Source organism: Xanthomonas campestris pv. asclepiadis (assembly GCF_020784175.1).
GTDB classification, from domain to species: domain Bacteria; phylum Pseudomonadota; class Gammaproteobacteria; order Xanthomonadales; family Xanthomonadaceae; genus Xanthomonas; species Xanthomonas campestris_D.
Genome location: NZ_JAJGQM010000009.1, coordinates 1 through 52,281 on the forward strand (window position 1 = coordinate 1; position 52,281 = coordinate 52,281).

68 protein-coding genes and 4 tRNA genes (1 of these 72 only partly in view) are annotated in these 52,281 nt (G+C 62.3%); 39 read left to right on the plus strand and 33 right to left on the minus strand.

The window, feature by feature from the left end; genetic code table 11:
* Positions 1-471: 471 nt before the first annotated feature.
* On the minus strand, positions 472-1,023 hold the full coding sequence (locus LL972_RS21690; protein ID WP_228326844.1) for a DUF3693 domain-containing protein: 552 nt from the start codon (positions 1,021-1,023) through the stop codon (positions 472-474).
* Between the two features lie 165 nt (positions 1,024-1,188).
* Between LL972_RS21690 and LL972_RS06255 the strand changes: the two genes are divergently transcribed.
* From LL972_RS06255 to LL972_RS06300, 10 genes are all read left to right on the plus strand, one after another.
* Positions 1,189-1,359: a hypothetical protein gene (locus LL972_RS06255; protein ID WP_228326845.1), complete on the plus strand. Its 171-nt coding sequence runs from the start codon at positions 1,189-1,191 to the stop codon at positions 1,357-1,359.
* Complete coding sequence (locus LL972_RS06260) at positions 1,356-1,529, plus strand: hypothetical protein (RefSeq protein WP_228326846.1); 174 nt, start codon at positions 1,356-1,358, stop codon at positions 1,527-1,529. Before LL972_RS06255 ends, LL972_RS06260 begins: the two co-directional genes overlap by 4 nt.
* Entirely contained in the window at positions 1,522-1,683 is a 162-nt protein-coding gene (locus LL972_RS06265; protein WP_228326847.1) for a hypothetical protein, read from the plus strand. The genes LL972_RS06260 and LL972_RS06265 overlap by 8 nt, the downstream gene beginning before the upstream one ends.
* Positions 1,680-2,741, plus strand: coding sequence for a replication initiation factor domain-containing protein (locus tag LL972_RS06270; RefSeq protein WP_228326848.1), 1,062 nt, complete (start codon positions 1,680-1,682; stop codon positions 2,739-2,741). Before LL972_RS06265 ends, LL972_RS06270 begins: the two co-directional genes overlap by 4 nt.
* A gap of 103 nt (positions 2,742-2,844) precedes the next feature.
* Positions 2,845-3,144: a G5P family DNA-binding protein gene (locus LL972_RS06275; RefSeq protein ID WP_228326849.1), complete on the plus strand. Its 300-nt coding sequence runs from the start codon at positions 2,845-2,847 to the stop codon at positions 3,142-3,144.
* A gap of 111 nt (positions 3,145-3,255) precedes the next feature.
* Entirely contained in the window at positions 3,256-3,450 is a 195-nt protein-coding gene (locus tag LL972_RS06280; protein ID WP_228326850.1) for a hypothetical protein, read from the plus strand.
* Positions 3,451-3,454: 4 nt separating this feature from the next.
* A complete protein-coding gene (locus LL972_RS06285) occupies positions 3,455-3,697 on the plus strand; it encodes a hypothetical protein (RefSeq protein WP_228326851.1) in 243 nt (80 codons plus the stop codon).
* Between the two features lie 151 nt (positions 3,698-3,848).
* A complete protein-coding gene (locus LL972_RS06290) occupies positions 3,849-5,234 on the plus strand; it encodes a hypothetical protein (RefSeq protein WP_228326852.1) in 1,386 nt (461 codons plus the stop codon).
* 1 nt (position 5,235) lies between these two features.
* Positions 5,236-5,532: a hypothetical protein gene (locus LL972_RS06295; protein WP_228326853.1), complete on the plus strand. Its 297-nt coding sequence runs from the start codon at positions 5,236-5,238 to the stop codon at positions 5,530-5,532.
* A complete protein-coding gene (locus tag LL972_RS06300) occupies positions 5,532-6,743 on the plus strand; it encodes a zonular occludens toxin domain-containing protein (RefSeq protein ID WP_228326854.1) in 1,212 nt (403 codons plus the stop codon). The genes LL972_RS06295 and LL972_RS06300 overlap by 1 nt, the downstream gene beginning before the upstream one ends.
* Before the next feature lie 409 nt (positions 6,744-7,152).
* Here the strand turns inward: LL972_RS06300 and LL972_RS06305 are convergent, their stop codons facing one another.
* Together LL972_RS06305 and LL972_RS06310 are read right to left on the minus strand one after the other, a co-directional pair.
* A complete protein-coding gene (locus LL972_RS06305) occupies positions 7,153-7,506 on the minus strand; it encodes a hypothetical protein (RefSeq protein WP_228326855.1) in 354 nt (117 codons plus the stop codon).
* A gap of 18 nt (positions 7,507-7,524) precedes the next feature.
* Complete coding sequence (locus LL972_RS06310; RefSeq protein ID WP_429002124.1) at positions 7,525-7,986, minus strand: DUF3693 domain-containing protein; 462 nt, start codon at positions 7,984-7,986, stop codon at positions 7,525-7,527.
* Positions 7,987-8,114: 128 nt separating this feature from the next.
* On the opposite strand from LL972_RS06310, the gene LL972_RS06315 reads away from it, so the two are divergent.
* The 9 genes from LL972_RS06315 (at position 8,115) to LL972_RS06355 (ending at position 13,089) form a co-directional block, all read left to right on the plus strand.
* Entirely contained in the window at positions 8,115-8,339 is a 225-nt protein-coding gene (locus LL972_RS06315; protein WP_228326857.1) for a hypothetical protein, read from the plus strand.
* The gene (locus tag LL972_RS06320) at positions 8,336-8,518 is read left to right on the plus strand and encodes a hypothetical protein (protein WP_228326858.1); all 183 of its coding nucleotides are present in this window, start codon (positions 8,336-8,338) and stop codon (positions 8,516-8,518) included. Before LL972_RS06315 ends, LL972_RS06320 begins: the two co-directional genes overlap by 4 nt.
* Positions 8,511-9,620, plus strand: coding sequence for a replication initiation factor domain-containing protein (locus tag LL972_RS06325; protein ID WP_228326859.1), 1,110 nt, complete (start codon positions 8,511-8,513; stop codon positions 9,618-9,620). The genes LL972_RS06320 and LL972_RS06325 overlap by 8 nt, the downstream gene beginning before the upstream one ends.
* The gene (locus LL972_RS06330; protein WP_228326860.1) at positions 9,617-9,913 is read left to right on the plus strand and encodes a single-stranded DNA-binding protein; all 297 of its coding nucleotides are present in this window, start codon (positions 9,617-9,619) and stop codon (positions 9,911-9,913) included. Before LL972_RS06325 ends, LL972_RS06330 begins: the two co-directional genes overlap by 4 nt.
* Positions 9,914-9,916: 3 nt before the next feature.
* Positions 9,917-10,168: a hypothetical protein gene (locus tag LL972_RS06335; protein ID WP_228326861.1), complete on the plus strand. Its 252-nt coding sequence runs from the start codon at positions 9,917-9,919 to the stop codon at positions 10,166-10,168.
* Between the two features lie 27 nt (positions 10,169-10,195).
* Positions 10,196-10,324 carry a Phi-Lf prophage-derived major coat protein gene (locus LL972_RS06340; RefSeq protein ID WP_005918131.1) on the plus strand — a complete coding sequence of 43 codons (129 nt, stop codon included), beginning with the start codon at positions 10,196-10,198 and terminating at the stop codon, positions 10,322-10,324.
* A 129-nt stretch (positions 10,325-10,453) separates the two neighbouring features.
* Positions 10,454-11,434 carry an attachment protein gene (locus LL972_RS06345; RefSeq protein WP_228326862.1) on the plus strand — a complete coding sequence of 327 codons (981 nt, stop codon included), beginning with the start codon at positions 10,454-10,456 and terminating at the stop codon, positions 11,432-11,434.
* Between the two features lie 10 nt (positions 11,435-11,444).
* Complete coding sequence (locus LL972_RS06350; RefSeq protein ID WP_011269757.1) at positions 11,445-11,765, plus strand: minor coat protein; 321 nt, start codon at positions 11,445-11,447, stop codon at positions 11,763-11,765.
* Position 11,766: 1 nt separating this feature from the next.
* Positions 11,767-13,089, plus strand: coding sequence for a zonular occludens toxin family protein (locus tag LL972_RS06355; RefSeq protein ID WP_228326863.1), 1,323 nt, complete (start codon positions 11,767-11,769; stop codon positions 13,087-13,089).
* A gap of 463 nt (positions 13,090-13,552) precedes the next feature.
* Here the strand turns inward: LL972_RS06355 and LL972_RS21785 are convergent, their stop codons facing one another.
* On the minus strand, positions 13,553-13,891 hold the full coding sequence (locus LL972_RS21785) for a DUF3653 domain-containing protein (protein WP_228326864.1): 339 nt from the start codon (positions 13,889-13,891) through the stop codon (positions 13,553-13,555).
* The gene (locus LL972_RS06365) at positions 13,888-14,355 is read right to left on the minus strand and encodes a DUF3693 domain-containing protein (RefSeq protein ID WP_228326865.1); all 468 of its coding nucleotides are present in this window, start codon (positions 14,353-14,355) and stop codon (positions 13,888-13,890) included. The genes LL972_RS21785 and LL972_RS06365 overlap by 4 nt, the downstream gene beginning before the upstream one ends.
* 140 nt (positions 14,356-14,495) lie before the next feature.
* Between LL972_RS06365 and LL972_RS06370 the strand changes: the two genes are divergently transcribed.
* The 11 genes from LL972_RS06370 (at position 14,496) to LL972_RS06420 (ending at position 20,592) form a co-directional block, all read left to right on the plus strand.
* Entirely contained in the window at positions 14,496-14,741 is a 246-nt protein-coding gene (locus LL972_RS06370; RefSeq protein ID WP_228326866.1) for a hypothetical protein, read from the plus strand.
* A complete protein-coding gene (locus LL972_RS06375; RefSeq protein WP_228326867.1) occupies positions 14,741-14,953 on the plus strand; it encodes a hypothetical protein in 213 nt (70 codons plus the stop codon). Before LL972_RS06370 ends, LL972_RS06375 begins: the two co-directional genes overlap by 1 nt.
* On the plus strand, positions 14,950-15,135 hold the full coding sequence (locus tag LL972_RS06380) for a hypothetical protein (protein ID WP_218552870.1): 186 nt from the start codon (positions 14,950-14,952) through the stop codon (positions 15,133-15,135). Before LL972_RS06375 ends, LL972_RS06380 begins: the two co-directional genes overlap by 4 nt.
* On the plus strand, positions 15,132-15,272 hold the full coding sequence (locus tag LL972_RS06385) for a hypothetical protein (protein ID WP_228326868.1): 141 nt from the start codon (positions 15,132-15,134) through the stop codon (positions 15,270-15,272). Before LL972_RS06380 ends, LL972_RS06385 begins: the two co-directional genes overlap by 4 nt.
* A complete protein-coding gene (locus tag LL972_RS06390; protein WP_228326869.1) occupies positions 15,262-15,900 on the plus strand; it encodes a replication endonuclease in 639 nt (212 codons plus the stop codon). Before LL972_RS06385 ends, LL972_RS06390 begins: the two co-directional genes overlap by 11 nt.
* 180 nt (positions 15,901-16,080) lie before the next feature.
* Positions 16,081-16,377 (plus strand): hypothetical protein, encoded by a 297-nt coding sequence (locus LL972_RS06395; RefSeq protein WP_228326870.1) that lies wholly within the window; start codon positions 16,081-16,083, stop codon positions 16,375-16,377.
* Positions 16,378-16,614: 237 nt separating this feature from the next.
* Positions 16,615-16,854, plus strand: coding sequence for a hypothetical protein (locus LL972_RS06400; protein ID WP_228326871.1), 240 nt, complete (start codon positions 16,615-16,617; stop codon positions 16,852-16,854).
* Between the two features lie 136 nt (positions 16,855-16,990).
* The gene (locus tag LL972_RS06405; protein ID WP_429002122.1) at positions 16,991-18,418 is read left to right on the plus strand and encodes a virulence factor TspB C-terminal domain-related protein; all 1,428 of its coding nucleotides are present in this window, start codon (positions 16,991-16,993) and stop codon (positions 18,416-18,418) included.
* Position 18,419: 1 nt separating this feature from the next.
* Positions 18,420-18,740 carry a DUF2523 family protein gene (locus tag LL972_RS06410; protein WP_228326873.1) on the plus strand — a complete coding sequence of 107 codons (321 nt, stop codon included), beginning with the start codon at positions 18,420-18,422 and terminating at the stop codon, positions 18,738-18,740.
* Positions 18,737-19,921, plus strand: a complete 1,185-nt coding sequence (locus tag LL972_RS06415) for a zonular occludens toxin domain-containing protein (protein WP_228326874.1) — start codon at positions 18,737-18,739, stop codon at positions 19,919-19,921. Before LL972_RS06410 ends, LL972_RS06415 begins: the two co-directional genes overlap by 4 nt.
* Positions 19,918-20,592 carry a TraX family protein gene (locus LL972_RS06420; RefSeq protein WP_228326875.1) on the plus strand — a complete coding sequence of 225 codons (675 nt, stop codon included), beginning with the start codon at positions 19,918-19,920 and terminating at the stop codon, positions 20,590-20,592. Before LL972_RS06415 ends, LL972_RS06420 begins: the two co-directional genes overlap by 4 nt.
* Positions 20,593-20,628: 36 nt before the next feature.
* Here LL972_RS06420 and LL972_RS06425 read toward each other — a convergent pair whose 3' ends face one another.
* A complete protein-coding gene (locus LL972_RS06425; protein WP_228326876.1) occupies positions 20,629-21,012 on the minus strand; it encodes a hypothetical protein in 384 nt (127 codons plus the stop codon).
* Between the two features lie 208 nt (positions 21,013-21,220).
* On the opposite strand from LL972_RS06425, the gene LL972_RS06430 reads away from it, so the two are divergent.
* A complete protein-coding gene (locus tag LL972_RS06430; RefSeq protein ID WP_228326877.1) occupies positions 21,221-21,586 on the plus strand; it encodes a DUF3653 domain-containing protein in 366 nt (121 codons plus the stop codon).
* 36 nt (positions 21,587-21,622) lie between these two features.
* Here LL972_RS06430 and LL972_RS06435 read toward each other — a convergent pair whose 3' ends face one another.
* The 10 genes from LL972_RS06435 to LL972_RS06480 all read right to left on the minus strand — a co-directional run bounded on the left by LL972_RS06435 (position 21,623) and on the right by LL972_RS06480 (position 27,581).
* Entirely contained in the window at positions 21,623-22,297 is a 675-nt protein-coding gene (locus tag LL972_RS06435; RefSeq protein WP_228326878.1) for a TraX family protein, read from the minus strand.
* Complete coding sequence (locus LL972_RS06440) at positions 22,294-23,478, minus strand: zonular occludens toxin domain-containing protein (RefSeq protein ID WP_228326879.1); 1,185 nt, start codon at positions 23,476-23,478, stop codon at positions 22,294-22,296. The genes LL972_RS06435 and LL972_RS06440 overlap by 4 nt, the downstream gene beginning before the upstream one ends.
* Positions 23,475-23,795 carry a DUF2523 family protein gene (locus LL972_RS06445; protein ID WP_228326880.1) on the minus strand — a complete coding sequence of 107 codons (321 nt, stop codon included), beginning with the start codon at positions 23,793-23,795 and terminating at the stop codon, positions 23,475-23,477. Before LL972_RS06445 ends, LL972_RS06440 begins: the two co-directional genes overlap by 4 nt.
* Before the next feature lies 1 nt (position 23,796).
* Complete coding sequence (locus LL972_RS06450) at positions 23,797-25,224, minus strand: hypothetical protein (protein WP_228326881.1); 1,428 nt, start codon at positions 25,222-25,224, stop codon at positions 23,797-23,799.
* Positions 25,225-25,360: 136 nt separating this feature from the next.
* Complete coding sequence (locus LL972_RS06455; protein ID WP_228326882.1) at positions 25,361-25,597, minus strand: hypothetical protein; 237 nt, start codon at positions 25,595-25,597, stop codon at positions 25,361-25,363.
* Positions 25,598-25,615: 18 nt separating this feature from the next.
* Positions 25,616-25,837 (minus strand): hypothetical protein, encoded by a 222-nt coding sequence (locus LL972_RS06460; RefSeq protein ID WP_228326883.1) that lies wholly within the window; start codon positions 25,835-25,837, stop codon positions 25,616-25,618.
* 3 nt (positions 25,838-25,840) lie between these two features.
* Positions 25,841-26,137, minus strand: a complete 297-nt coding sequence (locus tag LL972_RS06465) for a G5P family DNA-binding protein (RefSeq protein WP_228326884.1) — start codon at positions 26,135-26,137, stop codon at positions 25,841-25,843.
* Entirely contained in the window at positions 26,134-27,075 is a 942-nt protein-coding gene (locus tag LL972_RS06470) for a rolling circle replication-associated protein (RefSeq protein ID WP_228326942.1), read from the minus strand. The genes LL972_RS06465 and LL972_RS06470 overlap by 4 nt, the downstream gene beginning before the upstream one ends.
* A 91-nt stretch (positions 27,076-27,166) precedes the next feature.
* A complete protein-coding gene (locus tag LL972_RS06475; protein ID WP_228326885.1) occupies positions 27,167-27,370 on the minus strand; it encodes a hypothetical protein in 204 nt (67 codons plus the stop codon).
* A complete protein-coding gene (locus LL972_RS06480; protein ID WP_228326886.1) occupies positions 27,363-27,581 on the minus strand; it encodes a hypothetical protein in 219 nt (72 codons plus the stop codon). The genes LL972_RS06475 and LL972_RS06480 overlap by 8 nt, the downstream gene beginning before the upstream one ends.
* Before the next feature lie 122 nt (positions 27,582-27,703).
* On the opposite strand from LL972_RS06480, the gene LL972_RS06485 reads away from it, so the two are divergent.
* Positions 27,704-28,150: a DUF3693 domain-containing protein gene (locus tag LL972_RS06485; RefSeq protein ID WP_228326887.1), complete on the plus strand. Its 447-nt coding sequence runs from the start codon at positions 27,704-27,706 to the stop codon at positions 28,148-28,150.
* Here the strand turns inward: LL972_RS06485 and LL972_RS06490 are convergent.
* Together LL972_RS06490 and LL972_RS06495 are read right to left on the minus strand one after the other, a co-directional pair.
* Positions 28,110-29,918, minus strand: coding sequence for a transmembrane repetitive protein (locus LL972_RS06490; protein ID WP_228326888.1), 1,809 nt, complete (start codon positions 29,916-29,918; stop codon positions 28,110-28,112). The two genes, LL972_RS06485 and LL972_RS06490, sit on opposite strands and share 41 nt — an antisense overlap.
* Before the next feature lie 13 nt (positions 29,919-29,931).
* Positions 29,932-30,531 (minus strand): NfuA family Fe-S biogenesis protein, encoded by a 600-nt coding sequence (locus LL972_RS06495; RefSeq protein ID WP_024938663.1) that lies wholly within the window; start codon positions 30,529-30,531, stop codon positions 29,932-29,934.
* An 89-nt stretch (positions 30,532-30,620) separates the two neighbouring features.
* Between LL972_RS06495 and LL972_RS06500 the strand changes: the two genes are divergently transcribed.
* From LL972_RS06500 to zupT, 3 genes are all read left to right on the plus strand, one after another.
* On the plus strand, positions 30,621-30,977 hold the full coding sequence (locus LL972_RS06500; RefSeq protein ID WP_228326889.1) for a 4a-hydroxytetrahydrobiopterin dehydratase: 357 nt from the start codon (positions 30,621-30,623) through the stop codon (positions 30,975-30,977).
* The gene (locus LL972_RS06505) at positions 30,974-31,396 is read left to right on the plus strand and encodes an energy transducer TonB (protein ID WP_228326890.1); all 423 of its coding nucleotides are present in this window, start codon (positions 30,974-30,976) and stop codon (positions 31,394-31,396) included. Before LL972_RS06500 ends, LL972_RS06505 begins: the two co-directional genes overlap by 4 nt.
* Positions 31,397-31,672: 276 nt before the next feature.
* Positions 31,673-32,491 (plus strand): zinc transporter ZupT, encoded by an 819-nt coding sequence (gene zupT, locus LL972_RS06510; protein WP_228326891.1) that lies wholly within the window; start codon positions 31,673-31,675, stop codon positions 32,489-32,491.
* Positions 32,492-32,699: 208 nt separating this feature from the next.
* Here zupT and LL972_RS06515 read toward each other — a convergent pair whose 3' ends face one another.
* Positions 32,700-33,686 carry an RluA family pseudouridine synthase gene (locus LL972_RS06515; protein ID WP_228326892.1) on the minus strand — a complete coding sequence of 329 codons (987 nt, stop codon included), beginning with the start codon at positions 33,684-33,686 and terminating at the stop codon, positions 32,700-32,702.
* A 410-nt stretch (positions 33,687-34,096) separates the two neighbouring features.
* Here LL972_RS06515 and LL972_RS06520 point away from each other — a divergent pair, with 410 nt between their 5' ends.
* Positions 34,097-37,870: an Rne/Rng family ribonuclease gene (locus tag LL972_RS06520; RefSeq protein WP_228326943.1), complete on the plus strand. Its 3,774-nt coding sequence runs from the start codon at positions 34,097-34,099 to the stop codon at positions 37,868-37,870.
* Positions 37,871-38,054: 184 nt separating this feature from the next.
* On the opposite strand, the gene LL972_RS06525 is transcribed toward LL972_RS06520, so the two are convergent.
* The 3 genes from LL972_RS06525 to LL972_RS06535 form a co-directional block, all read right to left on the minus strand.
* Positions 38,055-38,702 (minus strand): response regulator, encoded by a 648-nt coding sequence (locus LL972_RS06525; RefSeq protein ID WP_016904564.1) that lies wholly within the window; start codon positions 38,700-38,702, stop codon positions 38,055-38,057.
* A gap of 210 nt (positions 38,703-38,912) precedes the next feature.
* Entirely contained in the window at positions 38,913-39,674 is a 762-nt protein-coding gene (locus tag LL972_RS06530) for a sulfurtransferase (RefSeq protein ID WP_228326893.1), read from the minus strand.
* A 35-nt stretch (positions 39,675-39,709) separates the two neighbouring features.
* On the minus strand, positions 39,710-40,075 hold the full coding sequence (locus LL972_RS06535; RefSeq protein ID WP_228326894.1) for a DUF6164 family protein: 366 nt from the start codon (positions 40,073-40,075) through the stop codon (positions 39,710-39,712).
* 61 nt (positions 40,076-40,136) lie between these two features.
* Here LL972_RS06535 and LL972_RS06540 point away from each other — a divergent pair, with 61 nt between their 5' ends.
* On the plus strand, positions 40,137-40,568 hold the full coding sequence (locus LL972_RS06540) for an FKBP-type peptidyl-prolyl cis-trans isomerase (protein WP_228326895.1): 432 nt from the start codon (positions 40,137-40,139) through the stop codon (positions 40,566-40,568).
* Between the two features lie 11 nt (positions 40,569-40,579).
* Entirely contained in the window at positions 40,580-41,842 is a 1,263-nt protein-coding gene (locus tag LL972_RS06545) for a TIGR03862 family flavoprotein (RefSeq protein ID WP_228326896.1), read from the plus strand.
* Here LL972_RS06545 and LL972_RS06550 read toward each other — a convergent pair.
* Positions 41,826-43,118, minus strand: coding sequence for a nucleotide sugar dehydrogenase (locus LL972_RS06550; protein ID WP_228326897.1), 1,293 nt, complete (start codon positions 43,116-43,118; stop codon positions 41,826-41,828). The genes LL972_RS06545 and LL972_RS06550 overlap by 17 nt on opposite strands.
* 142 nt (positions 43,119-43,260) lie before the next feature.
* On the opposite strand from LL972_RS06550, the gene LL972_RS06555 reads away from it, so the two are divergent.
* Positions 43,261-43,344: transfer RNA gene (locus tag LL972_RS06555), tRNA-Leu, on the plus strand.
* A 554-nt stretch (positions 43,345-43,898) separates the two neighbouring features.
* Here the strand turns inward: LL972_RS06555 and LL972_RS06560 are convergent.
* The 10 genes from LL972_RS06560 to msbA all read right to left on the minus strand — a co-directional run.
* A tRNA-Gly gene (locus tag LL972_RS06560) sits at positions 43,899-43,974 on the minus strand.
* An 80-nt stretch (positions 43,975-44,054) separates the two neighbouring features.
* Positions 44,055-44,128 (minus strand) — tRNA-Cys (locus tag LL972_RS06565).
* A gap of 68 nt (positions 44,129-44,196) precedes the next feature.
* Positions 44,197-44,272 (minus strand) — tRNA-Gly (locus LL972_RS06570).
* Positions 44,273-44,308: 36 nt separating this feature from the next.
* The gene (gene pgsA, locus LL972_RS06575) at positions 44,309-44,941 is read right to left on the minus strand and encodes a CDP-diacylglycerol--glycerol-3-phosphate 3-phosphatidyltransferase (RefSeq protein WP_228326898.1); all 633 of its coding nucleotides are present in this window, start codon (positions 44,939-44,941) and stop codon (positions 44,309-44,311) included.
* Positions 44,941-46,797, minus strand: coding sequence for an excinuclease ABC subunit UvrC (gene uvrC, locus LL972_RS06580; protein WP_228326899.1), 1,857 nt, complete (start codon positions 46,795-46,797; stop codon positions 44,941-44,943). Before uvrC ends, pgsA begins: the two co-directional genes overlap by 1 nt.
* Positions 46,794-48,212, minus strand: a complete 1,419-nt coding sequence (locus LL972_RS06585; protein WP_054592959.1) for a hypothetical protein — start codon at positions 48,210-48,212, stop codon at positions 46,794-46,796. Before LL972_RS06585 ends, uvrC begins: the two co-directional genes overlap by 4 nt.
* 23 nt (positions 48,213-48,235) lie before the next feature.
* Positions 48,236-48,700 carry a low molecular weight protein-tyrosine-phosphatase gene (locus LL972_RS06590; RefSeq protein ID WP_104645766.1) on the minus strand — a complete coding sequence of 155 codons (465 nt, stop codon included), beginning with the start codon at positions 48,698-48,700 and terminating at the stop codon, positions 48,236-48,238.
* Positions 48,697-49,476: a 3-deoxy-manno-octulosonate cytidylyltransferase gene (gene kdsB / locus LL972_RS06595; RefSeq protein ID WP_228326900.1), complete on the minus strand. Its 780-nt coding sequence runs from the start codon at positions 49,474-49,476 to the stop codon at positions 48,697-48,699. The genes LL972_RS06590 and kdsB overlap by 4 nt, the downstream gene beginning before the upstream one ends.
* Positions 49,477-49,760: 284 nt before the next feature.
* Positions 49,761-50,798: a tetraacyldisaccharide 4'-kinase gene (gene lpxK / locus LL972_RS06600; protein WP_228326901.1), complete on the minus strand. Its 1,038-nt coding sequence runs from the start codon at positions 50,796-50,798 to the stop codon at positions 49,761-49,763.
* Positions 50,795-52,281: the 3' portion of a lipid A export permease/ATP-binding protein MsbA gene (msbA, locus tag LL972_RS06605; RefSeq protein WP_228326902.1), read on the minus strand. It continues 283 nt past the right edge of the window; 1,487 of the gene's 1,770 nt are visible here — the last part of the coding sequence; its start codon lies beyond the right edge, outside the window — the gene reads right to left on this strand; it ends in the stop codon at positions 50,795-50,797. The genes lpxK and msbA overlap by 4 nt, the downstream gene beginning before the upstream one ends.

A 52,281-nucleotide genomic window follows, 5' to 3' on the forward strand; every position in this document is an offset into this window, starting at 1 on the left:
CATCACGCCTGCCATGAAGTTGGCGATGGCCACTTAGCTCCACTTCTGGCGACCGCTAGAAGTGGGGGGATTACCGATGCAGAGGCATTGCGAGTGGCATGGCATGTCTCTACCGGTCGCGTGCCGTGTCCCGCATGGGGTGTTGATGCTATGAAACGAGTGAGCGCACACCTTAGCTAACCATCGCAAGTAGAACCGTGAGAAGAGAGAAGCGGCAGGTTCGCACGGCCAAGTGATGGCGCGCGCACACGCAGCGATCGAAGCCGCCGTGAAGCTCGCTGATGAAGATCACCATTGAGTGAGTGGGAAAAGCGCCAGGAGTGCTGCGTAAGAGCATCCAAGAGTGCGCTTTCCACCTATGGAGGCACGCAGGCCATGCGGACGAACTCTCCGCGTTAACAGTAAAAGTGGGCACTCGAGAATGCGGGACCAGGAAAATTTGGCACTCGATGGTGCGGCTGCAGATGACGATCACTTATGAGTGCGTAGGAAAAGCATTGGGAGTGCTGCGTAGGAGCATGCGAGAGTGCGTTGTCCACGCGTTTCCGCGGCGAATGGGGTGTATGTCTGCGGGAACGGGGGCATTTCCTCCGCGGCAATCAGCAAGATTTGATCCAAAGCCAGATCCAGCGGAGCCGCGCCCGTGCAGCCCCAAGAGCTGATTTCGCATAATGTATAGTTGGGGGTTGCCTTAAATGCATTTGCGGCCGCCTCAGCGCGTACGGGCAGGGCAAGCGACACCCCTAGCGCTAGGGTCATGGCAGTCGCGGCCAAGCGTTTCCAGAAGGACCGCTCGGGCGACGTTTGCGCCTCTGATTTCATGATCTGGATTGCCGCCTTTTCAGGCTGCGGGTGCCCTTGCAGCTTCAAGCATTCCGCTACCACCCAGACCTGCGGCACACGCTTGCCGGTACGGTAATGCGATATCGCCCCGTCCGAAATTCCCAGCTTTGGAGCCAGCTTCGCGAAGCTCTCCACTCCAGCCGCTAAACGCGTTTTCTCGAAGAACTCCACCCAATCCACGACCGTCTCCACCCGTTGACTACGGGCGAAGACTACAGGCGTTGACGGCTACGGGTGTAGCCGTGTACTGTCGCGCCTATCGGCTACAGGCGTAGCCGATCCCGCCCCCTGGTACCCCCCAGGGGCACGGGTCAAGGGTAGGGGATCTGCGACAGGGGACATTTCGTGACGCATCACATTACCTTGGCCATCTGGCTGGTTCTCATCGTGTTCGCGCTCTGGCGCGGTCTGATCGGCTACGTACGGTATGCACGCCGGCGTGTGTTTTCCGCCCTGGACTCCGAGTACCGCGCTGCCGCCTTGGTCGCCAACGCAAAGCGGCAGGTGCGCGCATGAAAGAGTTCGCAAAGTGCATCGGCTTTGTCTGGGCGCTAGCTGCCTTCATCTCCCTTTTCATCATCGGCGCTTACTACCTTCCTGAGCCGTGGACATGGGTCTGCGGCGTGTTTCTTTTTGTCACGCCTGCCGGTGTTTTTGCTTATTGGGGCGGCGTCGGCCATGACTGACCTGGTCGAAATCCCCGGCATGAAGCTGCACACATTGTTTGACCTGGTCAGCTGGTCGCGCGAGTGCGGCAATGTCGACCTGGTCGAAACCTACGAGGCGATGATCGAGCAGCGTATCCAGCTGATCGGCAACACCCCGGCGGTGGCGCTGTGACGCTGCTGGTCGCTCCCTGCGTACCCTTTTCACCGGCGCAGCTGTGCAATCGGCCGGCGCACCCGGTTGGCCCGAGCAGTAACACGGGCCAAAAGTCTCAGACCCTCGAAGGGCTATCGAAGCCGATCATCGACTTCTGCACCCTGGTGTTTGACACCGACAAGGCGGTCAATTTCTTCAAGCGCATGAACGCCCAGCAGATGGTTGCCTACGTCTTCGGCACCTCGGGCAGCATCGTCGCCGGCCCCCTGCAGGAGCGGCTGTGGAACTTCAACTACCAGCGCAGCGCCATGCTGATCGATGAGACTTCCAGTGTGTGCGGCCGCATAGGTGTCGCAGATACGGGCGAGGTCTGTATCAGCCTGACAGGGCAGGGCTGCAGCCAGGTTCCGAGCTGGCCTTATGCCGAGCGGATCGCACAGGATCTGGGCGCACACCTGACACGCGTCGATATCGCTATCGATGACCACACCGGCAAGTGGTTCGATGTGCAGCAGTTCCGCGATGCCTACCACGATGGTGCGTTCACCATGAACGGCCGGCCTCCGCATGCGAAGCACATCAGCGACGAGGGCAACGACAAGGGGTGCAGCTTCTATGTCGGCCAGAAGGGCCACAAAGAGCTGTGCATCTACGAAAAGGGCAAGCAGCTCGGTGATCCCGAGAGCGATTGGACGCGCTGTGAGCTGCGCCTCTACGCCAAGCGCATCGATTTGCCGCTAGGCGCGCTGGTCGATCCTGGCAAGTACTTTGCCAGCGCCTACACCGTTCTCGCTGACCTGGTCATTGGTGAGTTGACCAGGCTGGAATTGAAAGAGCGCATGGTCAATCCGTCCGTCAAGGCCATGATCGATTTCATCGACACCCAGGCCGGTAGCGCTCTGCGTGTGCTCTGGAATGCGCTCAACACCCGTAGCCACGAATACGCCGTGTCGGTCCTCGATCGCTATCTCACCCATGACGGCGTGCCTGGTCGTTTCAAGAACCTGCAACAGCTCGATCTAGAGATACGGATCTCCAACCAGTTGGATGAGCTGTTCCCTGATTGCGCCGACTGAAATTCGCTGCACGTCGTTATGGCCACCGACGTGGGTAACAGCAAATGTGGTCAAGAAATTACCCGGATTGTCGGGATCAACCAAGCCTAAAAAGGGTCACACCATGAGCGGAATCAAGGTCACCGTGTTGAATAGCGAAGTCGATGAGCGTGGCGGCACGTTCGAAGATGAGAAGGGCAAAGAGCGTAGCTACACCACGCGCAAGCAGAAATGTCGCCTTGAGGTCGATGGCTTCGTTTATCCCTACGAGGCACGCCTCGAAGACGGTCAGAAGGCCTTTGCACCTGGCGAATATGAGCTTGACGTCGCCGGCATGTTGCAGGTGAACAAGGGCAACATCGCTTTGGGCAAGTTCGCCAAGCTCAAGCCGCGTCAGCCGTCTCCCGCACGCGCAGCCGCCTAAGCCGTGGCGATGCTGATTTACACAACGCACCCGTACTGGCTGCTGTTCACCGGGTTCGTGTGCGGCTGTGGCGTCACCACAGTTCTCCAACTGTTCACCAGGCGCTGACTCGTGGCGCGCGTGCTGACGTGTCTCGATTCGGTCCCTGCACAGGACGGCACGTGCGCGCAGTACGCGTTTGTCGAGCAGGGCTTTACCCAATACCTACCCACGAACGAGCAGGCCGTGGAGATAGGCGCAGCGTTCTTCGTCAGCCTGTTCACCCTTGCCGCTGCAAAGCGGATTCTCAAACCTCAGAAGGATTAGCACCATGAAGTTCGATCGCACCAAGTTCCGCCAGGTCATCAAGTCCACCGCTGCCAAGGTCGGTACCGGTGTTGCCGCCGTCGCCGCAGCACCGTTCGCCTTCGCACAGGCTGCCGGCAGCAGCAATGTCGGTACCACCGTTTCCACGCTGGTCAACGAGTACAAGGAAGAGGCATTGATCGCCATCTTCGCAATGGTCGTTGTTCTGTGGACCCTCAAGGCCACCGGCGTGCTGAAGCCGCGTTGATCGACAACACGTTCCACAACCCCCGGGCTTCCGGGGGTTTTTGATTGGGGGATCAGATGGAAATTGGAAGCAGTTTTGGGGATCTGAGCGGAGCGCTCATCCTCCTGTGGTTTCTCATGGCATCGCACATCTGTGCGAACGGGTGGGACTGATGCACTGGCTCGCTCGCGTCTTCGCCTCGGCGGTCGCACGTCGTCTTGCCTACGCACTTGTCGCCGTCGCCCTGAGCTGGTGCGGCATGAGTCGCGCTTATGCCAAGGACTATGCCAATCAAGGCGCTGCCTATCAGGGCTGCATGGCTGATTCTGCTGCTGCAACCGGTCGCCTCGGTGGTGAGGGCGCTCCCAATTGCGCACTCGAGACCCCAGGTTTGTATAAGTGCTATGCGTATCAGAAATTCAACGGCGGCAACGCGCTAACACTTTGCGGTGCTTCGCCTCCCGCCGATACGAACCATCGCTATGCACTTAGCTGCAAAGAAAAGCCTGATTACAACGGCGCGTTTCCAGGCTCTCAGAGTGGTACGCCGGTCAGCGGGTCATTGCAGTGCGATTCCGGCTGTCTGAAGCTGTGGACGCCTAATGGCGATGGCACGTGGAACGGCACCAATCAATTAGGTGAGGCGTGCAGCCCCGAGGACAACTCTTGTTCGTTTGTTCCTGGCATGCACTACAACGCCAATTTGGGCATGTGTGAGCCTAACCCGCCCGACAACTGCCCTAAGGGCAAGATCAAAGGTCCGAACGGTCATTGCATCGATAATAAATGCCCCGATGGCATGACCCTGCAAGCTGACGGCACTTGCGGCCCCTCAGCCAACGAGTGCCCTGCCGGCCAGATAAAAGCGCCTTCAGGTGGATGCCTGCCAGGTGACGGTCAGTGCGCCAAAGGAGAGGTTAGGGGGCCTGATGGAACCTGCAAGAAGGATGGCAACGGCGACGGTGATCCCGATGAGCCGGGCGAGGGTGACAAGAGCCAGTTTTCTGGAGGTGATGATTGCAAGACACCTCCCAGCTGTAGCGGTGACGCGATCATGTGTGGTCAAGCGCGTATCCAGTGGCGTATCGATTGCAACACCCGGAAGAACCGCAACGTCAGTGGTGGCACGTGCAACGTTACGCCCATTTGCACAGGCGACAAGTGCGATGCCATGGAGTACAGCTCCATGCTTTTTCAGTGGCGTACAGCCTGCGCGCTCGAACGTCAGAAGACGGGCGAGGGTGGTGGCGATTCTGGGATCAAAGACCACATGACTGCCATGAAACAGGCCGAGGTCAACGCGTTGCGCGGCATGAGCACCGACGACGGTCATGCCGGGGTAGATCCCAATGGCATTTGGGCCAAGGACGCCGATTACGGCAAGGGCAAGATCACCGAAACCCTTTTCGGTAGCGGTGGCGGCACCTGCGATTTGAGCTTCACCATCGGCGGTCGGCTTGTGACGCCACCGCCGCAGTTCTGGCGCATTTGCTCGATTATTCACTGGCTCCTGGTGGCTGCTGCCTACCTGTGGGTCGCATTCAAGATGGGGGGCTGACATGCCTGTCGTACTCGTAGAACTTCTGGCGGTTCTGGGGCCTTGGATCACGCGTTTTTTCGCGGCCAAGGCAGTGATCATGGTGGCCGGTTTCTTCGGCCGCCTCGGCATCGTTTTGATGACCGACAAGTTCGTCATGGAGCCAATGATCGAGGCAGCGACCAATGCCTTTCATGCGATCCCTGCTGAATTCCAGTGCTGGTTCGGCGTCATCGGTGTCACGCAGATGTGCTCCGTGGTGATTTCGGGCTTGACGTTGATCAGCGCCAAGCGCGTATTTTTCGGGAAGAAGGACTGATGAGCGCCATTGGACAAACCGCGAGCATCACGCTCATTACCGGCGTGCCTGGCAACGGCAAGACGCTGCGCGCTGTGTGGTACATGAAGTCTGCGATCGACAGCGGTGTGCCGGTCTTCGCTTGCAACGTCAACGGGCTGCAGATCGACGGCGTCACGGATTACCCGGACCCCACGAAGTGGGAGCAGTTGCCGGCCGGCTCGGTTCTTGTGGTCGATGAGGCGCAGAAGTTTTTTCGTGCCGGCATCACTGAGAAAGACCCGCGCACTGACTCGGACACGTTCGGTAAGCAGGTCGTGCCGCTCAACATCCAGGCGATGGAGACCATCAGGCACGGCGGTATTCGGCTGATCCTGCTGACGCAGTCGCCGTTGCTGATCCACGCCAACATTCGCGCCCTGGTCGGCCTCCACGAACACATGGTGAGGCAGGGCGGCAAGCAGCTCGCCACGGTGTACCGGCGTTCGCGTGTCATGGACAACGTGCGCAGTGAAAAAGCGCTCCTCGCAGAGGATCACGAAAGCTGGGCTTACCCGCGCGAGTGCTATGCCCTTTACAAGAGCGCTGAGGTGCATACCGTCAAGCACAAGCTGTCCAGCAAGGCTAAGCGCGGCATCATGCTTGCTATCGTGGCTGCGTGCTTGGTGGGCTATGCGATCTGGAACGGCAAGAATCTGATGGGAGGCAGTGAGAAGGAGCAAGCCGGCACGCCGGGCACGGGCGCGTCAGCGACCGGGCCCGGCGTGCTGGGTGGCGACAACAACGGCCAGGTCAAATATGCCGGCAAGACCGATTACGCCGCCAAGCACCTACCGCGCTTCGACACGATGCCTTGGACTGCCGAGGTGTTCGACCAGCGGCCTGTTGTGGCCGATCCGCAGGTGTTCTGCATGTCCAGCATGCCGGCGGCGTCAGATCCTCGCGAGGCGTCCTGTACGTGCATGACAGAGCAGGGCACGCGTTACGAGCTGTCGCAGCCCATGTGCCGCACGCTTGCGCGCAATGGTGCGCCGTACAACCCGTATAAGGATGTGCGTCAGCAGCAGCAACAACAGCAGCAGGCACAGACCGAGCAGGTGGCCCATCAGAATCAGCCGTTGCAGCTCGGTGGATCTGTCATTGCTAGAGGCACACGTGAAGTCGGCAGCTTCCCCGAGTCCAAGCCTTACGCTACTGCTACTAGCGTTCCTTCGACTACCGCTGATCTGTAGAGGATCAGCAGGGATCGTGCGGCAGCTGCACCCAGCCATTTGACACGCGCTTGAAGCGGCGACCTTGTAAGCAACGCTCGCCGTCGCTTAATGGCCGTTGGGGGTCATATTCCCGCAAATCTGGCGCTTGCCTGGGTGTCTGCACGTTCTCTCTAAGTGCGCGCTGCATTTGCTGCGTTGCCAGTTTCGATTCTCTCTCAAGCTGTGCCATCGCTTGGCGGGTCTCGTATCTGGTGTACAGCCCAATGACGATGCTATGCGCTAGTAGCGCGATGAAGCCGCCTAAAGCGATCTGCCACCATAGGTCTGATGAGTCTGCTTCCCGATATCTGCGTTCCATGCCGCCCCCGGTTTGTGAGTGGGCATTGTAGACCCGGGGTGTAGGGGCATAGCCCCTACGGATAACGCCTTATCCCGCGATGTGTCCGAAGTGACGTTCTCGCCATTCGCCAAGATCCACCACGACGACCTTGACCATCGACTGCTGAACCGCTTTGCGTGCTGCGTTCCGCCTGCGGACCGAATCCCGGACGTCGCTGGCATTGGCATGCCAGAGCAATCCGCGCAGCCGGCGTTCTGGGATCCGTTCGCCACTCGGTGCAACCAGGTCGCGCCCAGCCAGGCGCCAGCCAGCCCAGGGACCGGTGAGTTCCAGATGGTTCGTAACGACGCGCCTATGCAGATCTGCCGCGCAGCTGTTTGGGCATTGCTCGCCAACAGGCCAGCACGGCGGGCGACGGTCAAGATTGTAGGTGTCAGTCATGCGGCGATCTCCGTTTCGCTAGGGGAACGATTCGGCAGGCAAGTCTTGATCCACAGCCAGATCCAGCGCAGTCGTGCGCGTATCGCCCGATACGCCATTTCGCATAATGTATAGAGGGTGGGTAAGGGCTACCGGCGAAAGGGCCGCTAGCAGCGCGTCATGCGCTCCTGTGTGCACCGCCAGGACCAGCAGCGCGACCACCGCGGCGGCCGCGCTTAGCCTGTCCAACACTGATCGCCATAGAGCTTTTTCAGCAGGGGATGCTGCGCGCTCGGCGTGAATTCGCGCCATCCACTCGCCGCCATCCAGCTTCGCCATAGCGCATAGCTGCGCAATTCGCTCATCTGGAATCGGGTAGCGGTCGTTACGCCAGCCGCTGATCACCGCTCGCGTTACGCCCAGTTTGTGGCTCAAAACGTTGTCTGACGGGAGAGAGCAACTCTCTTTCACTTTGTCAAGTAGTGCGTTTGTCGTCGGCATGTATAGAAATCGCTTGACGTTGTGTCGAGCCATCACTATACATGCGTCCGTGTATTGGCATTCCTATACACCGCGCACCCCCGGCTCCCCTCCGGGGTCCGCGTCAAGGGGCAGGGGATAGGGGCTTCATGGACACCAACACACTTGCATTGCTCGGCGCTTCCGCGCTGACCGTGATCGTCGGCCTCGCCCGATTGGTCGCCTGGATTCTTGACCGTCGCGCCGACGCTGCGCTGCGCGCACACCGCGAACAGGTCTTCATCATCGAAAGCGTCTTGGAGTACGGCGCTCCGCTTAGTCAGCGCCGCGCAATTGTTTCCAGCGCCGATTGCGAAATGGAGCTCACTCCATGAGCGCCTCTGTCGTCTCGCACATCGATACCTATCACACCGTGATCGGTGGCCGTCGCACTCGGCGTTTCCGCCTGACCGTGCGCGTTTCTGGCCGGCTGGTAGAGCAGAGCGATTACGCCTCCCGCCGTGCTGCTCTGGCGTGTGAAGCCGCTGCCGTGGAGTTCTACGCTCATGGCTGATGGATCGCTCGCGGTGTCGGGACTCCCCTCGTCTAACAGGGGAGTCAGTGAATTCAGGAACGCCGATGGAACCCTGACGGTCGGCATTGATTGGTTTTCCGCCTCTGTAGATCTTCGCGCCGTTCTCGGCGAAGCCGGCGTGTTCGTCAACGACGATCCCGAAGAGGTCCGCGAATGGATGGACGTGACCGCCGCGAATGCCCGTGCGGTTGCATTGCAGGTGTTCTGCTGGTTCTTCGCCGGCCTGGGGCTGGAACTCGATGAAACGGCAGGCCCTGGGCGCTTCTACACCTGGCGCGTGCGCATCACTGATCGTGATGGTCAGCATGTGGGACTGATCGAGTTAGGCGGGGAAAACTGCCGCCGTGCAGATGGCACCTACACCGCGCGTATCGAGTTGACCGGTACGGGGTGTGGAGTGGTGAGCGCAGCGCGCTGCGGCCATGCGAAGCGGTGGCTGGAGCTTCGAGCGAAGCTCGAAAGCTGCGCTGGGAGATTGACCCGTATTGACGTTGCCGCAGATGACCTGTTGGGCAAATACCCGCTGAAACTGGCGCAAAGCTGGTACGCATCGGGCGAGTTTGACAATCGCGGCCAGCGCCCCAAAGCGCAGACCGTTGACGATCATGACAGCGGTGACGGCAAGACCTTTTATGTCGGCGGCAAGAAGTCAGAGAAGCAGCTGCGCGTTTACGAGAAGGGCAGGGAGCAGGGTGACAAGGCTTCCGAATGGGTGCGCTATGAGGCGCAGTTCCGGGCTACCAACCGCAAGGAATTGCCCCTGGATCTGCTGCGTGATCCTGCTGGCTATCTGCTCGGCGCGTATCCGGTTTTGAAGTTCCTGCACTGCGTCGCCACGCGGATCGATATCACCAAAGCTGCCGTTGATGCCACTTGGAAAAGTGCGCGTCGGCACCTCAAGCGCCAATACGGCGCAACCCTAAATTTCATTTTGCGGCAATGCCCGACGCCTGACGCGTTGCATTCCGTCATCAGCACCTGCACGTCGCATCGGCTACCGGCGTGGGCAACAGCAGACGTAGCCAATCAATGGCCCGAAATCGCGGGCGTCAATCAAACCTTAGAAGGGGTAACACCATGAGCGGAATCAAAGTCACCGTGTTGAGCGCCGAAGTCGATGAGCGTGGCGGCACGTTTAAGGACGACGAGGGCAAGGACCGTGAATACACCACGCGCAAGCAGAAAGCCAAGCTCGAAGCCGGCGGCTTTGCGTATCCCCTTGACGTGCGCTTGGAGAAGGGCCAAGCCGCCTATCAGCCCGGTGAATACGATCTCGATGTTGAAGCCATGGTGACGGTCAACAAGGGCGCGATCAATTTCAGCAAGTTCCATGCGTTGCGCGCTGTCAAGGCGCCTGCACGCGCAGGGGCCTAACCCATGGCCATGTGCGTAGCCCTGCAAGCAGATGGCACGTTGGTGCCCACCGGCCAAGCGATTGGCGAGTGCAGCGGCTACGTGCTGGTCACGGGTAGCGAATACAGCGTGTATGCGCTGGTGCAAGAAGCGTTCGCAATGCCCAGCAAGGAGGACGCCGTGGCGTGGTCCACCGGCTGCTGCGGCCTTGTGATCGTGTGGTTCGTCCTGGGACGCCTCGCCGGCAGCGTCGCGGGCATGTTCAACGACCGGTAAATCAATCAATCAACGAGGAGAGAAAACATGGGTGACATTCTGACTGGCGTGAGCGGTGCCGAAGCTGCAACCGCGATGATCGCAGCGGCCGCAATCATTGCCTTGGTGGGCTTCACCAAGTGGGGTGCCAAGAAGGTCGCAAGCTTCTTCGGCTAATGGTGGTGAGGGCAGGGCGGCGCTTCGGTGTCGCCCTCTCTCTTTCAGGGGTGGAGCGATGATTATTTTGTTGTTCTGTGGATTCATGGGCGCGCTGTGCGGATGGGCAGGCGTCAAAGGATTGGATGCGTGAACCTGTTGAGGCTGTGCGCGATCTTTTCAGCGGTGTGGTTAGGCGTCCTCGCGCTTCCCGTTCGTGCCCAGGCCACGGCTGATGAGGGGCAAGCCTTCGCACAATGTCGTGAGGCTGGTGCGCGTGCTGTGGCTGAGTGGCAGATTCGGCGGCGCGAGCCGTCAGGCGGCTTTTGCGTGAAGTCGCAGGGTATGGATGCGTTCGAGTGTGCTTACGACTTTCGCAACGATGACACGTCTGCAAACTACGGTGTCCGCAATGGCGGCTGCGGTAGCTTCCGCTATTCCGGGATGTGTGTTAACCGTCCGCCGATGATTGGCGCAAGTTCCTCCGATGGAAGCGGGGCGAGTTGTGACGATGGATGTTTTTATAACTTCACCATCGGCGGGGAAAAGGGCAATGGCATGTATCCCAGCGGCGCGACCTGCTCGGCCGGTGATGCGCCACCTTCCACCCCTGGTGATGACGGCGGTGATGACGGCGGTGGCGATGGCGGCGGAGACGGTGGTGGTGATGGTGGCGGCGACGGTGGCGGTGATGGTGGCGGCGACGGTGGCGGCGACGGTGGCGGTGATGGTGGCGGTGATGGTGGTGGCGACGGTGATGGCGATGGCGATGGTGACGGTGATGGCGACACGCCCGGCGATGGCGATGGCACCACGCCCGGCGATGGTGAAGGCGGCGAGGGTGCGCCCATGTCTGAGCTCTACAAGAAAAGCAGCAAGACCGTCGAGTCTGTGCTGACCAAATTTAATACACAGGTGCGCGCTACGCCGATGGTGGGCGGCATTACCGATTTCATGACCGTTCCGTCTGGTGGATCGTGCCCGGTGTTTTCGTTGGGCGCGTCGAAGTGGTGGAACGCCATGACGATCAATTTTCACTGCGGCGGCGATTTCCTGGCGTTTTTGCGTGCGGCGGGCTGGGTGATCCTGGCGATTGCTGCATATGCCGCGCTCCGCATCGCTGTGACCTGAGGACGACGATATGCAAGCAGGCTGGTTCAACGATTTGACCGCATGGCTGTGGCGTGCCGTCAAGATGGTGTGGCAAGCGGTTGTTGATTTCGTTGGCGACCTCTTTGTGATGTGGCTCGAACAGTCGCTGTCGGCCATTCTCTACGTGCTGACGCTGTTGCCGATGCCCGACTTTATGAAGGGGCAGAGCATCGGCGGCATGCTCGGCAACGCCGGCAGCACAATTCTCTGGTTCGCCGATGTGTTCAAGATTGGCCCCGCGCTGGTCATGATCGGTGCGGCCATGGTGTTCTATCTGTTGCGTCGAATTTTGACCGTGGGGATCTGGTGACATGCTCGTTTTCAACGAAGGTGTGCCGCGCGCCGGTAAGAGTTACGACGCGGTAAAGAATCACATCCTCCCCGCGCTCAAGAAGGGTCGGCGCGTGTTCGCACGGCTCAATGGTCTGCGCTTTGATCGCATCGCCAAGCACCTGGGCATTGCGGAAAGCGACGTTCAACAGCTGCTCGTGCTGGTCGATACCAAGGACGTGGCGAAGCTGTTCGCATGCACGCAGGATGAGTCGGGCAAGTGGTGTATTCCGGACGACTTCAAAGATGCGCTGGTCGTGATTGATGAGGTTCACGAGTTCTACGTCAACGAGCGCAAGCCACTTGCGCCGGCCGTGGAAAATTTCTGGGCGTTGCTCGGCCAGAACGGCGGTGATGCGGTCATCATGACGCAGTGGATCAACCGGCTTCATTCGGCGGTCAAGGCCCGTATTGAGAAGAAAAACACGTTCCAGAAGATGACCGCCATCGGCATGAAAGGCCGGTATCGCGTCACCTATTTCCACACGACCTCGCCGGGCAAATTCGAGAAGGTGGGCGGACAGACGCTCAAGTACGACCCTGCCATTTTTCCGTTGTATGACGGCTACGCGCCGGGCGCGGAAAACACTGAGGTTTATGAAGAGGGCGGCAAAAACGTCTGGGCCGCCATGGCCGTGCGTGCTGCCATCTTCATCGTTGTCGGTGGTGTCGGCATCTACTTCTTCGTGCACTACTTCACCAAGGATCGCTCCGATCCCAGCAAGCCCGTTGCAGCGGCCAGTCAGACGGCGAAGCCTGCGCATGTGGGGGCAGGGCTTGCCAATGGCGCGCCGAGTGTTCCGATCCAGCCGCCGCCGCCTGATCCGCTCGCGGACCTCACCCAGGAACAGCGCTACGTCGCCGAGCTGGCCGGCAAGGGCCGTATTCGGCTGGCAGCGCGTGCGCGGGTAGGGGATCAGGATCGCGCCTGGGTGCAGTGGATCGACGACAGCAACAACGTGATTGAGCAACTTGACCTGACGCAGCTGCGCGCCCTGGGCTACAGCGTCAGCGTGGTCACGTATGGCGTTCGGCTTTCAGCCGGCAAGCACATCATGGTGGCGACCGCGTGGCCCTGGACCGCGCCTATTCGGGAGAAGGACGCACGGCTTTACAACATGGCCCCCGATGGGAGCGGCGGCGCTGCTGGCGTTGCGACCGCAGGGAGTGACGGCGGCGGCGCTGACCGCGACCGGGTCCGAGGTGGTGTGATTGAGTACGGGCCGCGCACGCAGGGCACGTTCCCGGACAACAAGGCCTACACAACCAACACCACGACGCCGGCCACCACGCTTGACATGTGAGCTTGTAGAATCCCGCCTTTAAGGGGAGGGGATATGGATATTCGTGCGGTCGTCGTTGTTCTTGCTGTCGCTTCCAGTCCGGTTAGCGCTCAACAGGTTTTTAAGTGCGTCAGCGGTAAGCAAGTTGTCTACCAGTCGGCGCCATGCCCAGGCGCGACCGCAAAGCAATGGGATGCTCAGCCAGACCCGGACAACCCAGCGTTGAGGCAAAGATTGGCTGCTACCGCTGCTCAGCTTCGCGCCCGTAACACTGTGCCGGCTCGCGCTGCTTCTGGCACCTATGTCGCGGCCAGTTCTTCCAAGGACCGGTACGCATGCGAAGTTGCGAAGGAAGGCCGCCGTGCAGCCTATGAAGCTGCCGGCGTACATCGTTCCTTCGCACTGTCCAGCTATTGGGACAACGCAGTGCAAGATGCTTGCAAGTGACCATGGGTGTAGGGGCAACGCCCCTACGGATAACGCTTCACCCGCGCCGTGGAGCTCGAGGCCCACGCGTGTGCCGGACCACTCGTGCTCTATCGGCGGACCCCGCGCCATCCACCACTGAGAACCGTTTTTCGCGCCTGCGCCGGAGTACGTCCCGCAGGTAGATCACTTCGGCCGGTCGGGCATGCCACACGCGCTCACGTTCCTCGGCCATCATCAGCGCCCATTCCCGCGCGATGTTGCAGGTCAGCGACCAGTACCGCATTCCGACCGGATCGATATCCCGGCCTTCGGGCGTGAAGAATCGATGCCCCTGGAAACCAAAACCGGCCCAAGGGCCGGTCAGGTCTACGCGATCGTAGGTGTCTAGCGTCATCGTCCAGTCCGCTTCCTGTGCAGGGACCAGCATTGATAGGCCGCCAGGGCGCACAGGAGCGTCAACAATCCACTTCGCATAATGTATAGAGCGTGCGCGTTATTGTCGGTCGAAATGTGATGTTCAGCTCTGTTGATCGACGCTTCCGCTCTGCCGGGCAGGGCAGCGCCCAGCGCGATGAACACTCCCAACGTGACCCCTGCTAGCCGCTGCGCAATCCGCTTCCACGCGGCTCTCTCGTCCTCCGAATTGCTCCGTTCGGCCATCACTAGCGCGCTCCACGTCTCAGGGTTGTCGCCTATGTCTTCGGCCATTCGTTCGATGAACTGAATTTCCGCGTTTTTCCCCTTTTTCCAGCTGGAAACGGCTGCTCGGGTCACGCCCAGGGCTATCGCGCCTGCATTGTCACTTTGGATCTTTTGCACGTGTTTCCACCTGCAAAACAGGTCGTAGCTCTGGCTCATGTAAATACCCTGTTGACACCATGTCATGACCCAGCATACAGTCCACCCTAGATGTCAGCAGAGTCTTGACATCGCCCACCCGCCGGCCCCGCCCGGTGCCGGTTGGGCGGGTTCTACCGGGCACCGGGCAGGGGATAAACGTGGACTCACTCGGATTCGCACTTTTAGGTGCCGCTGCCTTCGTGTGCAGCATTGGCACAGCGCGCTTTGTCGGCTGGATCCTAGATCGCCGTGATGCTGCGCTGATCCGCAAAATCGAAGCTGAGGCGATGGTTGCCATTGCAGCGATGGAACACGCCGACTATCTCGACCCTTATATCGTCGCCGCCGAACAGCGCGCTGAGCGTCTTAGCGACGCGACCATGTGTGAAGCGGAGTGGTCGTGATGAAAGATTTCATCCAGTTTTGTCGCGAAATTGGCCCGCTTGCTTGCATGGCGTGCGCTCTAGGGTTTGGCATTGGTTTATTGGCTGGCTATCCCGTTGGGGCTGGTGTAGCGCAAAGCGTTTCCCGCCAAATTGAGCGCGACGAAGCCATCCAGCAGCAGTGCATTGATGGCAACGACAACGCTTGCCGAGTCATGGAGCTGCGCAAGTGAGCCGCCCTACCGACACCGAACGCGGCGCACGCATTGCGCTTGAATTCGTCGAATCCAAGCTAATACAGCGTGAGCTTTTCCCGACCAGGCGCACGCCGCCATTGAAGTTTTGGCGCGAAATAAAGCAGGTCGCCGCCGATCACCTGGCCGAATGCAAAGCAATGCGCGAGGCCCGCGCATGAGTGATAGCGAACTGAAATTCTGGCAGTTGATCGAGAAGAAGAAGCAAGCCAAGACTGACGACGAACGCGCCGAGCTAGACCGACTGATAGAGGAACGCATCAGGTGGGTTGGCTCGGGGCAGGGCGATGCGCCATGACGACGCAGCCGACCAGGCTAGCCCATTACCCGAACAGCCCCTGCTATCACTGCGGGGGCAGCTTCCAGACGCTCAACGCGACGGATGCGACCTTGATGTGCTGCACCAGCTGCGGGCTGTTGATTACCAAGCGCAAGGCTATGCAGAGCTTCTCCAACGCATCCCGTGGCAACAGTTTTGGACGCTCACATTTCGGCTCAATAAGACCGGTCGAAACGGTGGCGTGCATGCCGAAGCAGCAGACAAAGCGTTCCGTTTCTTCGTCAGCAACATCAACCGTGAAATCTACGGAAGGGCATGGGCGAAGCGTCCCCACAGAGGCATCCAGTGGGCGCGTGGCCAGGAGTTCCACCGCGACGGCAGATTGCACTTCCACGCCGTTGCAGCTGCCGCTGATGACGATTTAAACCGTTTGATGAACCGGTACCAGTGGCACGAATTCTGGTACCGCGAATTTGGACGCAATCAGATCGAGGCACCACGCAGCCAGGCGGATATCACCGGCTACGTGTCGAAGTACGTAACAAAGGGCGGTGAGGTCGATTTCAGCAAGAACTTTGGCGCGTGGTTACCACCGCCAATCGACTACACCGCACGACCCGCGCAAGACGGCCTGATCCCGGCCTAGACCAGCAGCACAGAGGATCACCGGGCGGCAGGTGGCGAGCCCCGCGCAACGGGACAACAAGCGCTTCTCTCACGCTCTCCCACGGGGGGGTAGGGGGGGACATAGCTTGACCCCACAGTACCGCCCGAAATTTGCAGCAACGCAACGAAAGCCCATCAATCAAACGAAGAGAACGAAGCCATGTCGAACGCACCGAAAATCACCATCAATAGCGCCGTTGAATCCCGCACTGTCACCACGTCCAAGGGCATGCCGAAGACCATTTACAGCCAGCGCGCCACGCTCGAAACCGAACAGATGCGCATCCAGATCGAAGTTGAATGTGATGCGCCCGATAAGGGCTATGCCGTTGGTACCGTCAAAGAGTGGGATCTGGTGACGGATCTTGTTCCCGGTCGCTTCGGTGTTGAACTCGCACGCCGCATGACGCTTGTCGATCCCCAGGCTAGCAAGCCGCAGCAGCGCCAGGCCGCTTAACCATGTCTACGCCGGAACCGCTGTTCGTTATCGGCTGTGCTGCTCAGAACATGCAGCAGGACGGTACGTGCTCGGTTCCGGTGTGGGTGCCGTACCACCAGCCAATTCTTCCGCCCCTGGACTTGGCAGATGGGACCATTGTTGCTTTCGCCATCGTATCGGTGTGGGCAATCGGGTTGAAAGCGCGTCTCGTATTCCGCGCGGCGCGTCTTGGGGTTTACTGAAATGGAGAGAGTTATGAAGAACGTTGTCAATGCTTCGCGTCGTTTCGCATCGTCCACTGCCGGTAAGGTCACCGCCGGTGTGTCGAGCCTGGTCGCCTCCGGCGCTGCGTTTGCGAGTGGTGGTGGTTCGCCTGGTGCAGCGATTGCCTCGGAGTTGTCCGGTGGCAAGACCGATGTGATGTTGGTCATCGGCGCCTGTGCGGTGATCCTCGGCGCAATCATCTTGTGGGCCTACGTCAAGCGCGCTCGCTAACAGGTTTGCGCCGTCAATCGTGTCAGGGGCGCGCGGCAACGTTCGCCCCTTTTTTGTAGGTGGAAGGGGGAGTTATGGGCTATTTCATTCTGGTGGCTATCCTGGGCGCAGTGTGGCTCGCGTTCGAGGGCATGTGATGCGCTGGCTCGCACGCGTTTTCGCATCCGCAATCGTGCGTCGATGTGCCTATCTACTCGTTGCGTTAATCGCAGCATGGTGTGGCGTTGGACGGGCCGAGGCTAAGGATTACGAGGACCAGGGCGCAGCCTATTCTGGTTGCATGTCTGATGCTCGGGGGTCTACTGCTGCGTTAGGTGGTAAGTCGCAGGGCAGCTGTGCGCTTGAAACAGAAGGTTTGTACAAGTGCTATGCGTATCAATTGTGGAATGGTAATCAGGAGGTGCTTACGCTGTGTGGTGCCGCGCCGGGATTCGAGACTTCTCACCGATACGTCTTGTCCTGTGCGTCTAAGCCGTCTGCGATAACGCAGTTTCAGCCAATGAATGGATCTAGTCAGTGTTGGAACGGGTGTGAGGTCAAGTATCGTCAGAACGGCGACGATGAAACCAGCACGCGCAGCACCACGGGTGCTGTTTGCGATCCTGATTACAAGAAGAAATGCCCAGTCGGTTCGTTCTGGAACGGCTACATGGGTGTTTGTCAGCCCATTGACCCCAGTTGTCCTGAAGGCCAGGTCAAGCAAGACGGGGTGTGTAAGCCGGAAAACAAATGCCCCCAAGGCATGGTCGCGGTGCAAGCATCAACGCCTGGTGCGGTGGCTCAGGGAGCCTTGTATTGCGCGCCTGAGAAAGAGGAATGTCCGCCAGGCACGATCATGTCGCCTGCTGGCAAATGCTTGCCAGGTGAGGGCCAGTGCGCCAAGGGTGAGGCTCCTGGCAAAGATGGCACGTGTAAGAAAGATGCCGATGGCGACGGGGAGGGCGATGAGGAAGGTGATGGTGAAGGCGAGGGTGGTGAAGGCAAGAAGGATGAGGCATCAGGCGGCGAAAGCTGTGAGACGCCTCCCTCTTGTAGCGGCAGCGCAATCCAATGCATACAGGTCAAAATTCAGTGGCGCATTGATTGCAATACGCGACGATCACAGAACATCAGCGGTGGCACGTGTGATGCGGTTCCTGTATGCACCGGCAAGGCATGCGATGCAATGGAGTACGCACAGTTGATGCAGCAGTGGCGCTCTACGTGCGTACTCGAGAAGCTGGCTAAGGCCACTAACGCAAGCGGAAATTCAACGGATAAGAACGGCAATGGTGTCGCCGATGCGCTTGAGGGCAGTGGCGCTGTGACTGAGCCAGGCGATGGCAAAACCGATGTAGATGGTGCAAAGCGGTTCGGCATTCGGTTCTCTGCTGACAAGCTCGATACTGAGAATATTTTCGGCGGCGGTAGCTGTCCTGAGCCTCCGAGCTTCACGATCATGGGCAAGACCATCAGTGGTGGTGACTTCCCTTATTTCTGTCGTGCTGCCGCAATTCTTCGTGCACTGGTGCTGATGTTCGGCGCCTACCTAGCTGTAAAAATTCTCATGGGATGGATGGGTTGATATGGGCATGGTTTGGGAGTGGATCACCAAGGGCATCTTCTTCTTCCTCGGCAAGCTCAAGGACATTGCAGCCGGCATTGTGGGCAAGATCTTGTCTAGTTTCGGTCTGACTATCGTGTCATTCGAAGCGGTCCTGCCAAGGCTTAAACAGCTGGTCACTGAGCAAGCGGCTGGCCTCTCTGGTCCCGCGATGGATTTCCTCGGCTATCTCGGCGTTGGGCAAGCGATGTCGATGGTGCTTTCTGCACTCACCGTGCAAATGGCCTGGAAGGTGTTCGTTATTCCTAAGAATGTCGCCGATCAGCTGGGGGCTGGGTCATGATTTATTGGTATACCGGTCAGCCTGGGCACGGCAAAACACTGCATGCTATTGATCGTCTTCTTGAGTTCAAGGACCAGGGCCGTATCGTCTACGCTTGCAATATTCGCGAATTCGACTATGCCAAGACAGGCGTTCTTGAGATGACGCCGCAGCAGTTTTGCGATTGGCCTAACTTCCTTCCCGATGGTGCGGTTGCCTTGGTCGATGAGGCCTATGAACACGGCATGCTGCCTAAGCGCCCGAATAGCTCTAAGGTGCCTCATCACGTCGAGCAGCTGGCAAAGCATCGGCATCGTGGCTTGGATTTCATTTTCGTCAGTCAGTCGCCTGATAAGCAATGCGATCAGTTCGTGCATGACTTGATCGAACGACACGTGCACGTGCGAAGGCGCTTTGGTACTAAGTTCGTGCACTTGCGCGAGTTCGATCGATTTGAGGCGCAGGCCGAGAAGGCAACACCGCTGGTTGTCAAGCGCAAGGCATTGCCCAAGCGTCCGATGGGCACTTATAAATCGACCGAGCTAGACACCACTGAGCGCAGGATTCCGTGGTACTACATCGCGCTGCCGATCTTTGTCATTGGCGGCCTTTTCCTCCTGTATTACACGTTCGGCAATATGGGCAAGCGGTTAGGGGGCGAGGCCGTTCCAGCTGCTGCCCAAACGCAGCAAGGCGGTGCGGCGCCGCGCGACGGAGCGTCAGCGACGGCGCCCGGCGCGGCTACGCCGCCCAAAGTGCTTACAGCTGCCGAATACGCCAAGCAGTTTCTGCCGCGTGTTCCATCTGAGCCGTGGAGTGCGCCTGCATACGATGGCAAGCTGACATTGCCCAACGAGGCACCGCGTTTGTTCTGCATGTCCTCGCTCACTGGTACCAACGCGCAGGGTGAGCATCTGGGTCCCACTTGCACCTGCATGACAGAGCAGGGCACCCATTACGTGGTTGACCCGCAGACGTGTCGCTATATCGCCCGTCGCGGTCAATACGAGCCGTATCGCGATGAGCGCAATGATCGCTATGTTGATGGACCAACTCAGATCGATCGCGGGATGCAAGCCGTTGCCCAGCGACAGCAGGAAAGTGCAGTCGTTGCCCGTGGTAATCGATCCTTGGGCACTTTCCCTGAGTCGCTTGGCTACAGCACATCCACTAGCGTTCCGTCTACGAGTCGCGAGCTATGACCAGCAGTGGCCGCGAATTGCTCAAGTGGATCGCTGTCATCTGCATGACGTGCGATCACGTGGCCACCATTGTCTATGGTGGCCACGTGCCCGTTCTTTCCCAGCTCGGCCGCATTGCATTTCCATTGTTCGCGATGGTCATGGCCTACAACCTGGCTCAGGATCGAGTTGACTATGCGAAGTCAGTCAGGCGGCTGGCAATTTGGGGTGTCATTGTTCAACCGGTCCACGCCTGGGCCTTTGGTGCCTGGCTGCCGCTCAACGTCCTGTTGACGTTCTGCCTCGCTGCCTGCGTTGTCTGGGCCGCAGATCGCCGCCAGTGGCCGCTCGTGGCCGTCCTAGCCTTGGTGGTGCCTCTCTTCGTCGATTACCAGTGGATCGGCATCTGGCTGGTCTGGGCCTTCTGGTGGTGGTTCAAGGACCGTGGCCGCCTGGTCAATATCTTCTACTGGTACGACCGACACAGCACCTTTCTGCACTTCAGGTTGCCTCTATGGATTTCGCTGGCTATTGCGCTGCTGTGCCTCTACAACGGCAACGCCTGGGCACTCCTGGCAATCCCGCTCGTTGAACTTGGCTACCGCAACTGGAGCCTGCCACGCACACGCTGGGCCTTCTACGGTTACTACGTTGGCCACCTGGCAGTCCTGGCGGTCCTTGTTCGCTCATGATTGGGGTGTAGGGGCAGGGCCCCTACGGATAACGCCTCACCCGCGCCGTGGAGCTCTTGGCCCACGTGTGTGCCGGATCACACGCGTTCTATCGGCGGACTCCGCGTCAGCCACCGCTGAGAGCCGTTTTTCGCGCCTGCGCTGCAACACGTCCCGTAGGTAGATCACGTTCCCGCCTGCAGAAACATGAGAGCCTGGAGACCTTGTGGCAGTAGGCTTTCGAGGATTCGCCGATCGAGCATTGCGTTCTTCGGACATCATTAATGACCATTCCCGAGCGATGGCACAGGTCAGCGCCCAGAAGCGCATATCGGATGGTTCGATGTCGTAGTTCTCCGGCGTAAAAAACCGGTGTCCCTGAAAACCAAAACCGGCCCAAGGGCCGGTCAGGTCTACGCGAGCGTAGGTGTCTAGATTCACGCAGCGATTTCCTTGTCCGTTGGACTGCGTGACGGTAGCAGCGAGGTGATCCAGAGCCAGAGAAGACGGCCGCGCATCTTCAGCGCGTCTCGGACCACATTTCGCATAATGTATATTATGTCAAGGCGCTTGCGTGGCTTGCTAGGTTCGTTTGCTGCTGCAGTCACGGTGCGGCGGCGACGATGGCACGCCAAATGGAGATTGGCAGATGCGTGATCGACAACTGACCGGCCCGTGGGCCGGTTTTTCGTTCGTACGTGGCGAGCTGGTGACGCCGGAGGGAAAGGCGTTCACAGCAACCCAGCTGACCTGGCTGGCGCTGACATCGAGCCTGGCGCGGGAATGGTCAGCAATGATGGACGAAGCCAAGCTAAGGGTGTGTAACCCTCAGTACAAACGCCTATACGTGCCCAAGCCGCCACATCGCTCAACAGCGGCCAACGTGATCTACCTGCGGGACGTGATACAGCGCAGGCATGAAGAGCGGTCATCAGTGGTGGATGGCGCGGGGTCCGCCGATCGAGCGCAGGTGGTGCGTAGAACGAGGGGGCCTCGAGCTCCACAGCGCGGGTGAAGCGTTATCCGTAGGGGCTAGGCCCCTACACCCCAATCATGAGCGGAACAAGATCCCGAGAACTGCCAGGTGGCCGACGTAGTAGCCATAAAAGGCCCAACGTGTGCGTGGCAGCTTCCAATTGCGATAACCCAGCTCCATGAGTGGAATCGCGAGCAATGCCCAGGCGTTGCCGTTGTAGAGGCACATCAGGATCATCGCCGCTGCAAGCAGTACCGGGATGCGCACGTGGGCAAGCGTGGTGGACGTGTCATACCAGGCAAAAATATTCACCAACCTGCCCTGCCCCTTGAACCAGTGCCAGGCAGCCAGAACGAGCCAGACACCCGTCCACTGGTAATCAACGAATGCCGGCGCCAGCAGGCCCAGGAACGCCGCCTGCGGCCACTGGCGACGATCTACCGCCCAGACCAGGCACGCGGCAAGGGCGAATGTCAGCAGCACGTTGAGCGGCCACCAAGAGCCGAATGCCCACGCGTGCACCGGCTGGGCGATCAAGCCCCAGATCGCAAGACGCGAGACAGACTTACGGTAGTCGGCGAGCGGCTGGGCCAGGTTGTAGGCCATGACCAGGGCAAACACCGGAAACGCAATGCGGCCGAGCTGCGACAGCACCGGCACATAGCCGCCATAGACGATGGTAGCCACGTGGTCACACGTCATGCAGATGAGGGCGATCCACTTGAGCAATTCCCGGCCGCTGCTGGTCATAGGTCAAGGCCCGTTGACGGCGTGCTGGTGGACGGCACATAGCCAGGCGACTCAGGAAAAGTGCCCTGCGCACGCTGACCGCGATCAATCGTCATTGCGTCCAGACGACGCTGCGCGACGGCTTGCATCCCGCGATCAATCTGCGTAGGACCGTCAACCAATCGATCATTGCGCTCATCGCGATACGGTTCGTACTGCCCGCGACGGGCTATGTAGCGACACGTCTGCTGATCCACCACGTAATGCGTGCCCTGCTCTGTCATGCACGTGCACGTGGGGCCCACACGCTCACCGTGCGCGTTACTACCTGTCAGCGAGGACATGCAGAACAACCGCGGTGCCTCATTCGGCAATGTCAGCTTGCCGTCGTATATGGGCGCACTCCACGGCTCAGACGGGACACGCGGCAGAAATTGCTTGGCGAATTCAGCAGCAGTGATGACCCTCTGCGGCGTAGCCGCGCCGGCCGCCTTCGCTGACGCTCCGTCGGGCCGCGCCGCATCGCCTTGAGGGGTTTGCACAGCAGCCGGAACCGACTCACCGCTTAGCCGCTTGCCCATGTTGCCGAAGGTGTAATACATCAAGCCCAAACCGACCACAATGAAGATCGGCAGCGCGATGTAATACCACGGAATTCTACGCTGCGTGGTGTCTAGCTCAGTGGATTTGTAGGTGCCCATGGGCCGCTTGGGCAATGCCTTGCGCTTGACAACGAGTGGTGTTGCCTTCTCGGCGCGAGCCTCAAACCGGTCGAACTCGCGCAAGTGCACAAACTTGGTTCCGAAGCGCCTGCGCACATGGATATGTCGTTCGATCAGATCGTGCACGAACTGGTCGCACTGCTTATCGGGCGACTGGCTAACGAAGATGAAATCCAGGCCGCGATGCCGATGCTTAGCAAGCTGCTCGACATGATGCGGAACCCTGGAGCTATTCGGACGCTTTGGAAGCATCGCGTGTTCGTAAGCCTCATCGACCAGCGCAACAGCACCATCGGGCAGGAAATTAGGCCAGTCGCGAAACTGTTCCGGCGTCATCTCAAGCACACCGGTTTTTGCATAGTCGAACTCGCGAATATTGCACGCGTAAACAATGCGCCCCTGATCCTTAAACTCAAGCAATTTTTCAATTGCATGCAGCGTTTTGCCGTGCCCAGGCTGACCGGTATACCAGTAGATCATGAGCCCGCTCCAAGCTGATCAGCGACGGTTTTTGGAATGATGAAGACCTTCCAAGCCATCTGGACGGTGAGCGCAGATAGGACCATCGACATGGCTTGACCAACGCCGAGATAGCCGAGGAAATCCATTGCAGGACCGGACAGGCCAGACGCCTGTTCGGTGATGACCTCTTTCAATTTTGGCAGCACAGCTTCGAAGGAAACGATGGTCAGCCCGAAGCTCGACAAGATCTTGCCCACGATGCCGGCTGCAATGTCCTTGAGCTTGCCGAAGAAAAAGAAAATGCCCTTAGTGATCCACTCCCAGACCATGCCCATATCAACCAGTCCATCCCATGAGAATTTTTACAGCAAGGTACGCGCCGAACAGCAACACAAGCGCACGGAGAATCGCAGCAGCACGACAAAAATAGGGGAAATCACCACCACTAATCGTCTTGCCCATGATGACGAAGCTGGGAGGCTCAGGGCAGCTGCCGCCGCCGAAAATGTTCTCTCGATCCAGCTTGTCAGCAGAGAAGCGAATACCGAAGCGCTTAGCACCCTCCACGTCCGATTTGCCATCGCCAGGATCGGTAACGTTGCCACTGCCCTCAAGTGCGTCGGCAACGCCGTTGCCATTCTTGTCGGTGTTGCTGCCAGATGACGTGTCGCCCTTGGCGATCTTTTCGAGTGCGCAGGTTGAGCGCCACTGCTGCATCAACTGTGCGTACTCCATTGCATCGCATGCCTTGCCGGTGCACACAGGAACAGCAGTACATGTGCCGCCGCTGATGTTCTGCGCACGACGGGTATTGCAATCGATACGCCACTGAATTTTCACTTGGATGCATTGGATAGCGCTGCCGCTACAGCTAGGCGGCGTGTCGCAACTTTCGCCACCTGATGCCTCATCTTTTTTGCCTTCGCCGCCCTCGCCTTCGCCGTCGCCTTCCTCGTCACCTTCGCCATCGCCGTCAGCGTCTTTCTTGCAAGTGCCATCCTTCCCAGGTGCTTCGCCAGACGCACACTGACCCTCGCCGGGTAAACACTTGCCAGCAGGCGACATGATCGTGCCAGGTGGGCATTCCTCTTTTTCAGGCGCGCAATACAACGCTCCCTGAGCCACAGCACCAGGCGTTGATGCTTGCACCGCGACCATGCCTTGGGGGCATTTGTTTTCCGGCTTACAAACCCCGTCTTGCTTGACCTGGCCTTCAGGACAACTGGGGTCAATGGGCTGACACACACCCATGTAGCCGTTCCAGAATGAACTGACTGGGCATTTCTTCTTGTAATCGGGATCGCACACAGCACCCGTGGTGCTACGCGTACTGGTTTCATCGTCGCCGTTCTGCCGATACTTGACCTCGCAGCCGTTCCAACACTGACTAGATCCATTCATTGGCTGAAACTGCGTTATCGCAGACGGCTTAGATGCACAGGACAAGGCGTATCGGTGAGAAGTCTCAAATCCCGGCGCGGCACCACAGAGCGTAAGGACCTCCTGATTACCATTCCACAATTGATACGCATAGCACTTGTACAAACCTTCTGTTTCAAGCGCACAGCTGCCCTGCGACTTACCACCTAACGCAGCAGTAGACCCGCGAGCATCAGACATGCAACCCGAATAGGCTGCGCCCTGGTCCTCATAATCCTTAGCCTCGGCCCGTCCAACGCCGCACCATGCTGCGATTAAAGCAACGAGTAGATAGGCACATCGACGCACGATTGCGGATGCGAAAACGCGTGCGAGCCAGCGCATCACATGCCCTCGAACGCGAGCCACACTGCGCCCAGGATAGCCACCAGAATGAAATAGCCCATAACTCCCCCTTTTGCCTAAAAAAAAGGGGCGAACGTTGCCGCGCGCCCCTCCCACTTTCCCTGGAGCGACGCGATTAGTGGGCGCGCTTCACGTAAGCCCACAGGATGATCGCGCCAAGGATGATGGCGCACGCACCAATGACCAACATCACATCACCCTTACCGCTGGCCAACTCGCCGGCAACCGCAGCACCGGGCGAACCAGTACCGGATGCGAATGCGGCACCGGATGCGAGGAGGCTGGAAGCGCCGGCACTGACCTTGCCGGTGGTGGACGAGGCGAAACGACGAGCAGCGTTGACAACGTTCATAGTAAATATCTCCATTTTTCAGTAGACCCCAAGACGCGCCGCGCGGAATACGAGGCGCGCTTTCAACCCGATTGCCCACACCGATACGATGGCGAAAGCGATCATGGTTCCATCTGCCAAATCCAGGGGTGGAAGAATTGGCTGGTGGTACGGCACCCACAGCGGAACCGAACACGTCCCGTCCTGCTGCATGTTTTGCGCAGCGCAGCCGATGACGAACAATGGTTCCGGTGTGGACATGACTTAGGCGACCCGCGTTGCCGGCACGGAAGCCTTGGCGGTCAGATCAGGCACGAGCCGGATGCGCCGGCCGAACTCCAAACCACCGAATTTGTTGTTTTGCAGGGACTTCGGATCGATCACATAGAAGCCCTCGCCGTATGGAGCCTGGTCCTCATCAAGACCAATGGTGAACGGCAGCGGGAAGTCGCCTTCGCGAAGCACAGCTGCAGTCTGCTCGCGGAAATGGGTGGCCGGCTTACCCTCGCGGGCCGGGAACGAACGCACAGCGACAGCGGAACTCATGACTTGAACTTTCATAGTGGGACTACCTTCCAGGCAAATGTCCGGCCGAAGAGAAATGTCACTTTCCACGGGGACGGCCAGAACTCCCCGGTAAGCTTGTCGAACCAACCGCCTTTTGCTTTGCGGATATCCGCTTCCCCGCCGAGAGCTTCACGCGCATCTTTCGGGGCCTTCCACCAGCGCAATTCGCGCTTGGATTCGGTGTTGAGTCCACCGCAGCCGTGTGTGCGAAATCCCTTGGGAAAAGCAGCAGCTGTAATGGCGGTGAACTTGCTTGCGTACTTGGCGAGATAGCCAACGCAGTTGCGGGCTTTCTCGATTTGGCTGCTGCCATGAGGCCACCATCCACGCTGATCGACCTTGCCGAAATACATGCCAGTGGGAACCCACAGCATCACGTGGTAGTGCGGGCGGAATCGCTGGGTGAGCTCTCCGACCCATACGTAACGAAAGCTTTCACGGTTCCACCGTGCGCGCCCAGATTTAAGGCGATTGAAGTGGCCGCGCATGCGTTTAAATAGTTCGCTAACGTCACGAGGGCTGCTGTCGCTTCCATCACGGTAGGTGAGCGTGAGGAAATACCACGCACCACGGAACGAGCCTTTTTTGGCTTCCTGGTCATGCAGACGTGCTCCGGTAATCACGGACTTGCGCAGCCGTTGCGCCCGCGCTTGTAGCGGGTCGATTTCGATGGTCACGGTGCCGGTTGCAGTGGCCCGCGTGTCACTTGTTTTGTAATGGACAAGCCCAAGGGCCAGCGCTGCGCGCTGGCCCTCTGGGGTCAATGCGATCGGATGGGCAGCGTCGAACTCACGCACACTTGTGCCGACGACGCGCTTGTTCTTTTGGAGGGTCTCAGCGGCTAATTCAGTGCGGCGCGTAGCGGCCTGCATGACGCCGATAGACGCATCGAAAGCGGACAACTCACGCGATTGCGCGGGCTGTTGCTGCATACGGATGCGTGCGTTTTTACCGGTGCATGCGACGCAGAGGCCACCGGGGAAAAAGTAGACGGTTGTTTGACCGCAGAACGAGCAGGTTCCGTCAGCCACGACGATGCTCCATAACGCGACAAGCGTTGTCGTTGCCGTCAATGCACTGCTGCTGGATAGCTTCGTCGCGCTCAAGCTGTGCATTGATGCCGTGAGCAGTGCTGATGCCGAAGAACGCACCAACGACCGCACCGAAGATGACGCCGAAGAAAATGGGCCACGGCATTTCACTGACGAATTGCAAAACCTTACGCATGATCCACCTCGCGCTCGGCAGCGGCACGAACAGAGCGCTTGATCCTTGCGATGCGAACGTGGTGATTAGCTGCAGCGATCAAATCCTCTTCGCGCAGCTGGCGAAGAATGGCGGCGTCGCGGCGGTCCAAGATCCAGCCAACGAGGCGAGCGGCTCCGATGCTGAACACGACGCCAGCAGCGCCGATCAATGCAAATGCGATGACGTCCATGAAGCCCCCTCCCCTGCCCCTTGACGCGGACCCCGGAGGGGAGCCGGGGGTCGCGAGTCAAACGCAATTTGACTGGAAGCTTTGTATAGTAGGACTTAACTATTGGTCAAGAGAAATTTGACGTGAACACCCAAATTAAATTGATTGACATGGCTGTCAAAGTATGCAATCCGCCAAACGCGACAGGTCTGGCGGCGAAGATGGGTGTGACTAAAGCGGCCGTGAGCATGTGGCGACACGGCGGCAAGATCAAAGACGATCACCTAATGGCGCTGATAAAAATCGCGCAGGCAGATCCGGCGTTAGCAGTCCTAGTGCGCACCGAGGGTGCTGAGACGGCTGACGCGAAAAAGGCTTGGGGTGCACTGTGGGACAGACTGTCCCCGGTCACTACGGTGATCGGGGCGATGGTTCTGGCAATCGGCATGATGCCGGCGACGGGTCGGACAAACCCGATTAATATCAATAACTTGCACGTCCCGAGCGCGCATAGTCTGTATATTATGTCAGAACCAGCTTGGCAGCTGACTACCTCACAGCCCCGTTGTCCTCCTGCAGCTCCCGCTTGAACGGCACATCCGGCGGCGGTCTGGCCGTTGCTGGTTGATCGTTGAGGTTCGGATCACTGAGGCCGCAGCCGCCGCCGAATTGCAGCAACGACACCACGCAGCTGATCTTGGTGGTCGTTCCCGGGATCGGAATCTCGATCTTCTTCAGGCCGCGGCGCACCCATTCCTGCAGCAGCGACTGGTTTGGCATCCAGTACTTGTCCAGCGAGGTCGGCGTGTAGCCGTATGGCGGACGTTTGAGCCAGGTGCCGCCCTGGGCGATCTGGTCGCGGGTCCAGGTATCGGTTTCGCTGCCTGGCGGCCCGCGGTCGCCAGCACCGTTGCCGGCATCGCCGGTTCCGGCGGCGACGTGGACGCTGCCGTCCGCGTTGAACATGCCATTGCGCGTTCCGTTGGCACCTGTTGCTTCGCCGCTGCGGCGACGGTCGGATTTGCTCCAGTCGTCTGCATTGGCCGCAACGTCCCAGCCGCCACTACGGTCTGCCGGGGCCGGGCCGGCATTGCTGGTTGCTGGCCTGGTTGCGGATGCCGCCGTCGCTGTGGCGTTGCTGGATTGCGCCGCTCCCGCTGGGTTCGCCTGCGCCTGGTTGGGCTGCGTAGAAGTCGCCGATGGTTGCGTTGCTGCAGCAACCGACGAAGACGCTGCCGGCGACGGAGTCACCGGCGTCTGTTGGGCTGGTGCCGCCGGAGCCGGCTGGGGCGCCGGGTCCGGCACGCTTGGCAGCGCTGCCGTTCGAACCGCGACGTCGGGCATGCGAACTGTCGGCGTGATCTCGCGGCTGCGCACGGACGGCGCAACGACCTGTGGCCGGTCCGGCACGACGATTTCACGCTCGCGCACCGTTGGCGCCTTGGCAGCGCGCACCGCCACAGTGGCTGCAGGACGTTGCAATTCGCGCAGTTGCGGCTGTTCGGTCACGGTCTGGATATCGCGCTGCCGCACTTCGATCTGTGGTGCGGCCGGCGCGACCGGACGCGGAGCAACCGTGATCGTAGGCGGTGGCGGCACGACGAAGTCGTTCGTGGCCACCGGTGTTTCGGTGACCTGCAGCGGCGATTCAATCGTCACCGGCGGAACCTGCACGCTCACACGTGGCACCTCAGGCGCCACCGGTTCGCTGGCAGCGGCAGCCACCGGTTCCGGCGCGATGTCCTGCGCCTGGGCAGTACCTGAAGGATCGGCAGGTGGCTCGGCGGGCGCAGGCTCCGACGGTGCTGCACTCGCTTTGTTCGGCCTGCCGGTTGCAGCGGACGCACTGGATTGCGACGCTGACGCCGCATCGCCCGAGGCGGCCTGCGCAGCCTCAGCGGGCTGCCCTTGCCCACCGCCCTGCTCTGCCGCACCGTCACCGATGAAGGTCATGCGCATCCGCGATTCGTCGCCGGTCTTGGTTTCGTCCGGCGCCCAGCGCACCGTGACGACCCAGATCAGCAGTGCGATGAAACCGAGATGGATCAACAGGCTAGCGAGCAGCGCCAGCCAGTGTTGCGGCCGTTGGTCTTTCGGCCGCGGCTCCCAGTGCTGCCACCACAGGCTGCGAAATGCCTGGAACGGCGACAATACCAACGCCATGCCAGCACCTGCAGGCGGCGCTGGCCGTGCCAGCAGCACACCCATCACCTGGTCATCGTTGAACGCAGCCGCCGGCCCGATGCGACTGCTCATCCAGGTTGCCCAGCCGTAAGGCAGGCCGGTGCGCCGATCCAGGATGAGCTTGCCCGGCATGCGCGCGCGCAGTGCCTGCAGCAGATCGGCGGCCGTGGTCACCGGTGGCGCGAAATCAGGCCGCGCTGTCGCGCGGAATATACGGTGCGTCGCCAGTGGCGTGGTCGGTCGCGTCGCGCACCGCAATCACGCCGGGCACGCGCCCCATCAAGGTCTTCTCGATACCCTGCTTCAAGGTCACATCAGCCATGCCGCAACCGTGGCAACCGCCGCCGAAGCGCAGCAGCACGACACCCTCTGCCGAGACCTCCTGCACCGCCACACGGCCACCATGCGACGCCAGCTGCGGGTTGATTTCATTCTCCACCACCCAGCGCACGCGTTCTACCATCGATGCGGACTCGGCCGGCGCTTCGCCCTTGATCTTGGGTGCCTTGATGGTGAGCTGCTGGTTGCCGGTGGATTGGGTGACGTAGTCGATCTCAGCGCCATCCACCCAGGGCACGCTGGCGGCGACGATATATAAGGTGAAGCCGTCGCAATCGATCGCCCATTCGTCGCCGCTCAGGTCCGCCGGTTCGGCGAACTCGAGCCGGGCGTCGGCGCGCGGGGTGCCTGCGTCCACCGCGCTCAGGCGCACGCCCATGCCGGGTACGCCCTCGCGTTCGATGAGCTTGCGGAAATAGGTTTGGGCTTTGTCGGATATCTGGATCATGCGGGTTATTCTACCGCTCAATGCGCCTGCGCTCATGGAACACCGTGATCCTGAGTGAACGCGCTGTCCGCCACCCCTGCGAGACTGTCATGACCGATCTGATTCCCCTGGAACAGGCCCATTGCCTGCCGCGCAAGGGCAGCGACCACAAGCTTGGCGAAGCGCGTCTGGCTGAACTGCTGCCGCAGGTGCCGGGCTGGGAGCTGGCCGAAATGGGCACGGCAATCACCCGCACATTCCGCTTTGCCGACTATTACCGCACGCTGGCCTTCGTCAACGCACTGGCCTGGATCGCCCACCGCGAAGACCACCACCCCGACCTGGGCGTGCATTACGACCGCGTGGTGGTGCGCTATTCCACCCACGACGTCGGCGGCTTGAGCGAAAACGACTTCATCTGTGCGGCCAAGACCGCCCAGCTTTACGATCAAGGAGCCACCCCATGACCCTGTCTCGCACCGCCCTCGCCGGCCTGTTCCTTGCTGTCGGCATCAGCGGGTGTGGCAAGTCGTCGCAGCCGCCGGCCGCGCCGGCGGTGGCACCGACTGAACTGGCCGCCTTGAAGACGCCGCCGCCGGAATACTCCCCGCAACTGGCCTGCGCCGGCATCGGCGGCACCGCCGTGCTCCGGGTCGTGGTCGGTGTCGAAGGCACCCCGACCGACGTGTCGGTCTCTCAAAGCAGCGGTCAACCGGTGCTGGACGAAGCAGCGCAAAAACGCGTGCGCGAATGGAAATTCCGGGCCGCCACGCGCAACGGCCAGGCAGTGCCGCAGACGATCCAGGTGCCGGTCGCCTTCAAGCCGCCGGTGCCGCGCCCGGACGAGTGCTTCGCCATCGAAGAGCGTGCGCGTCGAGGCGGCTGAGCCGCTGTTGATGCATTGCGCGAATAGATGCGGCGGCGGCAACGCGCCGGCGCGCCGCGCCCGACGCTGAGCACCGCACAGGCGTGCATCAGCGCCAGGCACCGCAGTGTTCGCCAGCTGTCAGCGTGCACGCGCCAGGGCTGCCGCGTCAGACACCACGTGTTCGTCATCCAGGCATGGCCATCCTGCAGGCGCAGCGTGGCCATGCGCAAAGTGCGCAGCAGCAGTCGCCACGCTCCCCGCAGGTCGGTTCCATTCCACGAGGTCGTGCGTCACATGCTCGAAGTGTCATCACACAATGTCTGGACCGCATTTGCGGTCACGCTGGCCGCTGGGCTGGCGACCGGACTCGGCAGCCTGATGGTCGTGTTCTCCAAGAAACCCAATCCGCGCCTGCTGGCGTTCGGGCTGGCATTCGCTGGCGGTGCGATGGTGTACGTGTCGCTGTCGGAGATTCTCAACAAATCGATCGCCTCGTTTTCCAACGCCTACAACGACAAGCTCGGCTTTACCTTCGGGACGCTGGCGTTTCTGGCCGGCATGCTGTTGATCATGGTGATCGACCGGCTGGTGCCCAACCCGCACCAGAGCCTGTCCAGCGACGATCCGCTGTTCCGCGACGACAACCGGGCCTATATCCGCCGGGTCGGCCTGATGACGGCCATCGCCATCACCGCGCACAATTTCCCCGAAGGCTTGGCGACCTTCTTCGCCACACTGGAAAGCCCCGCGGTCGGCATGCCGCTCGCGTTCGCCATCGCCATCCACAACATTCCCGAGGGCATCGCGATTGCGGTGCCGGTGTACTTCGCCACCCGCAACAAGCTCTACGCCTTTGGCGCCAGCCTGCTCAGCGGACTGGCCGAACCGATCGGCGCCGGCATCGGCTATCTGGCCTTGTCCAGCGTGTTGTCCGAAGCGGTGTTCGGCACGGTCTTCGGCCTGATTTCCGGGGTGATGGTGTTCCTGGCACTGGATGAATTGTTGCCGGCTGCCAAGCGCTACGCGCGGGGCCACGAGACGGTCTATGGCCTGGTCGCCGGCATGGGCACACTGGCCATCAGTCTGGTGTTGTTCCGCTTCGCCACGCCCTAGCGCGGCCTGTAACGACCACATGACGTGGCAGCGAGACGCGATTGCCTTGTGCGGTCGGTGGCGTTCGGATGCCAGGTTTGGATCGCCATTCACCTGACGAGTGCGGGTTCCGCTCTACCGGCAGGATCGTGACCCGCGCAGCCGCACATGGCGCGCGTGCCGTCCCAGCATCCGCGCCGATGTAGCCGCCCTGCCCGCCCTGGCTGCGTCAGCGCCCCAGCCGGTCCAACGCCTCGGCCAGCTCCGGCGCCAGCGGCGCGCTCAACACGTAGGGCGTCTTGCCGCCGTCCAGCGTGAATTCCAGCGACGCGGCATGCAGGAACAAACGCTTCAGGCCGAGCTGGTCGCGCAGGCGCTTGTTGACCTCCGCCTCGCCGTACTTGTCGTCACCGGCGACCGGGTGCCCCAGGTGCTGAGCGTGCACGCGGATCTGGTGGGTGCGGCCGGTTTCGATGCGGACTTCGCAATACGAATGCCCGCCGCGTCGCTCCAGCAGCTTGAAGTGACTCAGCGATGGCTTGCCGATCGCATTGACCTGCACGTGCCGCTCGCCGCCCTGGCGCAGCCCGATGTGCAGCGGCGCATCAACCGTCATCACCCCGTCCGGCATGCGGCCGACCAGCAGGGTCAGGTAGCGCTTGGTGATGCCGCGGCCTTCGACGCGGTCGTCCTCCCGCATCAAGGCCTGCATCTCGGTCAGCGCGGAGCGCTTTTTCGCCACGATCAACAGGCCGGAGGTATCGCGGTCGAGCCGGTGCACCAGCTCCAGGGTCTGGTTCGGACGCAGCGCCCGCAGGGTTTCGATGGCGCCAAAGCTGATCCCGCTGCCGCCATGGCTGGCGACCCCGGATGGCTTGTTGAGCGCCAGCAGTCGCGCGTCCTCGAACACGATCGCCGCTTCCAGCCGCGCCAGGAACGACGACGGTGGTGCGGCCTTGTCGCCCTCTTCGGCAACGCGCACCGGCGGGATCCGCACTTCTTCGCCGCCCTTGAGCTTGCGCTCGGCCTTGGCCCGCCCGCCGTTCACGCGCACCTGGCCGCTGCGCACCAGCTTGTAGATCAGGCTGCGCGGCGCGCCCTTGAGCTGGCCGAGCAGGAAATTGTCCAGCCGCTGCCCAGCACGGTCTTCCGGAACTTTGAGAATACGCACGCCCACACGGTCGGCGGGCGGCTTGGGGGGCTGGGGGTCGGTCATCCGGCTCTTTATTCTGTTACACTCGGCGAGCGAGATAAGGGTTTGATTTCGTTGGAAGTTGATTGGCCAGAAGCCTGCCTTCCGATGATTCCGGCACAGTGCGCGACCACCGCCCCCGGGGCGGCCATGTTAGCGGCTCACCGGCCTGCCCGGCCATCGCCAGCGGTTTTTGACCGTTGCGCTGAACATGTCCCGCGCGCTGCCCCGGTTCGTCCGGACGCGGCTGCCGGCCCTGAAACACCTATAAAACTTAAGACAAGCGCTCCCGCGGCCTGCCGTGGTGTTGCAGCGCTGGAAACCCTGGTCAGGCCTGTCCGCGCGTTGCGCGAAGGGCCGACAAGCTGTTCCAGAGGCGAAACGTCACGGCGTTCCGCGCGGTAGAGCGCGTGAGGAACGCAACAATGAAGCGAATGCTGATCAACGCAACGCAGGCCGAAGAGCTGCGCGTGGCGATTGTGGACGGCCAGACCCTGTACGACATCGACATCGAACAGCCGTCCAAGGAACAAAAGAAGTCCAACATCTACAAGGGTCGCATTACCCGGCTCGAGCCCTCCCTGGAGGCGGCGTTCGTGGACTATGGCGCCGAGCGCCATGGCTTCCTGCCGTTGAAGGAAATCTCCCGCGATTACTTCCAGGCTGGCGTCGACCACAACAAGTCGACCATTCGCGAGCTGTTGCGCGAAGGCCAGGAAATCGTGGTGCAGGTCGACAAGGAAGAGCGCGGCAACAAGGGCGCCGCCCTGACCACGTTCATCTCGCTGGCCGGCCGCTACATGGTGCTGATGCCCAATTCGCCCAGCGCCGGTGGCGTCTCGCGCCGGATCGAAGGCGAAGACCGTGCCGCGCTGAAGGAAGCGCTGGACAAGCTCGACATCCCCGACGACATGGGCGTGATCATCCGCACTGCCGGTGTCGGCCGTGACGCCGAAGAACTGCAGTGGGATCTGGACTATCTGCTGCAGACCTGGAAGGCGATTGCCGAGGCAGCGCTGAGCAAGCCGGCCGCATTCCTGATCTACCAGGAATCGCGCCTGATCATCCGCGCCCTGCGCGACTACCTGCGCGCCGACATCGGCGAAATCCTGGTCGATACGCCGGAGCTGTATGCCGACGCCCAGGAGTTCATGCAGCAGGTGATGCCGCAGAGCCTGCGCAAGCTCAAGCACTACACCGACGACATCCCGCTGTTCAACCGCTTCCAGATCGAATCGCAGATCGAAGGCGCCTACGAGCGCAACGTGCGCCTGCCGTCGGGTGGCTCGATCGTGGTCGATCAGACCGAAGCGCTGACCGCCGTCGACGTGAACTCCTCGCGCGCCACCAAGGGCAGCGACATCGAAGAGACCGCCTTCCAGACCAATCTGGAAGCGGCCGAGGAAGTGGCCCGCCAGCTGCGCCTGCGCGACCTGGGCGGCTTGGTGGTGATCGACTTCATCGACATGGCCTCGACCAAGCACCAGCGCGAAGTCGAAAACAAGCTGCAGAATGCGCTCAAGTACGACCGCGCACGCGTGCAGCTGGGCCGCATCTCGCGCTTTGGCCTGATGGAAATGAGCCGCCAGCGCCTGCGTCCGAGCCTGGGCGAATCCAGCCAGATCGTGTGCCCGCGTTGCGACGGCCATGGCCGCATGCGCAGCGTCGAGTCGCTGTCGCTGTCGATCATCCGCGTGGCCGAAGAGCACGCCATGAAGGAAAACACCGGACAGGTGCTGGTGCAGGCCCCGGTGGAAATCGCCAACTACCTGCTCAACGAAAAGCGCAGCGCGCTGCGTGAGATCGAGCAGCGTCACGAATCGCCGATCATCATCGTCGCCGACGAACAGCTGCATACCCCGCACTACGAAGTCACCCGCCTGCGCGAGAACGAGCTGGGCGAAGACAGCGGCAAACCGAGCTACCAGCGCGGCACCCCGCGCAAGTTGCCGGTACATGCGCTGACCAAGGCACAGTTGAATATCCCGGCTGCGCCGGCAGTGACCTCGATCAAGCCGAGCCAACCGGCGCCGCTGCGTGAAGAGGCCCCTGCCCCGGTTGCCGCCGCATCTGCACCCGCTCCGGTTCCGGTCGCGGCACTGCCGCTGCCCGCGCCGGTGACCGGTGTGGTCGGCTGGCTGAAGCGCATCTTCGGTGGCGTCGAGCCAGTCGCGCCTGCGCCCGAGTCGACCCAGCGTCCGCGTCAGAACGATGCCGGCCGCAGCAGCCGTAACGAGCGTAGCGACCGTGGCGGTCAGCGTCGCGACGGCCGTGATGCCCGCAATGGTGGCAACGGTGGCAATCAGCACCGCGGCAATGGCGGCAATGGCAACGGCAATGGCGCCAACAAGGAGCGTCGTGACGAGCGTCGCCAGCCAGCCAATGGCCAGGCTGCGCAACACGGTGGTCAGGCGCAGCAGGTGCAGGTGCCCAAGCCGCCACGCGGCGAGGCACAGCAACCCAAGCAGCCGCAGCAGGCCCAGCAGCAGAAGCAGAAGCCGCAGCCGCAGAACCAGACACCGCGCCCGCCGCGTGCAGCTGCACAGCAGCAGGACGGCGCGCCGTCCGAGCGGCCGCAACGCCCTGCGCGTCAGGACGAAGGCACTGCCTCGGCGCAGACGCTGACCTCCACGGCTGCAACCGCAACGACTGCAACCGTGGTCGCGGCAATTGCCGACACCGCAGCACCGGCAACGCCGGTGGCAGCAGCTGCGGTCACCCCGGCGCATCCGGTCGAGGTCATCGTGACCGAGTCGCAGGCCGATCGCGGTACCGACGCAAATGCGGAGGGCCAGGCACCGGAGGCGGCAGGCGATGATGCGGCAAATGGCGAAGGCGGCAGCCGTCGTCGTCGCGGTCGTCGTGGTGGCCGTCGTCGCCGTCGCGGCGCTGGCGCAAACGGTGAAGGCGGTACCGGCGTCGATGGTCTGGAGACGGACGATCTGGACGGCGACGCCGAAGGCGATCTCGATGGCGACAACGAGAGCGACGAAGCCGGTGCGCAGGTCCACACCTCGGCTGCCCCGCGCGCCGGTCAACCGGAGTTCGACTTCGACGACGACGCGAGCACGCCTGCGGTATCGGCACGCGCCAAGCCGGAGTCCAGCACTCCGGCCGCAGTGAAGCCGCGCCCGGTCCCGAAGGAGCGTGCGGAAGCACCGCTGGCGGCCGACACAACGTCGACCACGGCGCCGGTTTCCAATGCCACGCCGTCGTTCGAGCAGCAGGCTGCAACTCCGGCAGTCACCGCAGCCGAACACGCACGTGGCGACGCATCGGCGGCCTCTCCGGCACCGGCTGCAACCGCACCAGCCAGCAACACGGCGCCGGCTGCATCGGCACCGGTTGCGCAGGCTTCTGCCGCTGCATCGACGACCCCGCAAGCGCCTCAGGCTCCGGCTGTTGCACAGGAATCGGCGAACTCGCAGGCCCAGGCTCCGGTTGCCGCTTCGACTCCGTCCGCTGTGTCGACCCCGATTGCCGCTTCGGCACCGGTCGCGACGCCAGCAGTGGCCGCGGCTCCGGCTCCGGCAGCTCCGCCTGTGGAGCGTGCTGCTTCCTCGGCCGTGCCCTCGCCCGAGCCGACCGTGCAGTCAACGCCCGTGCCGTCGGTATCGGCCGAAGCCGCAGCACCTGCGGTTGCTCGGCAGGAAGTTGCTCGGCAGGAACAGGCGGCACCGGTTGACGCCGCGGCAGCAACGCAAGCGGAGCCGGTGAAAACCGACGCAACGCCTGCAGCCGTCAGCGTGCCTAAACCGGTCGCTGCTGCGCCCTCAAGCGCTCAGGCGGACGTGGTGACGTCCAAGCCGCCACATGCCGAGCCATCAACGGCGGCAAGCCAGGCAGCCGATGTTGCAGCGACGTCCACCACGACGGTGCCGCAGACCTCGCCGTCTGCCGACGCTGCGCCGGCACGCAAGCCGTACGCTCCGGTGCAGACCACGCTGCTGGACGCATTGGCTCCGGCCGATGCAACAGCCGCGACCGCGACACCGCCACAGGCCGAAACACCAGCGCCGTACAAGGCGCCCGAGCGGCCTGCAGCGGTCGCGCCGGTGGTGCCTGAAGACGCCAACGAGCAGGCTGCCAACAAGCCGAAGCCGACGGTCGTCGTGTCAGAAGCAACAAAGCCTGCAGATGCATCGCGCAATGACGATGACGCGCAGGAGCAGCAAGATGACACCAACAAGCCGCGTGGCGATCACTGATCGTTTCCCGGCCGGTTGAACCTGCCTGAGTGAATCCAGGCAGGTCGTGTCAAACAAGGCGGCCTTCGGGTCGCCTTGTTTTTGCGTGCAGCAATGTCATGCCGGCATCCCGGCCCACGGTATCAGCGGGTTGTGCAGCAGCATCTGACTGCCGCATCTGCAAGATCGAATCCGAGAGCTTGGCTTACAGGGTGCGCGCCGGATCGGTCAGGCCGTACTGATTGGCCAGACGCGCCAGGGCGATGTTGTCCTGGATGCCGACCTTCTCGAACAGGCGCGCCTTGTGCGTGTTGATGGTCTTGGCGCTGAGGTTCAGGCGCTTGGCGATGTCTTCCTGGCGCAGGCCCTGGGTCAGCAGCAAGGCGACTTCCAGTTCGCGCGGCGATAGCGCGTCGAAGGGCGAGCTGCCCCCTTCCAGATTGGACAGGGCCAGGTTCTGCGCAATGGTATTGCCGAGATAACGCCGTCCTAGCGCGACTTCGCGCACTGCACGCAGCAGTTCCTGCGCATCACCGCCCTTGCCGACATAGCCGGATGCACCAGCTTCGAGCAGACGCTTGGGCAAAGGGCCGTCTTCCAGCACCGAGACGATGATGACGCGGGTGCCGTAATCGCCCTTGACGATGCGCTCGGTGATTTCCAGGCCGCTGACACCGGGCAGATGCAGATCGCAGAGCACGATCTCGGGCTTGAGCTGACGAATCTGCGGCAAGGCCGCCTCCCCGCTCTCCGCTTCTCCCACCACATCGATGTCCACTTCCTTGGACAGGATCATCTTCATGCCGGTACGCACGAGTGCATGATCGTCGATCAGAAAAACTCTGATGGTCATCCTTGTTGTCCTCGCTGTGCGGCTGGCTGATGCAGCCTATCTCCGTGAATAATTCAGGGCAAGCTCGATGCGACGTATTACATTTAAGTAGGAGCGCAAAGCACTCTGCTGCCGCGCGTCATCGTAGGCATTGGATGCACCATCGCGGCGTGATCGGATGATGCGAGCGCCTCGCAATGCGCGAACATCGGGCAATTCACTCGCGCTCGGTCAGATTTTTCCTGCGTCGGTACTGCGCTCGGCGTCCACCAACGGATGCAGTTGCGCATCGAGTGCCACGCGTTCGTCAAACACGAAGCAGCGGCCATCGTAGCCTTCGCCACCGACCTCTTCGAAATAGCCGAGGATGCCGCCTTCGAGCTGCAGCACGTTGTCCATGCCGTCGGCCTGCATCCACAGCGCTGCTTTCTCGCAGCGAATGCCGCCGGTGCAGAAGCTGACCACGGTGGCATCGGCCAACGCAGCGCGATGCGGTTCCAGTGCAGCTGGCAAGTCGGTGAACTTCTCGATCGGCAGCGTCAACGCTCCCTGGAACGTGCCGTACGCCACTTCCTGGGCATTGCGCGTGTCCAGCAGCACCAGCGGGCGGCCGCGATCGTCGCGCCCTTCCCGCATCCATGCGCGCAGCGTGGCGGGCGTCACCGCCGGCGCACGGCCCTGCAGCGGCGAGGCATCGTCGCGGCGAAAGCTGATGATCTCCGGCTTGACCTTCACCTTGAGCCGCGCGAACGGCTGCAATGCGCTCAGGCTGTACTTGATGCGCATCTGCGCAAAGCGCGGATCGGCCTGCAGCCACGCATAGAACGTGCCGATCTGCTCGGCTTCGCCGGCCAGAAACAGGTTGATCCCCTCCTCGGCCACCAGCACCGATCCTTTCAAGGCCTGCTGCCCGGCGTGCGCCAGGACGCTGTCGGCGAGCGATTGCGGATCCTGGATGGTGACGAACTGGTAGGCAGCGGTATTGGTGATCATGCGGCCATTTTAAGCCGATGCGGCCGCAGGTGCGATCAGCCGCGCAGCAGCAGGAACGGCAGCAACACCAGCGAGGCAACAAGCAGCATGCCGATCAACGTGGCAATCACGAACAGCGGCCGCTTGCGCAGCAGCGCGCCGAAGGTTTCCGCCGTGCCGGCAGCCAGCGCATCCTGGCGTTGCGCACGTGCGACGGCACCCCGCTGCGCCTGATACGCGTCCATCGCGGCCTTGGCGCGCGGGTAATCGGCATCGTCGCTGAGCCAGATACCACCGGCGGAGATGCCCCAATTGCTGGGCCGGGTTTCGTAGATCGGCACGAGATGTTCGCGCATCAGCGCCCGTACCTCGTCGGCCTCGTCATCGGGAACGTTGCGCAGATTGAGCAGCAGCTTGGCCATGGGCGCGATGATACCGGGAGCCGGGTGCGATAATGGCGCACTTCCCTTGCTGGACCATCCCATGCGCCTTCTGTTGACGCTTTGTGCTGCCCTGCTGCTCGCAGGCTGCACGCCCGCCCTGCCGCCGTCCGGCGGCACCATCGCCGCGTTCGAGCGGATCGACCGCAATGTCGGTACCGGTGCCGAAGCCACGCCGGGCGCGATGGTCACCGTGCACTACACCGGCTGGCTGTACGACGAAAAAGCCGCCGACAAGCACGGCAAGAAGTTCGACAGCTCGCTCGATCGCGCCGAGCCATTCCAGTTCGCGCTGGGCGGCCACCAGGTGATCCGCGGCTGGGACGAGGGCGTGGCCGGCATGCGTGTGGGCGGCAAGCGCAGCTTGATGATTCCGCCCGAGTACGGCTATGGCGACAACGGCGCAGGCGGCGTGATCCCGCCCGGCGCATCGCTGGTGTTCGATGTGGAATTGCTCGGCGTGCAGCCGCGCTGAAGGGCTGAGCAATGACGGATGCGAGCAAGCGGCGGCTGGCCATCATCGGTGGTGGGCCGGCCGGCCTGATGGCGGCAGAGGTGGCATGTGCGGCAGGCCTTGCGGTCGACCTGTACGAAGCCAAGGGGTCGGTAGGGCGCAAGTTCCTGATTGCCGGCAAGGGCGGCTTGAACCTCACCCACTCCGATCCGATGCCGGTGTTTGCGCAACGCTATCGCGAGCGCAGCGAGGCGGTCGCCTCGTGGCTGCAGGCGTTCGATGCAGACGCGCTGCGTGCCTGGGCGCGTGACCTGGGCGTGGAGACCTACGTCGGCAGTTCCGGACGCGTGTTCCCGATGGATCGCAAGGCCGCGCCACTGTTGCGCAGCTGGGTGCGCCGACTCAAGGAACAGGGCGTGGCGTTTCATGTGCAGCATCGCTGGCTCGGCTGGAGCGATGACGGTGCATTGCGCTTCCACTCGCCCACTGGTGATGTCGAACGCGCTGCAGATGCCATGGTGCTGGCGCTCGGTGGCGGTAGCTGGCCGCAACTCGGCTCCGACGGCCTCTGGCAAGGCGTGCTGCGGCAACGCGGCATTGCGGTGGCGCCGCTGGTGCCGGCCAACTGCGGCTTCGACATCGCCTGGAGCGCCCATTTTGTGCAGCGACACGCCGGTGCCCCGCTCAGACCCGTGGTTGCACACTGGCGCGATCGCAATGGCACAGCGCATCAGTTGCAGGGCGAGTGCGTCGCGACGTCTACCGGTATCGAGGGCAGCCTGATCTATGCGTTGGCTGCGGATATTCGCACGCAGATCGATGCGGATGGCGTGGCCGAGCTGGTGCTGGACCTGATACCCGGGCGCACGCTGGAGCGCGTCAGCGCCGAGCTGGAAAAACCGCGCAAGGGACGCAGTTTCAGCGAGCATCTGCGCCGTCAGCTCGGCATCGATGGCGTCAAGGCCGCCTTGCTCTACGAACACCTGGGCAAGCAGGCGGGCGACGATCTCGCGTTGGTAGCGCGCACGCTCAAACGCCTGCCGTTACAGCTGCTGCGACCGCGCCCGCTCGCCGAGGCGATCAGCTCGGCCGGTGGCGTGCAGCTGGAGGCGCTGGATGCGCAGCTGATGGCGCGCGCACAGCCCGGCGTGTTCTGCGCCGGCGAGATGCTCGACTGGGAAGCACCGACCGGCGGCTATCTGCTGACCGCCTGCTTCGCCAGCGGATTACGTGCCGCGCACGGTGCGGTGCAATGGCTGCAGCAACAGTGCGACCGCGCTACAGACGATCGCTGACGGCCTCGCGCGGCCACACCGATTTGACGTCGTAAATCACCGCACCCGGCTTGCCCAAAGCTGCGATGCGCTGGGTGTCGTAGTCGCGGTACTGCGCGTGCGCCACTGCCAGCACGACGGCATCGTACGCACCCTCGTCTGCAAGCTCGCACAACTGCACGCCGGCATGATGCAGCGCTTCTGCAGGGTCAGCCCATGGATCGCAGGTATCGACACGCACACCCGCGGCCTGCAGCAGCTGCACCAGTTCCAGCGCCCGGCTGTTGCGCAGGTCCGGGCAGTTCTCCTTGAAGGTAGCACCCAGCACCAGCACCCTCGCCTGCGCAAGTACCACACCACGCGTGGCCAGCATGCCGCAGACGCGCTCGGCCACATGCCGGCCGACGCGGTTGTTGACCTGGCGCGCGGTGTGGATCAGGTCCGGGTGATAGCCCACGCTTTCGGACTTGTGCATCAGGTAATACGGATCCACCCCGATGCAGTGACCACCGACCAGGCCGGGCCGGAACGGCAGGAAATTCCACTTGGTCCCAGCCGCCTCCAGCACATCCAATGTGTCGATGCCCAGCTTGTCGAAGATCAATGCCAGCTCGTTGACCAGCGCAATGTTGACGTCGCGCTGGATGTTTTCGACTACCTTGGCGGCCTCGGCCACGCGCATCGACGGTGCGCGCCAGGTGCCGGCGGTGATGATGCTGGCATACAACGCGTCGACCGCATCGGCGGCTTCAGCGGTGGAGCCTGAAGTGATCTTGCGGATATCGCGCAGGCGCCGCTGGCGGTCACCCGGATTGACGCGCTCAGGGCTGTAGCCACAGAAGAAGTCGTCGTTGAAACGCAGTCCCGAGGCGGCTTCGAGCAAGGGCACGCAGACTTCTTCGGTAGTGCCGGGGTAGACGGTGGATTCGTAGATCACCAGGTCGCCGGGCTTGAGCGCAGCGGCGATCAAGGTGGTGGCACTGCGCAGCGGTTCCAGGTCGGGTTGCTCGAAGCTGTCGATCGGCGTCGGCACGGTGACGATGAAGATGCTGCACGCGGCCAAGTCCGCAGCGTTGGCGGTGTAGCGCAAGCGGGTGGCGGCGGCCAGCTCGGTATCGTCCAGCTCCAGCGTGGCGTCGTGGCCGTCGCGCAATTGCCCGACCCGCAGCGCATCGATGTCAAAACCCAAGGTGTCACGCTGTTCGCCGAAGGCGACGGCCAGCGGCAGGCCGACATAGCCCAAGCCAATCACGGCGATGCGGGCCTGGAGCGGAGCGAGTAACGTGGTGCTGGACATGCGGTTCCTTCAATTGTGCGCAGCCGGTTGCTGCGCGCCTGCGCGGTGGGAGCATAGCGCAGGCAGCCATCCGACCCTCAGCGCGGCGAGCCGGCGACGCGGCGATTCACAATCGGCGCGCAATCAGGCACGCTATCGCAATGCCCGGGTGGCGAAACTGGTAGACGCAAGGGACTTAAAATCCCTCAGCTGCAAGGCTATGCGGGTTCGATTCCCGCCCCGGGCACGCTCTTATGGCGCTGCGAATCGCGCAACATCGACGCACCGACAAGTCTTGCCCGCTGCGTTATCGCAGCCATATCGCATTGCGATCAGTCACACCTCTGCGTCGTGTTAAGGCAAATGCATGGAGTGCCCTCAGGCAGATCCCCTGCCCCGAAAATGATCGCGACCGTCAATGCATCCCAGCCCGACGAGGAAGATCGCGAGTAGATCATTGATCAACACTACGGTTGACATCGACGGTGATACCGAAACTGCTCCGAACGAGATGGGCTGTGCGATCCTGCATAACGCATGCAGGCAGCAGCTCTGCCTTTCCATGTTTCTTGGGAACATCGATCGCAGTATCCACGCAGTACCATGCGCGACGATTCCATCCTGCGTGCGGTAGAAGACCTGGTGCGAAGTGGCGCACTCAGCGTAATGACAGATCTGGCGCAAAGCTCGCGATTCAACGTCAGCGAGAAGAAGACAGCCCCCGCCTCCAAATTTTATGACCGTCAATACCATCGACCAATAAAAAACCCCGGATATCGTTTGATATCCGGGGTTTGAATTTGGAGCGGGAAACGAGACTCGAACTCGCGACCTCAACCTTGGCAAGGTTGCGCTCTACCAACTGAGCTATTCCCGCGTGGAGCAAAATTGTACAGCTTGTTACTTCGTTGCGCCAGTCCTGTCGTCGTTGCCGACGCATAAACAACGCATGCAATGTGGAGGCCTGGGCCGGAATTGAACCGGCGTACGCGGATTTGCAGTCCGCTGCATAACCACTCTACCACCAGGCCGAAACATCAAACCCAAGGCATCCTGCCTTGAAACAACGAGACCTCGGGCAAGGGGCCTTGTCTACATCTGGAGCGGGAAACGAGACTCGAACTCGCGACCTCAACCTTGGCAAGGTTGCGCTCTACCAACTGAGCTATTCCCGCTTGGGAGGCGAAATTCTACAGCGAACAGCATCGCTGTCAACTATTGCTTTCGACTTTTTTCGGTTTGCTGGTGATCGCGGCTTTTTCGTCGGCACGCAGGCTCGGCCAGGCGGCCTGCAGGTACTGAAATCCCGACCACAGCGTCAGCAGCGCCGCGACCGCAAGCGTCCAGTAACCGGCGCGGAAGATCAGATTGCCGAACCAGATCTCGTGCGTGGGCATCTGCCCCGGCGTGACCGAATACAGCAGGCACAGCAGCGCCACCATCTGCGCGGTGGTCTTGACCTTGCCGATCACCGCCACCCGCACCTTGGCACGCTGACCGATCTCGGCCATCCATTCCCGCAATGCCGACACTGCAATTTCGCGACCGACGATGACCGCCGCCCAGAACGCCATCCATGGTGTGGGGTGGCCCTGCACGATCAGGAACAACGCCACTGCGACCATCAACTTGTCAGCCACCGGGTCCAGGAAGGCGCCGAAGGCCGAATACTGGTGATAACGCCGCGCGACCCAGCCATCCAGCCAGTCGGTGATGGCGGCCAGCGCGAACACGCCGGCGGACGCAAAATTGGTCCAGGTGTACGGCAGGTAGAACACCACGACCAACACCGGGATCATCACGATCCTCAGCAGTGTCAGCCACGTGGGGATGGTCAACTTCATTACGGACTCGACTCGCCTGCCGCATCGGGAAGCGCCAGCCCGTGCAGGTTAGCGTAGATTCGCGCGGCAAGTGCGGCATTGACGCCCTCCACCCGCGCAATCTCGGCCTCGCCGGCGGCCTTCAGGCCGACCAGGCCGCCGAAATGCTTGAGCAGGCTCGCGCGCCGGCGCGGGCCGATGCCGGGGATGTCCTCGAGCTTGCTGGTCATGCGCGCCTTCTGGCGACGGCCACGGTGACCGGTGATCGCAAAGCGGTGCGCTTCGTCGCGCACCTGCTGGATAAACTGCAGTGCCGGCGATGCCGCGCCTGGCCGCAGCTCGCGGCCATCGGCCATGATCAGCGCTTCATGCCCTGCCCTGCGCTCCTCGCCCTTGGCCACCCCGACCAGCAGCACGTTCTCGATGCCCAGATCGGCCAGCGCGCCCTTCGCCTGCGCCAGCTGACCGGCGCCGCCGTCGATCAGCAGCACATCCGGCAGCACGCCGTTTTCTTCCACCGCGCGTCGAAAACGCCGTTCGATCGCCTGACGCATCGCGGCGTAGTCATCGCCCGGCGTGATACCGGAAATATTGAAGCGCCGGTATTGGCCGCGCACCGGCCCGCCGGCATCGAATACCACGCACGAGGCCACCGTCGCCTCGCCCATGGTATGACTGATATCGAAGCACTCCACCCGCTTGACCTGCTCGGCCAGCCCCAGCATCTCGCGCAGTGCTTCGCTGCGTGCGTGCTGCGCGCTCTGGCTGGTGAGTTCGGTGACCAGGGTCAGCTGCGCATTGCGGGTGGCGAGCAGCAGGTAACCAGCACGTTCGCCGCGCACATTCCACTTCAACGTCACCTTGTACTCGGCAGCGGTGCTGAGTGCGGCCTCGATCAGCTCGGCATCGGGAATTTCGCGATCGAGCAGGATCTCGCGCGGCGGTGAATGCTCTGCGTAGTACTGCGACACAAATGCAGCCAGGATTTCGTCCGCGCTGTCTTCGCCATTGGTCTTGGGAAAGAACGAGCGCGTACCCAGGTTGCGGCCATCGCGAAAACTCAGCAGCAGCACGCAGGCCTGGCTGGCTTGCGTGGCGCAGGCCAGCACGTCCAGGTCCGCCGCGCGGCCGTCCACGTACTGGCGGTTCTGCATGCTGCGCAGCGAGGACAGCAGGTCGCGCAGACGCGCGGCACGCTCGAACTCCAGCGCTTCGCTGGCCTGCTGCATCGACTGCATGATTTCTTCACCGAGCTGGTCGCTCTTGCCTTCCAGAAACATGGTGGCGCGGCGCACCGATTCGGCATAGTCGGGCGCGGCGACCAGCTCCACGCAGGGCGCGCTGCAGCGGCCGATCTGATACTGCAGGCACGGCCGCGAGCGATTGCGGAACACGCTGTCTTCGCAACTGCGCAATTTGAACAGCTTGTGCATCAGGCTCAGCGTTTCGCGCACGCCGGTGACGCCGGTGTACGGGCCGAAATAGCGCCCTTGCACGGCGCGCGGGCCACGGTGCAAGGCGATGCGCGGCCACTGCTCGCGCGTCAGCAGCACGTAGGGATAACTCTTGTCGTCGCGCAGCGACACGTTGTAGCGCGGCGACAGCGACTTGATCAGCTGGTTTTCCAGCAGCAGCGCTTCGGCCTCGCTGCGGGTCACGGTGACGTCCATCCGCGCGACCTGCGACAGCATCGAGGTCAGCCGCGCATTCTTCGGCGTGCCGTTGAAATAGCTGCCCACGCGCTTGCGCAACGCACCGGCCTTGCCGACGTACAGCAAGGTGTCATCGCCCGCGTACATGCGGTAGACGCCGGGCGCAGTGCTCAGTTGCGCAGCAAACGCCTTTCCATCGAAATCGGATTGGGGCCTTGCGTTCATTCTTCTATCGAAACATCGCGCAGTTCGCCGCTCGCCAGGTCGTAGCGCAACACGGCATGGGCATCGGTCTCGGCAATCCACACCGCACCGGCGGCGACCGCCAGCCCGGCCGGGCCATGCAGGCGGCGTGGCAGTGCAACCGTGGTCAGTTCGCCGCCGCCCAGACGCAGGCAGCGCAGGCGGCCGTTGCCGGTGTCGGCAATCCATAGCATCGGCGAATCGGCAGCCAGCGCGATGGCTTGCGGAAACTGCAGCCGCGCAGTGCCGCGCGGGCCGTCCTCGTCGCCGAACTGCCAGGTGCCCTGCCCGCCGACCAGGGTCTGCACCAGATCGCCACGCAATTGCATGGTGCGGATCGACGAGCCCAGGCCATCGCAGATGTAGGCCACCTGCTGGACCGCGGCCAGGCCGGCCGGCTGTGCGAACGCGGCCAGATGCCCGCTGCCATCGCGAATCTCGAGCGCACCGGTACCGGCGCGTGCGCTCAATGCGGCGCGGCCCAGGTCATAGCTCCAGATGCGGTTGTCGCCCGCCATGGCGATCAACACCTGATTGTCGGCAACGGCCAGGCCTTGCGGGTAGTTCAGCGCCGAGGCGCCGGCAAACGCCAGCGGCCCCTCGACCGGCTCGCCGGAGCGCCCGGTGCCGCACAAGGTGTCGACCTGCCCACTGCGCAGGTTGATCCGACGCAGGGCGTGATTGCCGGTGTCGGCGACATACAGCTGGTCGCGCTCCAGCGCCAGGCCTTGCGGACGCCGGAACGCCGCCTCACCGACGCCACCATCGATGAAGTCCGCATTGCCGTGGCCGAACTGGCGCAGCACGCGGCCGCCATGCGTGCATTCGAGCACGCGGTGATGACCGGTGTCGGCGATGTACAGGCGGTCCTCGGTGGCGGCAAGCCCGGTTGGAAACCGCAGCTCCAGGCGCGGCTCGGGATCACGCTCGGCCACCCCATGCAGGTCGGCATCCGACGGCGGCTGCTGGCCTTCGCACAGGGCGACCAGCGCCTTGTCGAGATCGCCGGTCACGCCGACCAGGCGCTGACGCTCGCGGCCGTAGGCATCGAGCAGCACCAGCGTCGGCCAGGAGTCGATGCCGAAACGGCGCCAGGTCTCCCAGTCCCTGTCGAGCAAGATGGGCGCACTGACACCATGGCCGCGCAGCTGCTTGAGCGCGCGTTGCGGCTCGCGTTCGCTGTCGAAGCGCGGCACCTGCACCACGATCACCTGCAGCCGGCCGGGGCTGCGCGCCTGGAACTGCGCCAGCTCGGCCAGGCGTTCGGCGCACCACACCGAGCTGGCATTGACGAATGCCAGCACCAGCGCCCGCCCGCGATGCTCCTGCAGGGTGGATGGCCTGGCATTGAGCCAGGTAGGAAATTCCGGCAATTCCTGGGTAAGCTGGGCAGTCATACCGTAATTATGCCCAAGCCCGATTAGCTGCGGGTGAGTCTGGCCACGGTCTGGTGCGCAGCGGTATCGACCAGCTGCCAGGCACGCTCGAAATCGTCCATGCCGCCGGTATACGGGTCGGGGATATCGTCGCGCTCTTCCACGCCGGCCCAAGGCAGCCAGAGCGCGACCTTGTCGCGCAGCGGCGCCGGGGCGAGGCGTTGCAGATCGCGCAGATTGCTGCCATCGGCACACAGCAGCCAGTCGAAGTGTTCGAAGTCGGCGCCACGCACCTGGCGCGCGCGCAACCCGGAGATATCCACGCCATGGCCGCGTGCACAGCGAATCGCGCGCGGGTCCGGTGGATCGCCGGCATGCCAGTCACCGGTACCGGCCGAATCGACCTCGATCCGCCGCGACAATCGCGCCTCGTCCAGCCGCGCACGCAGGGCGCCCTCCCCCATTGGCGAGCGGCAAATATTGCCCAGACACACGATCAGCACCCTCATGCCGCTGCCACGCGGGTTTGCGCGCGCGCCAGATCGTCCGGCGTATCGATGCCGGGCGGAAACTGCTCCGGCGTCAAGGCCACCGCGATGCGGTAGCCGGCCTCCATCACGCGCAATTGTTCCAGCGACTCGATGCGTTCCAGCATGCCGGGCGGCATTGCCGCAAAGCGCTGCAGAAATCCTGCGCGGTAGGCGTAGATCCCGATGTGGCGCAGCCATTGCCCGTCACCGGGCAAGCTGTCGCGCTGACTGGCGAAGCTGTCGCGATGCCAGGGAATCGGCGCGCGGCTGAAGTACAAGGCGTCGCCAGCTGCGCTACGCACCAGCTTGACTACGTTCGGATCGAACACTTCGTGCGCGCTGTCGACCTGCGCGGCCAGCGTGGCCATTTCGGCGCCGGAGTGCAGCAGCAGCTCGGCCACCGCACGGATGCCGGCGGCAGGCGCGAACGGCTCGTCGCCCTGCAGGTTCACCACGCAGGTCTCGGCTTCCCAGCCGGCGATCCGCGCGCATTCGGCAAGCCGGTCGGTGCCCGATACATGTTCGTTACCGGTCATTGCCACATGCACGCCGGAAAGGCCTTCGATCACCTCGACAATGCGTGCATCGTCGGTGGCCACCCAGACCTCACGCGCACCGGCCAACAGCGCCCGCTCGGCCACATGCTGGATCATCGGGCGATCGCCGATCAACTGCAGCGGCTTGCCCGGCAAGCGCGTGGAAGCGTAGCGTGCGGGAATGGCGACGACGAAATCTGCAGGCGTTGAGTTAGTCATGCGTGCGCGCTCTGGAAAACAGGAAGAGTGGAAGAAACGAGATAACCGAATCGCATGCTGTCGTGGTGTGATTGGGCGAAGTAACGGTGGTCAGTTGGGCGGCGATGCCCGACATCGGCACTACGCGCCGCTGCCCGTACTGCCCGCACAGGCACACCGACCATCTTGATTGGTCTTTGCCCGCCCACCGTCGCGGGACCTTGATGTTCTTGCGGCGTGTCCCGCGACGGTGGGTTGGCAAGGACCCTGCAACCAAGCCGCAGATCGCCCTACCGGCGCAGCGTTCACACGCCCTGCCGGCTGGCCAACTTGTCCAGGCGATCCAGCAGACTCACCCAGAACGCCGCCGGCAGCTCCGCCTTGAGCGGCACGCTGTACAGCCACTCGTCGGCAAATGGCCTGCACTTCACTGCATCCTTTTCGGTCATCAGCACCGGCAGGCGGCTGCCGAAGCTGAAGTCGGTGGCGCGATAGACGTGGTGATCGGGAAAGGCATGCGGCACCACGCCGATGCCGCGCGCGCGCAGCATCGCGAAGAAGCGTTCCGGGTGCGCGATCCCGGCCACGGCATGCACGCGCTGGCCGGCCAGCCGGCTCAATGGCTGAGCGCGCTTGCCATCCATCGGCTGCACGCTTTCGATGCTCAGGCGCATCTGCCATTCGCCGAATCCGGCGTCATCGGGCGCGGGTGTGGTCGCTGCTGCGCTGGCCTGGCCCAGATTGACCACACGGAAATCGCAGTCGCGTGCGCGTGCAGCCGGCTCGCGCAGCGGCCCGGCCGGCAACAGGCGCCCGTTGCCGTAGCGGCGCTGGCCATCGACCACTTCGATCTCGACATCGCGGGCCAGCCGGTAGTGCTGCAGCCCGTCGTCGCAGACGACGATGTCGCAGCCCGCTTCGACCAGGGCGCGCGCCGCAGCCAGGCGATCGCTGTCCACGCGCACGCGGGCACCGGTCTTCCAGGCGATCAGGACCGGCTCGTCGCCGCCGAGCGCGACCGGCGTGTCCGCCTCGACCCAGCGCGCCGTCCCCGAATCGTCACGGCCATAACCGCGGCTGGCGACCCCAGGCGTCCAGCCGGCCTCCTGCAACTTGGCGACCAGAGCAATCGTCAACGGCGTCTTGCCGGTGCCGCCGGCAGTGACGTTGCCCACCACGATCACCGGCACCGGCACGCCGTGGCGCTTGCGCCAGCCGCGGCGATACAGGGCGCGTCGCAGCGCGATGGCAGCACCGTAAACCGGCGCCAGCAGGCGCGCCGACAGCGGGATCGGCGCATTGTCGTACCAGTAACCCGGCGTACGGGTGCCGCGCTTGCTCATGCCTGACGTTCGCGAAACTGCATGCCGTGCAGGTGCGAGTACAAGCCGCCCTGCTCCAGCAATTGGTGATGCGTGCCGCGCTCGACGATACGGCCCTGATCCATCACCAGCACCTGGTCGGCATGCTCGATGGTGGACAGGCGGTGCGCGATCACCAGCGTGGTGCGGTCAGGCATCAGCTTGTGCAAGGCGTCCTGCACCAGGCGTTCGGATTCGTTGTCCAGCGCCGCGGTGGCTTCGTCCAGGATCAGGATCGGCGCGTCCTTGAGCATCGCGCGCGCGATCGCCAGACGCTGGCGCTGGCCGCCGGACAGGCGCCCGCCCTTGGTGCCCACATGCGACTGCAGGCCTTCGGGCAATTGCGCGACGAACTCCATCGCGTTGGCGCCCAGGATGGCGCGTTCCAGCTGGCCGGCGTCGGCACTGCGCATTTCGCCGTAGGCGACGTTGTCGGCGATGCTGCCGTCGAACAGCATGACCTGCTGGCCGACCAGCGCGATCTGCCGCCGCAGATCGGCCAGCGCGTACGCCTGCACCGGGTGCCCGTCGAGCAGGATCTGCCCGGACTCTGCTTCGTAGAAGCGCGGGATCAACTTGATCAGGCTGGACTTGCCGCTGCCGGAGCGTCCGACGATCGCCGTCACCGTGCCCGGTTGCGCCACGAAACTGACCTCGGCCAGAGCGGGGTTCACCTGGCCCGGATAGCGTGCAGTGACGTTGCGAAATTCGATCAGGCCCTTGGCGCGCGTCAGCGGCACCGCGCCCTGGTCCGGCTCGTCGGGACTGTCGAGCACCGAGAACAGGCGCTCGGCCGAGGCCAGGCCGCGCTGCACCATGTTCTGCACATTGGTGAGCTGCTTGAGGCCCGGAATGATCGTCAGCATCGAGGTCATCAGCACCACGAAATCGCCTGCAGTCAACCGCCCGGCCAATGCCTGCGCACCAGCCACGAACAGCAGCGCCGACAGCCCGATCGCGCCGATCATCTGCACCGTGGCGGTGGAAATGCCGCGCGTGGATTCGACCTTCATCGCCAGCCGCAGATTGCGGTCGGCCAGCGCGCCATAGCGCTCCATTTCGGTTTGCTGGGCGCCGTAGATCTTGACCTCCTGATGGCTGGACAAGGTCTGGTCGGCCGCCTGCAACAGATGCGCGCCGCTCTCCTGGATGCTGTGGCTGATGCGGCGATAGCGCCGCGCCACCTTGTCCATCACCCAGGCCAGAACCGGCGCCAGCACCAGGATGGTCAGCGTGACCTGCCAGCTATGCCACAGCATCAGCGCCAACGCGCCGATCACCTGCAGCGATTGCTGGATCATCACCTTGACCGCATCCACCGCCGCCTGCGCCACCTGGTCCGAGTCCGAGCCCAGGCGGATCAGCATCGACGGCACCGGCTCGGAATCGAAGCGCGATCCCGGCAGACGCAGATATTTGGACATCACCTTGACGCGCAGATCGCGCGCAATGCTGCGTGCGGATT

What these genes read in the sequence shown, in the direction of transcription:
- LL972_RS06260 (WP_228326846.1), top strand. Translation starts at nt 1,356, where the DNA reads ATGAAAGAGTTCGCAAAGTGCATCGGCTTTGTCTGGGCGCTAGCTGCC.
- LL972_RS06265 (WP_228326847.1), top strand. Translation starts at nt 1,522, where the DNA reads ATGACTGACCTGGTCGAAATCCCCGGCATGAAGCTGCACACATTGTTT.
- LL972_RS06275 (WP_228326849.1), top strand. Translation starts at nt 2,845, where the DNA reads ATGAGCGGAATCAAGGTCACCGTGTTGAATAGCGAAGTCGATGAGCGT.
- LL972_RS06285 (WP_228326851.1), top strand. Translation starts at nt 3,455, where the DNA reads ATGAAGTTCGATCGCACCAAGTTCCGCCAGGTCATCAAGTCCACCGCT.
- LL972_RS06290 (WP_228326852.1), top strand. Translation starts at nt 3,849, where the DNA reads ATGCACTGGCTCGCTCGCGTCTTCGCCTCGGCGGTCGCACGTCGTCTT.
- LL972_RS06295 (WP_228326853.1), top strand. Translation starts at nt 5,236, where the DNA reads ATGCCTGTCGTACTCGTAGAACTTCTGGCGGTTCTGGGGCCTTGGATC.
- LL972_RS06300 (WP_228326854.1), top strand. Translation starts at nt 5,532, where the DNA reads ATGAGCGCCATTGGACAAACCGCGAGCATCACGCTCATTACCGGCGTG.
- LL972_RS06305 (WP_228326855.1), bottom strand. Translation starts at nt 7,506, where the DNA reads ATGACTGACACCTACAATCTTGACCGTCGCCCGCCGTGCTGGCCTGTT.
- LL972_RS06310 (WP_429002124.1), bottom strand. Translation starts at nt 7,986, where the DNA reads ATGCCGACGACAAACGCACTACTTGACAAAGTGAAAGAGAGTTGCTCT.
- LL972_RS06315 (WP_228326857.1), top strand. Translation starts at nt 8,115, where the DNA reads ATGGACACCAACACACTTGCATTGCTCGGCGCTTCCGCGCTGACCGTG.
- LL972_RS06320 (WP_228326858.1), top strand. Translation starts at nt 8,336, where the DNA reads ATGAGCGCCTCTGTCGTCTCGCACATCGATACCTATCACACCGTGATC.
- LL972_RS06325 (WP_228326859.1), top strand. Translation starts at nt 8,511, where the DNA reads ATGGCTGATGGATCGCTCGCGGTGTCGGGACTCCCCTCGTCTAACAGG.
- LL972_RS06330 (WP_228326860.1), top strand. Translation starts at nt 9,617, where the DNA reads ATGAGCGGAATCAAAGTCACCGTGTTGAGCGCCGAAGTCGATGAGCGT.
- LL972_RS06335 (WP_228326861.1), top strand. Translation starts at nt 9,917, where the DNA reads ATGGCCATGTGCGTAGCCCTGCAAGCAGATGGCACGTTGGTGCCCACC.
- LL972_RS06340 (WP_005918131.1), top strand. Translation starts at nt 10,196, where the DNA reads ATGGGTGACATTCTGACTGGCGTGAGCGGTGCCGAAGCTGCAACCGCG.
- LL972_RS06350 (WP_011269757.1), top strand. Translation starts at nt 11,445, where the DNA reads ATGCAAGCAGGCTGGTTCAACGATTTGACCGCATGGCTGTGGCGTGCC.
- LL972_RS06355 (WP_228326863.1), top strand. Translation starts at nt 11,767, where the DNA reads ATGCTCGTTTTCAACGAAGGTGTGCCGCGCGCCGGTAAGAGTTACGAC.
- LL972_RS21785 (WP_228326864.1), bottom strand. Translation starts at nt 13,891, where the DNA reads ATGACGCTAGACACCTACGATCGCGTAGACCTGACCGGCCCTTGGGCC.
- LL972_RS06365 (WP_228326865.1), bottom strand. Translation starts at nt 14,355, where the DNA reads ATGAGCCAGAGCTACGACCTGTTTTGCAGGTGGAAACACGTGCAAAAG.
- LL972_RS06375 (WP_228326867.1), top strand. Translation starts at nt 14,741, where the DNA reads ATGAAAGATTTCATCCAGTTTTGTCGCGAAATTGGCCCGCTTGCTTGC.
- LL972_RS06385 (WP_228326868.1), top strand. Translation starts at nt 15,132, where the DNA reads ATGAGTGATAGCGAACTGAAATTCTGGCAGTTGATCGAGAAGAAGAAG.
- LL972_RS06390 (WP_228326869.1), top strand. Translation starts at nt 15,262, where the DNA reads ATGCGCCATGACGACGCAGCCGACCAGGCTAGCCCATTACCCGAACAG.
- LL972_RS06395 (WP_228326870.1), top strand. Translation starts at nt 16,081, where the DNA reads ATGTCGAACGCACCGAAAATCACCATCAATAGCGCCGTTGAATCCCGC.
- LL972_RS06400 (WP_228326871.1), top strand. Translation starts at nt 16,615, where the DNA reads ATGAAGAACGTTGTCAATGCTTCGCGTCGTTTCGCATCGTCCACTGCC.
- LL972_RS06405 (WP_429002122.1), top strand. Translation starts at nt 16,991, where the DNA reads ATGCGCTGGCTCGCACGCGTTTTCGCATCCGCAATCGTGCGTCGATGT.
- LL972_RS06410 (WP_228326873.1), top strand. Translation starts at nt 18,420, where the DNA reads ATGGGCATGGTTTGGGAGTGGATCACCAAGGGCATCTTCTTCTTCCTC.
- LL972_RS06415 (WP_228326874.1), top strand. Translation starts at nt 18,737, where the DNA reads ATGATTTATTGGTATACCGGTCAGCCTGGGCACGGCAAAACACTGCAT.
- LL972_RS06420 (WP_228326875.1), top strand. Translation starts at nt 19,918, where the DNA reads ATGACCAGCAGTGGCCGCGAATTGCTCAAGTGGATCGCTGTCATCTGC.
- LL972_RS06430 (WP_228326877.1), top strand. Translation starts at nt 21,221, where the DNA reads ATGCGTGATCGACAACTGACCGGCCCGTGGGCCGGTTTTTCGTTCGTA.
- LL972_RS06435 (WP_228326878.1), bottom strand. Translation starts at nt 22,297, where the DNA reads ATGACCAGCAGCGGCCGGGAATTGCTCAAGTGGATCGCCCTCATCTGC.
- LL972_RS06440 (WP_228326879.1), bottom strand. Translation starts at nt 23,478, where the DNA reads ATGATCTACTGGTATACCGGTCAGCCTGGGCACGGCAAAACGCTGCAT.
- LL972_RS06445 (WP_228326880.1), bottom strand. Translation starts at nt 23,795, where the DNA reads ATGGGCATGGTCTGGGAGTGGATCACTAAGGGCATTTTCTTTTTCTTC.
- LL972_RS06450 (WP_228326881.1), bottom strand. Translation starts at nt 25,224, where the DNA reads ATGCGCTGGCTCGCACGCGTTTTCGCATCCGCAATCGTGCGTCGATGT.
- LL972_RS06455 (WP_228326882.1), bottom strand. Translation starts at nt 25,597, where the DNA reads ATGAACGTTGTCAACGCTGCTCGTCGTTTCGCCTCGTCCACCACCGGC.
- LL972_RS06460 (WP_228326883.1), bottom strand. Translation starts at nt 25,837, where the DNA reads ATGTCCACACCGGAACCATTGTTCGTCATCGGCTGCGCTGCGCAAAAC.
- LL972_RS06465 (WP_228326884.1), bottom strand. Translation starts at nt 26,137, where the DNA reads ATGAAAGTTCAAGTCATGAGTTCCGCTGTCGCTGTGCGTTCGTTCCCG.
- LL972_RS06470 (WP_228326942.1), bottom strand. Translation starts at nt 27,075, where the DNA reads ATGCAGCAACAGCCCGCGCAATCGCGTGAGTTGTCCGCTTTCGATGCG.
- LL972_RS06475 (WP_228326885.1), bottom strand. Translation starts at nt 27,370, where the DNA reads ATGCGTAAGGTTTTGCAATTCGTCAGTGAAATGCCGTGGCCCATTTTC.
- LL972_RS06480 (WP_228326886.1), bottom strand. Translation starts at nt 27,581, where the DNA reads ATGGACGTCATCGCATTTGCATTGATCGGCGCTGCTGGCGTCGTGTTC.
- LL972_RS06495 (WP_024938663.1), bottom strand. Translation starts at nt 30,531, where the DNA reads ATGATCCAGATATCCGACAAAGCCCAAACCTATTTCCGCAAGCTCATC.
- LL972_RS06500 (WP_228326889.1), top strand. Translation starts at nt 30,621, where the DNA reads ATGACCGATCTGATTCCCCTGGAACAGGCCCATTGCCTGCCGCGCAAG.
- LL972_RS06505 (WP_228326890.1), top strand. Translation starts at nt 30,974, where the DNA reads ATGACCCTGTCTCGCACCGCCCTCGCCGGCCTGTTCCTTGCTGTCGGC.
- zupT (WP_228326891.1), top strand. Translation starts at nt 31,673, where the DNA reads ATGCTCGAAGTGTCATCACACAATGTCTGGACCGCATTTGCGGTCACG.
- LL972_RS06515 (WP_228326892.1), bottom strand. Translation starts at nt 33,686, where the DNA reads ATGACCGACCCCCAGCCCCCCAAGCCGCCCGCCGACCGTGTGGGCGTG.
- LL972_RS06520 (WP_228326943.1), top strand. Translation starts at nt 34,097, where the DNA reads ATGCTGATCAACGCAACGCAGGCCGAAGAGCTGCGCGTGGCGATTGTG.
- LL972_RS06525 (WP_016904564.1), bottom strand. Translation starts at nt 38,702, where the DNA reads ATGACCATCAGAGTTTTTCTGATCGACGATCATGCACTCGTGCGTACC.
- LL972_RS06530 (WP_228326893.1), bottom strand. Translation starts at nt 39,674, where the DNA reads ATGATCACCAATACCGCTGCCTACCAGTTCGTCACCATCCAGGATCCG.
- LL972_RS06535 (WP_228326894.1), bottom strand. Translation starts at nt 40,075, where the DNA reads ATGGCCAAGCTGCTGCTCAATCTGCGCAACGTTCCCGATGACGAGGCC.
- LL972_RS06540 (WP_228326895.1), top strand. Translation starts at nt 40,137, where the DNA reads ATGCGCCTTCTGTTGACGCTTTGTGCTGCCCTGCTGCTCGCAGGCTGC.
- LL972_RS06545 (WP_228326896.1), top strand. Translation starts at nt 40,580, where the DNA reads ATGACGGATGCGAGCAAGCGGCGGCTGGCCATCATCGGTGGTGGGCCG.
- LL972_RS06550 (WP_228326897.1), bottom strand. Translation starts at nt 43,118, where the DNA reads ATGTCCAGCACCACGTTACTCGCTCCGCTCCAGGCCCGCATCGCCGTG.
- pgsA (WP_228326898.1), bottom strand. Translation starts at nt 44,941, where the DNA reads ATGAAGTTGACCATCCCCACGTGGCTGACACTGCTGAGGATCGTGATG.
- uvrC (WP_228326899.1), bottom strand. Translation starts at nt 46,797, where the DNA reads ATGAACGCAAGGCCCCAATCCGATTTCGATGGAAAGGCGTTTGCTGCG.
- LL972_RS06585 (WP_054592959.1), bottom strand. Translation starts at nt 48,212, where the DNA reads ATGACTGCCCAGCTTACCCAGGAATTGCCGGAATTTCCTACCTGGCTC.
- LL972_RS06590 (WP_104645766.1), bottom strand. Translation starts at nt 48,700, where the DNA reads ATGAGGGTGCTGATCGTGTGTCTGGGCAATATTTGCCGCTCGCCAATG.
- kdsB (WP_228326900.1), bottom strand. Translation starts at nt 49,476, where the DNA reads ATGACTAACTCAACGCCTGCAGATTTCGTCGTCGCCATTCCCGCACGC.
- lpxK (WP_228326901.1), bottom strand. Translation starts at nt 50,798, where the DNA reads ATGAGCAAGCGCGGCACCCGTACGCCGGGTTACTGGTACGACAATGCG.